This window comes from Chryseobacterium sp., from assembly GCF_008014695.1.
Lineage (GTDB): Bacteria > Bacteroidota > Bacteroidia > Flavobacteriales > Weeksellaceae > Kaistella.
Genome location: NZ_VOXE01000002.1, coordinates 115,344 through 173,014, shown reverse-complemented (window position 1 = coordinate 173,014; position 57,671 = coordinate 115,344). Strand labels below are relative to the sequence as shown.

General features: G+C 37.0%; 54 protein-coding genes, 5 tRNA genes, 1 other RNA gene and 1 pseudogene (2 of these 61 cut by a window edge). 22 read left to right on the top strand and 39 right to left on the bottom strand.

The features are described from left to right. The 4 genes from FUA25_RS05225 to FUA25_RS05210 all read right to left on the bottom strand — a co-directional run. Nucleotides 1-38, bottom strand: partial view of a YceI family protein gene (locus FUA25_RS05225; protein ID WP_147755851.1) — the 5' end (the start) only. Its footprint begins 505 nt before the window's first position; only the first 38 of its 543 coding nucleotides appear in the window; its start codon is at nucleotides 36-38; the stop codon falls past the left edge of the window. Nucleotides 39-52: 14 nt separating this feature from the next. Beyond that, the gene (locus tag FUA25_RS05220) at nucleotides 53-406 is read right to left on the bottom strand and encodes a c-type cytochrome (RefSeq protein WP_147755850.1); all 354 of its coding nucleotides are present in this window, start codon (nucleotides 404-406) and stop codon (nucleotides 53-55) included. 9 nt (nucleotides 407-415) lie between these two features. Then, entirely contained in the window at nucleotides 416-1,258 is an 843-nt protein-coding gene (locus FUA25_RS05215; protein WP_147755849.1) for a DUF5777 family beta-barrel protein, read from the bottom strand. 71 nt (nucleotides 1,259-1,329) lie between these two features. Continuing rightward, nucleotides 1,330-1,965, bottom strand: a complete 636-nt coding sequence (locus FUA25_RS05210) for a Crp/Fnr family transcriptional regulator (protein ID WP_147755848.1) — start codon at nucleotides 1,963-1,965, stop codon at nucleotides 1,330-1,332. A gap of 116 nt (nucleotides 1,966-2,081) precedes the next feature. Between FUA25_RS05210 and dinB the strand changes: the two genes are divergently transcribed. The 12 genes from dinB (at nucleotide 2,082) to FUA25_RS05150 (ending at nucleotide 15,444) form a co-directional block, all read left to right on the top strand. Further along, complete coding sequence (gene dinB, locus FUA25_RS05205) at nucleotides 2,082-3,164, top strand: DNA polymerase IV (RefSeq protein ID WP_147755847.1); 1,083 nt, start codon at nucleotides 2,082-2,084, stop codon at nucleotides 3,162-3,164. A gap of 111 nt (nucleotides 3,165-3,275) precedes the next feature. Further along, entirely contained in the window at nucleotides 3,276-4,127 is an 852-nt protein-coding gene (locus FUA25_RS05200) for a helix-turn-helix domain-containing protein (RefSeq protein ID WP_147755846.1), read from the top strand. 193 nt (nucleotides 4,128-4,320) lie between these two features. Beyond that, the gene (locus tag FUA25_RS05195; protein ID WP_147755845.1) at nucleotides 4,321-4,863 is read left to right on the top strand and encodes a hypothetical protein; all 543 of its coding nucleotides are present in this window, start codon (nucleotides 4,321-4,323) and stop codon (nucleotides 4,861-4,863) included. A 329-nt stretch (nucleotides 4,864-5,192) separates the two neighbouring features. After that, a complete protein-coding gene (locus tag FUA25_RS05190; RefSeq protein ID WP_147755844.1) occupies nucleotides 5,193-5,735 on the top strand; it encodes a hypothetical protein in 543 nt (180 codons plus the stop codon). Nucleotides 5,736-5,797: 62 nt separating this feature from the next. Continuing rightward, on the top strand, nucleotides 5,798-6,601 hold the full coding sequence (locus FUA25_RS05185) for a molecular chaperone (protein ID WP_147755843.1): 804 nt from the start codon (nucleotides 5,798-5,800) through the stop codon (nucleotides 6,599-6,601). Next, nucleotides 6,594-7,601, top strand: a complete 1,008-nt coding sequence (locus tag FUA25_RS05180) for a hypothetical protein (protein ID WP_147755842.1) — start codon at nucleotides 6,594-6,596, stop codon at nucleotides 7,599-7,601. Before FUA25_RS05185 ends, FUA25_RS05180 begins: the two co-directional genes overlap by 8 nt. 35 nt (nucleotides 7,602-7,636) lie before the next feature. Then, nucleotides 7,637-10,405 carry a hypothetical protein gene (locus FUA25_RS05175; RefSeq protein WP_228411650.1) on the top strand — a complete coding sequence of 923 codons (2,769 nt, stop codon included), beginning with the start codon at nucleotides 7,637-7,639 and terminating at the stop codon, nucleotides 10,403-10,405. A 118-nt stretch (nucleotides 10,406-10,523) separates the two neighbouring features. After that, nucleotides 10,524-12,023, top strand: a complete 1,500-nt coding sequence (locus FUA25_RS05170; protein ID WP_147755841.1) for an alpha-amylase — start codon at nucleotides 10,524-10,526, stop codon at nucleotides 12,021-12,023. 113 nt (nucleotides 12,024-12,136) lie between these two features. Next, on the top strand, nucleotides 12,137-13,393 hold the full coding sequence (locus tag FUA25_RS05165) for a putative DNA modification/repair radical SAM protein (protein ID WP_147755840.1): 1,257 nt from the start codon (nucleotides 12,137-12,139) through the stop codon (nucleotides 13,391-13,393). A gap of 1 nt (nucleotide 13,394) precedes the next feature. Further along, the gene (locus tag FUA25_RS05160; protein WP_147755839.1) at nucleotides 13,395-14,159 is read left to right on the top strand and encodes a TIGR03915 family putative DNA repair protein; all 765 of its coding nucleotides are present in this window, start codon (nucleotides 13,395-13,397) and stop codon (nucleotides 14,157-14,159) included. A gap of 69 nt (nucleotides 14,160-14,228) precedes the next feature. Further along, on the top strand, nucleotides 14,229-14,675 hold the full coding sequence (locus tag FUA25_RS05155; protein ID WP_147755838.1) for a hypothetical protein: 447 nt from the start codon (nucleotides 14,229-14,231) through the stop codon (nucleotides 14,673-14,675). A gap of 160 nt (nucleotides 14,676-14,835) precedes the next feature. Then, on the top strand, nucleotides 14,836-15,444 hold the full coding sequence (locus tag FUA25_RS05150; protein WP_147755837.1) for a hypothetical protein: 609 nt from the start codon (nucleotides 14,836-14,838) through the stop codon (nucleotides 15,442-15,444). 148 nt (nucleotides 15,445-15,592) lie between these two features. Here the strand turns inward: FUA25_RS05150 and FUA25_RS05145 are convergent, their stop codons facing one another. From FUA25_RS05145 to rpsU, 19 genes are all read right to left on the bottom strand, one after another. After that, complete coding sequence (locus FUA25_RS05145; protein ID WP_147755836.1) at nucleotides 15,593-15,904, bottom strand: DUF3467 domain-containing protein; 312 nt, start codon at nucleotides 15,902-15,904, stop codon at nucleotides 15,593-15,595. Between the two features lie 90 nt (nucleotides 15,905-15,994). Then, nucleotides 15,995-20,260 (bottom strand): DNA-directed RNA polymerase subunit beta', encoded by a 4,266-nt coding sequence (gene rpoC, locus FUA25_RS05140; protein WP_147755835.1) that lies wholly within the window; start codon nucleotides 20,258-20,260, stop codon nucleotides 15,995-15,997. Between the two features lie 62 nt (nucleotides 20,261-20,322). After that, the gene (locus FUA25_RS05135; protein ID WP_147755834.1) at nucleotides 20,323-21,258 is read right to left on the bottom strand and encodes a phytanoyl-CoA dioxygenase family protein; all 936 of its coding nucleotides are present in this window, start codon (nucleotides 21,256-21,258) and stop codon (nucleotides 20,323-20,325) included. A gap of 60 nt (nucleotides 21,259-21,318) precedes the next feature. Then, entirely contained in the window at nucleotides 21,319-25,146 is a 3,828-nt protein-coding gene (rpoB, locus tag FUA25_RS05130; protein WP_147755833.1) for a DNA-directed RNA polymerase subunit beta, read from the bottom strand. 442 nt (nucleotides 25,147-25,588) lie between these two features. Further along, nucleotides 25,589-25,957, bottom strand: coding sequence for a 50S ribosomal protein L7/L12 (gene rplL / locus FUA25_RS05125; protein WP_147755832.1), 369 nt, complete (start codon nucleotides 25,955-25,957; stop codon nucleotides 25,589-25,591). A 54-nt stretch (nucleotides 25,958-26,011) separates the two neighbouring features. Continuing rightward, on the bottom strand, nucleotides 26,012-26,614 hold the full coding sequence (gene rplJ / locus FUA25_RS05120; RefSeq protein ID WP_147755831.1) for a 50S ribosomal protein L10: 603 nt from the start codon (nucleotides 26,612-26,614) through the stop codon (nucleotides 26,012-26,014). 13 nt (nucleotides 26,615-26,627) lie between these two features. Next, complete coding sequence (gene rplA / locus FUA25_RS05115) at nucleotides 26,628-27,320, bottom strand: 50S ribosomal protein L1 (RefSeq protein ID WP_147755830.1); 693 nt, start codon at nucleotides 27,318-27,320, stop codon at nucleotides 26,628-26,630. 11 nt (nucleotides 27,321-27,331) lie between these two features. After that, nucleotides 27,332-27,775, bottom strand: a complete 444-nt coding sequence (rplK, locus tag FUA25_RS05110; RefSeq protein WP_147755829.1) for a 50S ribosomal protein L11 — start codon at nucleotides 27,773-27,775, stop codon at nucleotides 27,332-27,334. A gap of 223 nt (nucleotides 27,776-27,998) precedes the next feature. After that, entirely contained in the window at nucleotides 27,999-28,541 is a 543-nt protein-coding gene (gene nusG / locus FUA25_RS05105; protein ID WP_147755828.1) for a transcription termination/antitermination protein NusG, read from the bottom strand. Between the two features lie 14 nt (nucleotides 28,542-28,555). Further along, complete coding sequence (gene secE, locus FUA25_RS05100) at nucleotides 28,556-28,759, bottom strand: preprotein translocase subunit SecE (RefSeq protein WP_147755827.1); 204 nt, start codon at nucleotides 28,757-28,759, stop codon at nucleotides 28,556-28,558. Nucleotides 28,760-28,771: 12 nt separating this feature from the next. After that, nucleotides 28,772-28,842 (bottom strand) — tRNA-Trp (locus FUA25_RS05095). A gap of 53 nt (nucleotides 28,843-28,895) precedes the next feature. Further along, entirely contained in the window at nucleotides 28,896-30,083 is a 1,188-nt protein-coding gene (tuf, locus tag FUA25_RS05090; RefSeq protein WP_147755826.1) for an elongation factor Tu, read from the bottom strand. 254 nt (nucleotides 30,084-30,337) lie between these two features. Continuing rightward, nucleotides 30,338-30,409 (bottom strand) — tRNA-Thr (locus FUA25_RS05085). A 48-nt stretch (nucleotides 30,410-30,457) separates the two neighbouring features. Continuing rightward, nucleotides 30,458-30,530, bottom strand: a tRNA-Gly gene (locus FUA25_RS05080). 83 nt (nucleotides 30,531-30,613) lie between these two features. Then, nucleotides 30,614-30,696 (bottom strand) — tRNA-Tyr (locus FUA25_RS05075). A gap of 16 nt (nucleotides 30,697-30,712) precedes the next feature. Further along, nucleotides 30,713-30,786 (bottom strand) — tRNA-Thr (locus FUA25_RS05070). 102 nt (nucleotides 30,787-30,888) lie between these two features. Then, nucleotides 30,889-31,179 (bottom strand): HPF/RaiA family ribosome-associated protein, encoded by a 291-nt coding sequence (locus tag FUA25_RS05065; RefSeq protein WP_147755825.1) that lies wholly within the window; start codon nucleotides 31,177-31,179, stop codon nucleotides 30,889-30,891. Further along, nucleotides 31,176-32,063 carry a tyrosine-type recombinase/integrase gene (locus tag FUA25_RS05060; RefSeq protein ID WP_147755824.1) on the bottom strand — a complete coding sequence of 296 codons (888 nt, stop codon included), beginning with the start codon at nucleotides 32,061-32,063 and terminating at the stop codon, nucleotides 31,176-31,178. The genes FUA25_RS05065 and FUA25_RS05060 overlap by 4 nt, the downstream gene beginning before the upstream one ends. Before the next feature lie 74 nt (nucleotides 32,064-32,137). Then, the gene (gene rpsU / locus FUA25_RS05055; RefSeq protein WP_147755823.1) at nucleotides 32,138-32,335 is read right to left on the bottom strand and encodes a 30S ribosomal protein S21; all 198 of its coding nucleotides are present in this window, start codon (nucleotides 32,333-32,335) and stop codon (nucleotides 32,138-32,140) included. A gap of 126 nt (nucleotides 32,336-32,461) precedes the next feature. Between rpsU and ssrA the strand changes: the two genes are divergently transcribed. Beyond that, nucleotides 32,462-32,861, top strand: a transfer-messenger RNA (tmRNA) gene (gene ssrA / locus FUA25_RS05050). 564 nt (nucleotides 32,862-33,425) lie between these two features. Here the strand turns inward: ssrA and FUA25_RS05045 are convergent. Beyond that, nucleotides 33,426-33,674, bottom strand: a complete 249-nt coding sequence (locus tag FUA25_RS05045) for a tyrosine-type recombinase/integrase (protein ID WP_027387421.1) — start codon at nucleotides 33,672-33,674, stop codon at nucleotides 33,426-33,428. Nucleotides 33,675-34,032: 358 nt separating this feature from the next. Between FUA25_RS05045 and FUA25_RS05040 the strand changes: the two genes are divergently transcribed. The 3 genes from FUA25_RS05040 (at nucleotide 34,033) to FUA25_RS05030 (ending at nucleotide 36,956) form a co-directional block, all read left to right on the top strand. Beyond that, nucleotides 34,033-34,926 carry a LysR family transcriptional regulator gene (locus FUA25_RS05040; protein ID WP_027387422.1) on the top strand — a complete coding sequence of 298 codons (894 nt, stop codon included), beginning with the start codon at nucleotides 34,033-34,035 and terminating at the stop codon, nucleotides 34,924-34,926. 77 nt (nucleotides 34,927-35,003) lie between these two features. Further along, a complete protein-coding gene (locus tag FUA25_RS05035; RefSeq protein WP_027387423.1) occupies nucleotides 35,004-35,969 on the top strand; it encodes a YeiH family protein in 966 nt (321 codons plus the stop codon). A gap of 12 nt (nucleotides 35,970-35,981) precedes the next feature. Beyond that, nucleotides 35,982-36,956 (top strand): YncE family protein, encoded by a 975-nt coding sequence (locus FUA25_RS05030; RefSeq protein WP_202967110.1) that lies wholly within the window; start codon nucleotides 35,982-35,984, stop codon nucleotides 36,954-36,956. An 830-nt stretch (nucleotides 36,957-37,786) separates the two neighbouring features. On the opposite strand, the gene FUA25_RS13385 is transcribed toward FUA25_RS05030, so the two are convergent. The 4 genes from FUA25_RS13385 to FUA25_RS05015 form a co-directional block, all read right to left on the bottom strand. Beyond that, nucleotides 37,787-37,921: a hypothetical protein gene (locus FUA25_RS13385; protein WP_262483825.1), complete on the bottom strand. Its 135-nt coding sequence runs from the start codon at nucleotides 37,919-37,921 to the stop codon at nucleotides 37,787-37,789. A gap of 838 nt (nucleotides 37,922-38,759) precedes the next feature. After that, a complete protein-coding gene (locus tag FUA25_RS05025; protein WP_128414577.1) occupies nucleotides 38,760-40,409 on the bottom strand; it encodes a hypothetical protein in 1,650 nt (549 codons plus the stop codon). Nucleotides 40,410-40,413: 4 nt separating this feature from the next. Further along, nucleotides 40,414-41,055, bottom strand: coding sequence for a hypothetical protein (locus tag FUA25_RS05020; RefSeq protein WP_147755822.1), 642 nt, complete (start codon nucleotides 41,053-41,055; stop codon nucleotides 40,414-40,416). A 69-nt stretch (nucleotides 41,056-41,124) separates the two neighbouring features. Continuing rightward, complete coding sequence (locus tag FUA25_RS05015; RefSeq protein ID WP_147755821.1) at nucleotides 41,125-41,679, bottom strand: hypothetical protein; 555 nt, start codon at nucleotides 41,677-41,679, stop codon at nucleotides 41,125-41,127. Between the two features lie 176 nt (nucleotides 41,680-41,855). Here FUA25_RS05015 and FUA25_RS05010 point away from each other — a divergent pair. Continuing rightward, nucleotides 41,856-42,349, top strand: a pseudogene (locus FUA25_RS05010) (helix-turn-helix domain-containing protein). A 102-nt stretch (nucleotides 42,350-42,451) separates the two neighbouring features. Here the strand turns inward: FUA25_RS05010 and FUA25_RS05005 are convergent. From FUA25_RS05005 to FUA25_RS04965, 9 genes are all read right to left on the bottom strand, one after another. Then, on the bottom strand, nucleotides 42,452-43,984 hold the full coding sequence (locus tag FUA25_RS05005) for a SulP family inorganic anion transporter (protein ID WP_147755820.1): 1,533 nt from the start codon (nucleotides 43,982-43,984) through the stop codon (nucleotides 42,452-42,454). Nucleotides 43,985-44,545: 561 nt separating this feature from the next. After that, nucleotides 44,546-45,157 (bottom strand): hypothetical protein, encoded by a 612-nt coding sequence (locus FUA25_RS05000; RefSeq protein ID WP_147755819.1) that lies wholly within the window; start codon nucleotides 45,155-45,157, stop codon nucleotides 44,546-44,548. A 20-nt stretch (nucleotides 45,158-45,177) separates the two neighbouring features. Continuing rightward, a complete protein-coding gene (locus tag FUA25_RS04995; protein ID WP_147755818.1) occupies nucleotides 45,178-46,326 on the bottom strand; it encodes a relaxase/mobilization nuclease domain-containing protein in 1,149 nt (382 codons plus the stop codon). After that, nucleotides 46,319-46,768 (bottom strand): plasmid mobilization protein, encoded by a 450-nt coding sequence (locus tag FUA25_RS04990; RefSeq protein ID WP_027377087.1) that lies wholly within the window; start codon nucleotides 46,766-46,768, stop codon nucleotides 46,319-46,321. The genes FUA25_RS04995 and FUA25_RS04990 overlap by 8 nt, the downstream gene beginning before the upstream one ends. 150 nt (nucleotides 46,769-46,918) lie before the next feature. Further along, on the bottom strand, nucleotides 46,919-47,797 hold the full coding sequence (locus FUA25_RS04985) for a toprim domain-containing protein (protein ID WP_051190447.1): 879 nt from the start codon (nucleotides 47,795-47,797) through the stop codon (nucleotides 46,919-46,921). Nucleotides 47,798-48,063: 266 nt separating this feature from the next. Further along, entirely contained in the window at nucleotides 48,064-49,302 is a 1,239-nt protein-coding gene (locus tag FUA25_RS04980; protein ID WP_027377086.1) for a primase-helicase family protein, read from the bottom strand. Between the two features lie 72 nt (nucleotides 49,303-49,374). Beyond that, nucleotides 49,375-49,653, bottom strand: a complete 279-nt coding sequence (locus FUA25_RS04975) for a helix-turn-helix domain-containing protein (protein WP_027377085.1) — start codon at nucleotides 49,651-49,653, stop codon at nucleotides 49,375-49,377. A gap of 76 nt (nucleotides 49,654-49,729) precedes the next feature. Continuing rightward, entirely contained in the window at nucleotides 49,730-50,464 is a 735-nt protein-coding gene (locus FUA25_RS04970) for a hypothetical protein (RefSeq protein ID WP_027377084.1), read from the bottom strand. Nucleotides 50,465-50,479: 15 nt separating this feature from the next. Next, entirely contained in the window at nucleotides 50,480-51,721 is a 1,242-nt protein-coding gene (locus FUA25_RS04965; RefSeq protein ID WP_027387439.1) for a tyrosine-type recombinase/integrase, read from the bottom strand. Between the two features lie 351 nt (nucleotides 51,722-52,072). On the opposite strand from FUA25_RS04965, the gene FUA25_RS04960 reads away from it, so the two are divergent. From FUA25_RS04960 to pyk, 5 genes are read left to right on the top strand one after another with little or no spacing between them, the layout of a single operon-like run. Further along, a complete protein-coding gene (locus FUA25_RS04960) occupies nucleotides 52,073-52,312 on the top strand; it encodes an acyl carrier protein (protein WP_002976354.1) in 240 nt (79 codons plus the stop codon). A gap of 28 nt (nucleotides 52,313-52,340) precedes the next feature. Beyond that, a complete protein-coding gene (fabF, locus tag FUA25_RS04955) occupies nucleotides 52,341-53,585 on the top strand; it encodes a beta-ketoacyl-ACP synthase II (protein WP_147755817.1) in 1,245 nt (414 codons plus the stop codon). 12 nt (nucleotides 53,586-53,597) lie between these two features. Then, nucleotides 53,598-54,362 (top strand): ribonuclease III, encoded by a 765-nt coding sequence (gene rnc / locus FUA25_RS04950; RefSeq protein WP_147755816.1) that lies wholly within the window; start codon nucleotides 53,598-53,600, stop codon nucleotides 54,360-54,362. After that, entirely contained in the window at nucleotides 54,337-54,810 is a 474-nt protein-coding gene (locus tag FUA25_RS04945; protein ID WP_147755815.1) for an IPExxxVDY family protein, read from the top strand. The genes rnc and FUA25_RS04945 overlap by 26 nt, the downstream gene beginning before the upstream one ends. Continuing rightward, nucleotides 54,803-56,248 carry a pyruvate kinase gene (pyk, locus tag FUA25_RS04940; RefSeq protein WP_147755814.1) on the top strand — a complete coding sequence of 482 codons (1,446 nt, stop codon included), beginning with the start codon at nucleotides 54,803-54,805 and terminating at the stop codon, nucleotides 56,246-56,248. The genes FUA25_RS04945 and pyk overlap by 8 nt, the downstream gene beginning before the upstream one ends. 66 nt (nucleotides 56,249-56,314) lie before the next feature. Here pyk and FUA25_RS04935 read toward each other — a convergent pair whose 3' ends face one another. Both FUA25_RS04935 and hutG read right to left on the bottom strand, forming a co-directional pair. Further along, complete coding sequence (locus tag FUA25_RS04935) at nucleotides 56,315-57,607, bottom strand: aldehyde dehydrogenase family protein (RefSeq protein ID WP_185146660.1); 1,293 nt, start codon at nucleotides 57,605-57,607, stop codon at nucleotides 56,315-56,317. A gap of 33 nt (nucleotides 57,608-57,640) precedes the next feature. Beyond that, nucleotides 57,641-57,671 carry the final stretch of a formimidoylglutamase gene (gene hutG, locus FUA25_RS04930; RefSeq protein WP_147755813.1) on the bottom strand. It continues 899 nt past the right edge of the window, so 31 of the gene's 930 nt are visible here — the last part of the coding sequence; the start codon falls outside the window, past its right edge; its stop codon occupies nucleotides 57,641-57,643.

Below are 57,671 nucleotides of genomic sequence, written 5' to 3'. Positions count from 1 at the left end.
GCCACCAAAAGAAACGCTATGATTATAAGATTTTTCATTTGATATTTTTTAATTACTGTTGAAGGCCATCGGTTTTCCATTTTTTTATGATTTCAATCTGAGCGGGAGAGAGGCTTCCGCCCTGCGGCATTTTAAGCGGATCTCCGGCTGGTCTCTGGATCCGGTCCAGAATATCATCAATAGCGTTTTTAATAAGAGTGTAATCCGTAAGCGGGAAAAATGCAGATGCGCCATTAGGGGAATGACAAACCACACAGTTATTGTCAATAATGGGTTTAATGTCCTGAGTGAAAGTTACCATAGCAGGAAGAGGAGTGGACTCTGAAATCTCTTCATAAGTTCTGGTCTCACAACTAACGGAAGAAAGTGCTGCGGCAAAAAGCGCTATTTTAATTAAATTTTTCATCGTTCAGTATTAAAAAACCCTGTATAAATTAAATCCGAAAAAGAAATGCCCTTTCGCCCAGTCGCCGGTAGCATTGGTAAGATAACCTGTTTCTGTAATGGGTTGGGAATTTGTAAAAACCAGTTGAAAAACATGACCTCCTGTATCAATATCCATCCCCACTGAAAGCGGATTTTTATAATAATTCCTGTTTTCGAAATTCAGAAAATATTCAGCGTTAAGGGAGACTCTTTTTGAAATTTTATACCGCCCGCCCATTCCGGCAGAAAACATATTTTCATTTTCAACTAGAGGGTTGATGAGATTTTTATGGATAAAACTGGGGGTGAGCTGCAAACTGAATTCCTCGGAAAACCGTCTGGATATCAAGAGTTGTGAAACGTATGCCAACCGGTCATTAAACTTTATGCCGGGATAATTATCTTTATGAAGTTCCGAATTGATGTCCAGAACATTATAGCCTACGACATCAAAAGGCGAATTACCAACCTGTTTCAGAAGGCGGTATTTTGCCCCGAACTCATAGGTTTTCTGGTAGGTATGGCGGGAAACATGCAGTGAAACCCCATCGGTGAGTCCGTAAATTACTCCCAATTTTGTAGTGGCATGATCCAAACCGAAGAAACTTTTAAATCCGTCGCTCACATCCCCGAAACGGTGAGAAATATCAACGTAAAACTCCTTTTTGGCCGCCATTTTTGTTGACTGCCCCGTTACGACCTGCAGCGCTTTGAAGCTTGGCTGGTAATCCTGAGAGGCTGATGCAGTATCTATCTCCTTCAGTAAATCTTCCTGAGCAAAAACAGAGAATCCGGTGAAAATAAGAACAAATAAATAAATTTTTACATCCATATGTTTTTGGTTTAGCTTTGATGATACCAAACAAAATTATAGATAAAAAACCTAACAAAAAGTGACTAAAGTCACACGCGCGGAAGCACCTCGATCCCCAACGGAGATTGTCGTACATTGCCTTCGTGCTCAAATTTTTTGAGGATTCTGCTCACCACTTCGCGTGCGGTTCCGAGATTATTGGCAATTTCTTTATGGGAGATTTTCACCGGGTTTTTGCCGGTGATTTCCACTTTACTCTGGAGATAATCCATAACCCTTTTGTCCAAACGGTAAAAGATGACTTTGTTAACACTTTCCATCATTTCACCATAACGCAGATCATACTCCCGGTAAAAAAAGCGGTTGATTCCTGGATACTTAAGAATCCACCGTAACACCTGATCTGCAGGCAGCAACAGTACATCAGAAGGTTCTTCGGTACATGCAAAAATTTTGCTTTTGCCCTCACTGAATAAAGTGGAAAAAGTCATTATGCAACTCTGTTCAGGCTTTACAAAATAATGCAGAAGCTCGCGTTCCCCGGTCATGGAATACACTTTTACGAGGCCGCTTATCACGATTGGAATGAATTTGACATTCTGACCCTCCACCATGAGTTCAGTACGGGCTTCGAAACTCCTGACCAAACCATATTCATTGAGTTCCTTTAAAAAATCGGGGCCTAAGAAGCGGAAATGCTGCTCAACTGTTTCGTAACTGCTCATGGTTATTTTTTTATAAAATTATTGTTTTTCCGTCATTATTCTTCACTTTTTATTTAAAAGAAAATATCAATAGAAGCTCGTACTTTTTTAAAATTTTAATTTAATAATTTTGTTTCATGTTGCCGGACCGGAAAATTATTCATGTGGATATGGATGCATTTTATGCTTCTGTGGAACAGCATGACCACCCGGAACTGCAAGGAAAACCGGTTTGCGTTGGCGGGGGACATTACGGCGTGGTAGCTGCGGCCAGTTACGAAGCAAGGAAATACGGAATCCGCTCTGCCATGCCCGGAAGAATGGCTCTGGAAAAATGCCCGCATCTGATTGTAGTAAAGCCACGGTTTCAGCGGTACAAAGAAATCTCGCGCCAGATACGGGATATTTTTTATGAGTATACCGATCTGGTAGAGCCTTTATCACTGGATGAAGCTTATCTGGATGTGACCGAGAACAAAAAGAATATGGAGTCGGCCAACGAGATTGCAAGGGAAATCCGCCGAAGAATTTTTACGGAAACCGGCCTTACTGCTTCTGCGGGAATTTCGGTGAATAAATTTCTGGCAAAAGTTGCATCAGACTACAACAAACCGAACGGCCAGAAGACCATTCACCCTTCACAAATCCTGAAATTTATGGAGGAACTGCCGATTGAGAAGTTCTTTGGCATTGGGAAAGTTACTGCCAACAGAATGCACGAAATGCATATCTATAAAGGTTCTGATTTAAAGAAAAAAACATTGGAGGAACTGATTCAGCTTTTCGGAAAATCCGGTAATTATTATTACCATGTTGTGCGAGGAATTCATAAAAGTGAAGTAAAACCACACCGCATCCAGAAAAGTGTGGGCGTGGAAGAAACATTCTGGGATAACCTTCTGGATGAAGAATCGGTTTCTGCGCAACTGGAGATCATCAGTGCAGAACTGGAGAAAAGACTCAGTAAAAAAGAAATAAAAGGTAAATCTCTGACTCTTAAAATTAAATACAGCGATTTTACGGTGTTTACCCGAAGTAAAACTCAGGATGAATATTTTTCTGATGCAACTGACTTTTATAAAAATGCAAAAAAGTTATGGCAACTTCGACCTTTTGACAAGCCGGTACGCTTACTTGGCCTGTCTCTTGCAGGACTCAATACACAGGAGAAAAAACACGTGTCGGTACAGCTAAAAATCCCATTTGAGAATTTTTATTGAGCTGTAAATTTTATTACCGTATCACTAATATAAGGGCTATTTTACTGATTATACGGTGATAAACTTTTATTTTTAATTGTTTTTTACTATATTTGTAGAATTAGTACGACCATGCAAAAAAAAACATTCAGAGATTGGGCCATTTACCGTTTAGTTAATTCCAACGAATTTCATTATCAGATTGACTATTCCGGTTATTCCATTATATACTCTGCTTTGGATGATGTTAAAATTAATATTTTAGAAGAGGAAGTTCACATTGAACCTGAATCATTCTATTTTATTCCGCCAAACAGCCGGTTTCAGATAAAGGAAAGTTTTAACAGTGCAGTAATATTCTGGTTTAAGATTGAGCTATTTGTTAACCGTCTCGAATTTCTTTATCAAATAGAGAAAGGAATCTTCTTCAAAAAGACGGGCGGACTAAAGATAAAAAATGATTTCCTTCCTTATCATCAACTTATCAACCATTACTATAAACCATTTCAGGAAAAAAACATCAATAAACTTCTTAAGAAAAACATCGTTATTAATTTTATTGAGTTCGTTTTAATCCGAAGCTTGGTTGATAGCGATCCCACCCTGGAAGAAAGCACAAAAAATACTTTTGAGAAGAAGATTGCGGATGAGTTTGTACTTTTAATCTCAAATGAGCCGAATTTCGTCTTCAATATGAATCATTATTCGGATCAGATGAATATTACCAAAAGAAGCCTGGACAATGCTGTGCAAGCCATTTACGGCTGCTCTGCAAAAAAATTCATTACGGGTAAAGCGCTTGAGCAGGCAAAAATTATGCTGAGGGGTTCGGCAGTTCCAATTAAAAACATCAGCCAGAACATAGGCTTCTCTGAAGAGTCTAATTTTCATAATTTCTTTAAAAAACACACTGGCTATACCCCCCGTGAATTTAGAACCAATGCGAATTCAACCACTCCAGAAGTAGATTTTATACATTTATAAAATTACACATTCATTTATGAAGATATAAATTATATATGAAAATTATATAATACGCCAAAAAAGTTATGTAATCTTTACATAACTTTTTTGTTGTATTTAATAGGGTTCTCTGTTTCAATGCATATTACTTTTGCCATCTCAAAGAAACACAATAAGCACCAATCAATTTATAAACTGAAAAAAAATAATTATTATGAAAAAAACAATTTTATTCTTCACATTCTTATTAGGATTATCTTCAATTAGCTTAAGCGCACAAACGAGTACAGATAACGTAACATTAAACGTGCGTCTTTATCCAATCCAGACCATCGTAATCAACCCGCTGCAAAAACCGGTAAATCTGGACTATACCACTGCAGCTAACTATACCGACGGTGTATCAGTATCAAATCCTGATCATTTGAAGATTTACAGTACCGGAGGTTTTACCGTTACCGTTGCTTCATCTACAACCACATTAACCAATACCCTCGGCAGTATTCCTGCGAGTGACATTACTGTTACGCCAACGGCCGGAACAACAAACACTTTAGCCGGAGCCACTTTAACCGCTAAAACCCTTGGTACAACAGCCTCTACAATCATCGACAGTTCTGTTGGAGGTTTCAATAAGAATTTCGACATTAAATATGGTGCTCTTGGAGCAGGTGCATATATGAACAAATATTCTGCGGCCCAAGGTGCTCATGCAGATTATACCACAACGGTCACTTACACCATTGCTGCTAAATAATCACTCTTTTTAAAAAAATCTTTAAGACAATTTGGGAATACCTAAATTGTCTTTTTTAATATAAGCTGGACTACATTTTTTATCATTTGTTATCCTCATAACAACTTCTCTCCTGTTAAAGCCCAGCTACTTAGCGAAAATTATTATATCCCAGAGGATTGTCAAATCATAATTATATAAATCCGCAAAAAAGTTATGTAACATTCGCATAGCTTTTTTGTTGTATTTAATAATTTAATTAATATTTCAGCGACTTACCTTTGCCTCATCAAAAGACCGGTAATTCAACTTCTTTCACAACCAAATATTAACTAAAAAATATCATAATTATGAAAAAAACAGCTTTATTACTTGCATTTGTCCTGGGACTGGTGTCCATGAGTTTAAATGCCCAAACCAGTACAGACAACGTAACATTAAACGTGCGTCTTTATCCAATTCAGACCATCGTAATTAACCCGCTGCAAAAACCGGTAAATCTAGACTATACCACTGCAGCTAACTATACCGACGGTGTATCAGTATCAAATCCTGATCATTTGAAGATTTACAGTACCGGAGGATTTACCGTGACCGTTGCTTCATCTACAACTACGTTAACAAATTCGATTAACAGTATTCCTGCAAGTGATATTACCATTACGCCAACTGCCGGAACAACAAACACTTTAAGTGGAGCCACTTTAACTGCTAAAACCCTTGGCACAACGGCTTCTACAATCATCGACAGTTCTACTGGAGGTTTTAATAAAAACTTCGACATTAAATATGGTGCTCTTGGAGCAGGCGCATATATGGACAAGTATTCTGCAGCACAAGGTGCCCATGCAGATTATACCACTACTGTAACCTATACTATTGCAGCGAAATAATTTTCCTTTTTTAACTTCTTTAAGACAATTTAGGAAATCTTAAATTGTCTTTTTTAATTATAATGAAAAGTCAAGCCAAATTCTTATCCTTCATCATCCTATTAACCGCTTCCGTCCTTTTTAAAGCTCAGGTAGGACTCACAGTAAATCCTCCGCGCAACTATTATACTTCAGCGGCCGGTGAGAGTACCGTGAACAAGATTACGGTCTCCAATTCAAGCAAGACCACTTCTCTAACTTTAACGGTGTCCCTTAATGACTGGGAGTACGATGCCGAAGGAACCAACATAATGGCTGAACCGGGTACCCTATCCAATTCCTGCTCACAATGGATCTCCATTAAGCCTTCAACTTACCTCACCTTGGCAGCAGGTGAATCGCAGGAACTGACCGTGACGGTTACCCCTCCTGCAAAAAGATTTGACTCGCTGGATGTTCACACCGCCCTGCTCTTTATTACCCAGACCAATCCTGTGGAATCGTATAATGAAAAAGGGGCGCTTGTAAACATCAGTTTACGTTCCGGAGTCAAGATTTACCATCGGTACAATGAGGCGATGAATGCGGATGTAGATTTTATTGATTATAATTTTGATAAAAAAACAAAGAACCTGGAACTGGTTATTGAAAATAAAGGCAATATCTGGACAGATGGAACGGTGATTACCGAAATGGTCAATCAAAAAGACGGAACCAAATATAAACTGCCAGATGTACCGATTTATACCATGCCGAAAGATAAGAGAAATGTTCACATCCCTCTTCCCCAAGGTTTGAAAACCGGCAAATATATCGCAAATTCTACCTTCTCATATGGTGACGACGACACCATAAAAATGGCGGAGTTAACATTCATCAATGAATAGATTTTTCACATATTTATTTCTACTCTTCTGTACAGGGCTTGCTGCACAGCCTGTTACTATAACGCCCTACTCCAGCGGATTTGCCTCACTTACCAGCTATAACGGCGCGGTGATCAACAACCACACTACCATATTGCTGGCCGTGCAGGGATCAGATACTCAGATGAGAAACAATTGGTCAGTCAGGTTTCGGGTAAACGGAACCATCAGCAACGGAACCGATGTATTTCCGGCTAACAAGCTGAAGTTCCAGTTCAATAATTTCACATATGCAGGTACCCCGCCAAGTGGCACCCCTACGAATACTAACCTTGGCCTGGTAACAACGCCTTTGGTTTTTGCAACGTCAAATAAATCTTTTCAGAGCAGCCCTACGTACAGCCTAACAAGCACTGCGTATTTCTCTATTACCTTCAACTACAATCTTATCATAGACGGTGGTGCGTATCTGGCTCCACTTATTTCCTGGAATAACTATACTGTAAACCTGATCATGGAGGTAAGGGACAGACAGGGAACTATAAAAGACAGCAAACCTTTTAGTTTTCCTATGCAAATCCATCCGAATGACTTTCCGCCCAGTTCCCCCAGCTACGGTATCTCACTAAGTGCCGCCGCCAAAAGTGTGCTGATGGAGTTTAAGACGAAGTCTGATTATGACAACGGCGTCACTAAAACCATTAACAGCGCATTTTCCACTTTTTCAAACACTCCTTATATTGTACAGATTGGTGCCTTAAATACGGACCTTACCAGCCCTACCAATAAAACACTGCCGGTTAATTCTATCAACCTTAGTGTAAAAAACGCGGGAACCAGTGTTGGAACGGGTAACATCAATTTATCGACAAACCTGCAGACCATTCTTACCAATTCTGTGCATACCGGCAGCAAATCATATGACATGACCTATTATACCCAGCCTGCAGATATCAGATTCATCAACAGGTCTTACGAACAGTATTCAGGTACACTTATTATTGGGATAATGCCACAATAGTTTTGGGATTTTTTACGAAAATAACATCTTTTTTAATGATCCTTGGATCAATGCTCTGCTTTTCCCAGAATGTTGGAGTTAGCATAGAAACCGAACAAAGTATTGAGGCTCTGAACGAGGAAATGTTCAGCTTGTTGCTAAAAATACAGAACAATACTGATGCGGAACAACATCTTCAACTGGTATGCGAATCAGATAAAGGAGTAAGGATATTAAACAACGATATTTCTTTAACACTCAGTGCAGGAGAAAAAATGTTCTTTCCCTTAAAAATATTTATTGATAAAAAGCAGCCCTCAGGAATTTCTACCATAACCTCTACCCTCATCGCTAAGAATAAATCAGCTATTGCGACGGCAGAAACTGCTTTGGAAATTAAGTTAAAGCGGAATTTAAGGATTATTGCAAACGAACCACAGGTCTTAATCCACCAGGTTGGTGATTCCCTGAGAATCTCCACTCAGGTGTACAACAGTGGCAATCAGACGGAAGAAGTTGACCTTACGGCTACTTTTCCTCAAAATTTTGGCAGCGAGATTGCGATAAAAAAGAAAACAACCTTAGAACCCTTCACAGAGAAAGAGGTCGTATTTTCCCAGATTATCGACAAAAACCTACTGAGAATGGAACTTTTTGTGGTAAATATCGCGGGCAGAAACAGCAATAAAGAGTTTTTTGGCAATGCCGTAGTCATTGTACAAAACGCACTCGGAAGCAGAAGATATATTGATCCACTGAACCTCAACCAATATCTGCAGCGGTCCACTGCCAACCATATCTCCATAACGGCCAATAATCCCTTCTCTAAATTCGGCGCATCCGAAAATCTCGACCTGCGGTCAGAATTTAACCTGGGTTCCATAAAAGCCACCCTGAATTTAAACGGAGGTTACTTCCAGAATCTGGACACAAAACTGCTAATGCAGAATACGTGGCTCAAAGTAGAACATCGGAACCTCGGTATTCAACTGGGGAACATCAGTACCAGCGAGCTGGACTTGAATTTAATCGGAAGAGGTGCAGAAGTTTTTTATGGTGCCCCTGAAGTGGGTAAATTAGGAATTAAAATGGGAGTTTTGGAAAAGAATTACAATCTTCTTGATCCGTTACCGCTTCACAATTCACCCAGGGGTTATGCTGCATACGCCCAATCGTCATACAGTTTCGATGAGAAAAGAATACTCGAAAGTGCGGCGGTTATAGACAATGACCCTTTTCAGAAAAGCCTGATCATAAAGAACAGCTACCAATACAATAAGGAGAACAACACGGTGTACAGTGTGGACCTGGGGTACGGATACGCTCAGTCTCCTACCATCCCAGAAAACGCTAAGCCTTCTGTTGCACTGGGACTTACATACTACAAAAAATGGAACCGCTATATTTTCAGTTCAAACAATTTTTACAGCAGCGGATATTACCCTGGGATAAAAAAAGGAAGTACAGTTTTTGAACAACGAATTTCAAGGGAATTTGATAAATTCAGTCTATTTGGCAATTACAACCTCAATGTTTATGAGCCAAAAAATATAGATCCGCTTTATGATTTCAATACCTTATCGAAAAGAATGAAAATAGAATTCGGAGGTAACTTCTCCCTCAGCAGGAGAGCGAAGATGAGTGTAACCACACAGGGGATGGATGAACAATCGGATATCTTTTTAGGTCCCAATTTCGTAAAAACCACCATCAGTTACAGGGCAGCACTCCTTAATTCAGCCCTTAATTACAATGCAATTAACAACAAGAACAGAATCAGCCTGCTTTATTCACAGGGTTTTTCCTATTATCCTGGTTTTTCAGACCTCAAATACATTTACAGGCTTCAGGCCAACTGGTACCACTCTGATTTAATGCTGAGTACCAATTATCAGGAAGGGAATTTTATGCTATATGAAGGAAATGTCAATAATGAGATCAGGGCAGATTCCAGGAAGATCTCTGCCATAGCAAGTTACCGATTCAATATGCTTCAGGATAAGTTAAGTATAGTGTTGAGCACACTTGGAAATTACGACAATCAGTTCGGAACAAGCATTTCTTTCAATTCCAGCTTAGATTACCATGCCCTGCGGGCAACGAGACTTTTCGCTAATATTAATTACAATAAATTCATAAAAGCAGATGTAACATCTGCGACCACCTATTACCAAATAGGCATCAATCAGGATTTACCCACCTTTGGTGAAGAGAATGTAAATTATAAAAACGGGCAGATGAAGATTTTTGTCTTTTATGATCTTAACAATAACAATGTTTATGATGTTGATAATGACCGTCCTGCTTCAAATGTTAAAATTAAAATAAACAACACTATCTTTGTTTCAGACGCTGATGGAAGTGTGCGTTACCGAAAACTTCCCTATGCTGATTACACTGTAAAATCGATGGAGGAAAAATGGTTTACCGAAGACCAGTTGGTTAAAGTTGACAGGAAAGAGGTTTTCCTCACTGTCCCTTTCCAGAAGACCAGTACGATAAAAGGGAAAATAGCATACCAGAAAACTTCCAAAACCCAATACGAAATTCCTGAAATTCTCGCTGGTATGCCTATAATTTTTAAAAATCAGTTTGGCAGGATTTTCACCTTCTATACCGATGCAAAAGGTGAATATACTGCATATGTGCCTTTGGGAGATTACGAGGTTTCCATTGATGCAAAGGTGCTGCAGAAAAATGTGTATGTTGATGAAAATCTACAGAATGTTAAGGCTGAAGAAGGCACTGTAAAAACCCTGCAGAATTTTCTCCTGAAAGTCCGCGAAAAGAAAGTGGAAGTTAAAAAATTCGGCATCTCTAACTAGCCTTTGCAGTTCAGCACCTCCTTATAAAACCGGCTCCTACATGTTTCCATATTTGCAATTCTACCTGGAACACTTTCGGGATGATTTTTGCTAACTTCGTTTGACTAAAATTCTTACTATGAATGCGACCATGATGCAGTTTTTCCACTGGTATTCCGAAGGAAATTCAAAACTATATGATGAAGCGGTTGAAAAATCAGATGACCTGAAAGATCTGGGAATTACAGCCCTTTGGTTTCCTCCGGCTTATAAGGCTGCAGGAGGCGGTTATTCGGTAGGTTACGACCCTTACGACCTGTTTGATTTAGGAGAATTTGATCAGAAGGGAACCGTTGCTACCAAATATGGTACGAAAGAACAGTACATCAGTTGCTGCAAAACTTTACAGCAAAAGGGCTTTTCGGTAATTGCAGATATTGTTCTCAATCATAAAGCCGGCGGCGATGAAACAGAAAGGTTCCACGCCGTAAAAGTAAATCCGGAAAACCGACTCCAAAACCTTACCGAACCTTACGAAATTGAAAGTTACACCAAGTTTACGTTCCCCGGAAGAGGTTCCCAATATTCAGATTTCCAGTGGAATTTCCAGTGTTTTTCGGGAGTGGACTATGCTGAAGGTGAAGAAGGAATCTTCCAGATCATCAATGATTACGGCCACGGCTGGGAAGACATGATTGCCGATGAGAAAGGAAATTATGATTATCTCATGTACAATGATGTGGACCACCGGAATCCATTCGTGCGCGAAGAACTGAATTACTGGGGAAAATGGTACCACGACCAGATTCATTTTGACGGAGTCCGTCTTGACGCCATCAAACACCAGTCGCCCGATTTCTACCGCGAATGGCTCCATACTTTACGGGCAAATACCGGTAAGAATATTTTTGCCGTTGGGGAATACTGGTCACCCGGTGAAGTGCATCTTCTGCAGGAATATATCGATGCTACTGAGGGAAGTATGAGCCTTTTCGACTCCTCGCTCCAGCATAATTTTTTTAAAGCATCGAAGGAAGGCAGCAATTATGATTTACGCACCATCTTCGACGAAACTTTAACACTGAAGAATCCTGTTCTTTCCGTTACGGTAGTCGACAATCACGATACTCAGCCGCTACAGGATCTTGAAGCGCCTGTCGAGGGATGGTTCAAACCGTTGGCCTATGCACTGATTTTGCTGAGAGAGAGCGGCTATCCGTGCGTTTTTTATCCTGATTTATACGGCGCACATTATACCGATAAAGACAAAGAAGGGAACGAACAGGAAATATTCCTGCAGAAAGTTCCGAAAATCGAAGAACTTCTACACGCACGCAAACATTTTGCCTACGGAATGCAGCGCGATTATTTCGAGGACGCGAACTGCCTGGGCTGGACCCGGGAAGGTGATGGTGAACACAGTGGCTGTGCTGTGGTTCTAAGCAATAAAGATGCATACCAGAAACCGATGGAAATGGGTACACGGTATGCCGGCCAACAATTCTATGATTTTGTCGGTTGGTTTCCCGATTCCGTGACCATTGATGAAAACGGGTGGGGAAATTTTCCTGTGCCTGCGGGAAATGTAAGTGTCTGGGTTCCTGTTGAGAATAATTCCGGAGTTAAAAAGAAAAATTAATGGTTAATTCAAATAAGATTCACAGAATATTATTTGGTATCTTTTATTACCAATTTTTTGAATTAAGTAAATTTTAATTACTACTTTTGTTCTTAAACTTAACATAATAAAAAATGAATTTTGAGCGAATTCAGGAAAAACTCGAAATACTTGCAGATGCTGCGAAGTACGATGTTTCCTGCTCTTCCAGCGGCGGTAACCGCAAGAATAAAGGTGGCCTGGGCAACAGCCACGCTTCCGGTATCTGCCATACTTACACGGAAGACGGAAGATGTGTCTCTCTGCTCAAAATCCTGCTTACAAACCACTGCATTTTTGACTGCGCCTACTGTGTTTCGCGTAAAACGAACGATGTAAAGCGTGCCGCCTTTACCGTAGAAGAAGTTGTTGATCTTACCATCAATTTCTACCGCCGAAACTATATTGAAGGATTATTTTTAAGTTCGGGCATCTTTAAAGATTCCGATACTACGATGGAAAGACTCGTCAGAGTGGCGAAAAAACTCAGGCTGGAACACAATTTCAACGGATATATTCACCTGAAATCAATTCCCGGTGCGAGCGACGAACTCATGAAAGAAGCGGGACTATATGCAGACCGGCTTTCCATCAATATTGAAATTCCGACTGAAAAAGGTTTGAAATTGCTCGCTCCGGACAAATCCCACGCGGAAATGATCAAACCGATGAGCCTCGTAAAGAACGAACTCATTCTTTATAAAGAAGAAAAGAAGATCTTTAGAAAAGTACCGAAATTTGCTCCTGCAGGCCAGTCGACGCAGATGATCGTGGGTGCGACCGATGAAACCGATTTGAAAATCATCAAGGTAGCAGATCATTTTTATCAGAATTTCAACCTGAAACGGGTGTATTACTCCGGTTATGTTCCCGTTCTGGAAGACAGCCGGCTTCCTTCCATCCATTCCCAGGTTCCGATGCAGCGCGAGAACAGGCTTTATCAGGCCGACTGGCTCATGCGTTTCTATGGTTTCCAGGCCAATGAAATTCTGGATCCGGGAAATCCTTTCCTCGATCTGGAGATCGATCCGAAACTCGCCTGGGCGCTGCGTCACCGAGAACAGTTTCCGGTGAACATCAATACCGCCACAAAAGAAATGATCCTTCGGATTCCCGGAATCGGAACGAAATCGACCGGCAAAATTCTAATGGCAAGAAGATTCCAGAAACTGGATCTTGAGAACCTCAGAAAAATGGGCGTCGCCATCAACCGCGCGAAATATTTTGTAGAATTTGAACATACGAATATCTTCAATAAATTCATCGATGAGCAGAACTTCAGGAAAATCATTCTCGGCGGCATGAGTTCTAAATTCCAGAATCCTTTTTCCCAGCAGCTTTCCCTATTTTAATATGACGACCTTAGTTTACGACGGATCTTTTGACGGGCTCTTTACGGCAGTGTTCGAAGTTTTCGAATACCGTTTTGCTCCTGCCGAGGTCATCAGTAAAGAACATTACCTGACGGTGGATTTCTTTTCGGAAGTACATGAAGTGGTGACTGATGAAATCAAAGTAGACCGTGTCATTAAAAAACTCGAAGCAAATCTTGGAAAAAGCGGGGTAAAGCAGTTGCTGCTCGTCTATCTTTCCGAAAGGGCCGATTCCGGAAACCTCATCCTTTCTGCCGTAAGGAAGTGCATAAAAAATCCTGCGGAAAATATCCTTCAGAACTTTGCCGATCCCGACATCATGGAGATCTCCAAAATCTGCAAAAGCATGGGAAGGGAAATTCACAGGCTTCATGCCTTTGTACGTTTCGAAAAACTGGAGGACGGAATGTTCTTCGCCAAGGTGGAACCCGACTTCAATGTGCTCCCCGTCAGCTGGAAATTCTTCCGGGACCGTTACGCCGACCAGAAATGGATGATCTACGACCTTAAAAGAAGGTTTGGGGTTCTGTATGATTTAAAAAACACGGAATTTTTTTATCCTGATGAAGGACAGCTGAACAGCCTCAGAAATTCTGAGACCCTTCATCACAAAGAAGAGCAAAAATACCAGACCCTGTGGCAGCGGTATTTCACCAAAACCAATATCACGGAGCGGAAAAACATGAAACTCCACATTCAGCATGTCCCAAAACGTTATTGGAAATACCTTACCGAAAAGTTCTGAAAAAGCGCAGAGAAAAATTTAGGGAAGCAATTAAAAACCTGCGTATATTTGAGAGTTAGGCGACATATTATGAAACAAAAATTATCAATATTAATTCTAATTTTCTTCAGCCAAATAATATATTCACAAAGTGATTGTATTAAATCTCTAAAATACTCAGGTGAAATAAAGATTAAGAATTTTAAAGTTGAAACAATTCTACTTCCGAGAACAAATTTTTTAAAAGGATATGTGAAATTTGATGAGATTGGTGGTTATATCAGAGTTGAACCAAAATCAGAATTATTTGAAAAAAGGTCTGTAACACATTTAAGTTCAGAATTTTGCAAAAACTCAGATGAAATAATTGATGGATTCTTCAAGAAGGTGAAAAATTATCCAATAAGAATTATCGAAAAAAAGAAAGATCATATTGGAGAATATAAAACGTTAGAATTTGAAATTCCTACAGAAAAAATGAATTTTAAAATTGGGGAAAATGGATTAATAGAAATTATTTTTCCAAAGATTGAATAAAAAATACGGCGCCAAATAAAGTATTTCTTTTAGGGGGTTGCAAGCTCCTGTCCTAAAGATTTTCGCTAATTGTTCATTTTGTTATATTCATCTGAACTTTATTATAATATTCTCCAACCAACAGCTATACCCGATGTTACATACAATATTATAGAATCGCATGTTTGATTTTTTCAAAAAAAGTAGAAACGTTGAAGGATTAATAAAATTCTATAAATTAGAAAATTGGTGGTTTGATACTTTCAATGATTTCCAAAGAAATAGAATAGCAAATAGTTATAAGACATTTGGAACGGTACATTTGTCACAACCTTTAATAAAAGGCAAGCAAATTGATAGCAGGCCGGACTTCATTTTCTTGCTTAATCTTTCCCAATTTTTTAACACTAAAGCTGATTTTGACCTTTCCTTCCCTATGATTAAGGAAGCAGAACAGAGGTTTAATGAAGATGTCGAAGTGCTTGAGTTACATTTTTACTTTGGAGAGATACTCTCTTTTTATTATAAACTCAGAGACAATGCTGAGTTTTATGAAAAAGCAAAAATTTATGCTCTTAAACAAATTGACCTTTCAAATAAATCGAAAAATGCATTTTTGCACGAGAAATATGGGACTTTACCAATGCATTTAGGTTACAAGCAACTTTGTATCATTCTTGAAAAAGAAAAAAAAATTTCTGAAGCAATTGAAATCGCTGAAAAAGCAAAAAAAGAAGGTTGGGATGGAGATTGGGATAAAAGAATTGAAAAATTAAAAAAAATACTGTGAGTAACATTGTATTTCCATTAGCGGTTTTGTAGTTTACGGTAAATGCTTCGTCGTTCCCTCCGGTCGCTCCTCGCAATGACTAATTCCCATAAAAAAAATCCCGGTTCAACTGAATGAACCGGGATTTCTATTTTAAAACGTCTTGGTATTAGGCCTGAACGTTGTTCTGACCTACTACAAACGGCTCCAATTCTTTGATTTCGCCGAATTGCTGCTCGTAGTTAGCAATATTCTGCTGCAATGCAGAAAGTACTCTTTTTGCATGAAGCGGAGCCAGGATTACTCTTGATCTCACGTTTGCCTGCTGAACTCCCGGCATCAACTGGATGAAATCCAATACGAATTCTGAAGGAGAGTGGTTTACTAAAGCAAGGTTTACATAAACTCCTGCTGCAACCATTTCGTTAAGTTGAATGTTGATGTTGTTTGGATCGTTGTTTTGATTTTGATTGTTGTCCATTTTGTTTTTAATATTTTTTTGTTATGATATGCGTTACGGGATACGGGTTACGGGTTCTCTGGGAACCCGAACCCCGCATCACGGAACAAATTAATTGATGTCTTCAAATTCCTTTTTGGAACCTACGATAACGTTCTGGTAGTCTTTAAGACCCGTACCTGCAGGAATTCTGTGTCCTACGATAACGTTTTCTTTCAGACCGGTCAGGTAATCCACTTTTCCGGAAACTGCTGCTTCGTTCAGAACTTTCGTTGTTTCCTGGAACGATGCTGCCGACATGAAGGATTTGGTCTGAAGCGCTGCTCTTGTAATCCCCTGTAGAACCGGTGTTGCGGTTGCAGGAAGTGCTTCGCGAACTTCTACCAAAGCCTGGTCTTCACGTTTCAGTTTGGAATTCTCGTCTCTGAGTTCTCTCGCCGTGATCATCTGACCTGGTTTGAATTCTTTGGAATCTCCCGCTTCTGTTACTACTTTCAGTCCGAAAACCCTGTTATTTTCTTCTAAGAAGTCGAACTTGTGCTCCAAAGCATTTTCCAGGAACTGCGTATCACCACCGTCAACGATTTCTACTTTGGTCATCATCTGACGAACGATAATCTCGAAATGTTTATCATCGATTTTTACCCCCTGAAGACGGTAAACTTCCTGAATCTCATTTACAAGGTATTCCTGAACAGCTGTTGGTCCTTTGATCTTCAGAATATCATCCGGAGTAATAGATCCGTCTGATAATCTTGAACCGGCAATGACGAAGTCATTTTCCTGAACAAGGATCTGATTCGAAAGTTTCACCAAATATTTGGAGATTTCGCCAGTTTTGGCTTCAACGATCAACTCACGGTTACCTCTCTTGATTTTTCCGTAAGAAACTACCCCATCGATTTCGGTCACTACAGCCGGGTTTGAAGGATTCCTTGCTTCGAAAAGCTCGGTAACTCTTGGCAAACCACCCGTAATATCTCCTGATTTTGCAGATTTTCTAGGGATCTTGATCAGGACTTTACCAGCCTTGATCTTCTCCCCGTCGTTCACCATTAAGTGGGCTCCAACAGGAAGGTTATAGGCTTTCTGTTCGATGCCTTTAGCATCAACAACTTTCAGCGTAGGAACGGCTTTCTTGTTTCTGGATTCGGTAATTACTTTTTCCTCGAAACCGGTCTGCTCATCAATCTCCAGCTGGAATGAAATACTCTGAATGATGTCTTCGTATTCAACCTTACCTGCAGATTCAGCAATGATTACCGCATTATACGGATCCCATCTTGCAATGGTATCGCCTTTTTTCACTTTATCTCCAGGTTTCACCAATAACTCGGAACCGTAAGGTACGTTGGCCACCATCAAAGGCGTTCTAACGGCATTGTCTGCCACCAAACGGAATTCTGTTGAACGTGAAACAAGGATCTCTGCTTTTTTACCTTCGTCGTTTTCAGAAGTAACTGTTCTTACCTCGTCCATTTCCACGATACCGTCGCGTCTTGCAACGATGGATGGATTTTCGGAGATATTTCCTGCTGTACCCCCCTGGTGGAAAGTTCTCAGAGTTAACTGGGTTCCCGGCTCACCAATGGATTGTGCAGCGATTACTCCAACTGCTTCACCCATGTGAATTGGTTTACCTGTAGCAAGGTTTCTTCCGTAACATTTTGCACAGATTCCTTTCTTGGTTTCACAGGTTAATGGTGAACGTACTTCAACGAATTCAATTCCTGCCGCCTCGATTTTCTTAGCCAAAGCTTCGTTAATCAGTTCGTCGGCATTTGCAATGATTTCATCGGTTTCCGGATCGTAAACATTGTGAAGGGAAACCCTACCCAAAATTCTTTCCGAAAGTCTTTCCACGATCTCATCGTTTTTCTTCAGTGGAGATACTTCAGTTCCTCTTAACGTACCACAGTCGTGCTGCGTAATGATCACATCCTGAGCGACATCAACAAGTCTCCTCGTAAGGTAACCCGCATCGGCTGTTTTAAGGGCGGTATCTGCAAGACCTTTACGTGCACCGTGGGTGGAGATAAAGTATTCCAAAATTGAAAGTCCTTCCTTAAAGTTTGCCACAATCGGGTTTTCAATGATCTCCGCACCGGTAGAGCCGGCTTTCTGCGGTTTCGCCATCAAACCTCTCATTCCTGATAACTGACGGATCTGTTCTTTGGAACCCCTCGCTCCGGAATCAAGCATCATATAAACGGAATTGAACCCACCTTGGTCGGTTTTCATTCTGCTCATGATCATTTCCGTCAATCCGGCGTTGGTATTCGTCCAAACGTCAATTACCTGGTTGTATCTCTCCGTATCGGTAATAAGACCCATGTTATAGTTGGCCTTAATTTCATCTACATTTTCAACTGCCTGAGCAATCATTTTTTTCTTCTCAACCGGGATCACGATGTCTCCCAAGCTGAACGAAAGTCCACCTTTGAATGCATTCGTATATCCAAGGTCCTTCATATCATCAAGGAACTTAACGGTCGTCGGGAAATCGGTATCAGCCAACACCCGTCCGATCACGTTCCTCAATGATTTCTTCGTCAGGAGTTCATTGATAAATCCTGACTGTTTGGGAACGATTTCGTTGAAAAGGATTCTTCCTACCGTAGTTTCAGTAAGTTTTGTAACGATTCCGTCGTCTTCCTTGATCGGAAGTCTGCAACGCACTTTTGCGTTCAGAGAAACCTGACCTTCGGAATAGGCAATTTCCACCTCTTCAGGGGAATAGAATGCCAAACCTTCTCCTTTTACTTTCACTTCATCCGTAGAATGGGCTTCTTTGGTCATAAAATACAGACCCAGAACCATATCCTGCGAAGGAACCGTAATTGGAGAACCGTTTGCCGGGTTCAGAATGTTCTGAGAACCCAACATTAAAAGCTGTGCTTCCAGAATTGCTTCCGGACCTAATGGCAAGTGAACCGCCATCTGGTCACCATCAAAATCGGCGTTAAATGCCGTTGTAACCAATGGGTGAAGCTGAATTGCTTTTCCTTCGATCATTTTCGGCTGGAATGCCTGGATTCCCAGTCTGTGCAAAGTAGGGGCCCTGTTCAGAAGTACCGGGTGACCTTTCATTACGCCTTCCAGAATGTCATAAACAACAGGTTCTTTTCTGTCGATGATTCTTTTAGCAGATTTTACGGTTTTTACAATTCCTCTTTCAATCAGTTTTCTGATGATAAACGGTTTGTAAAGCTCAGCTGCCATATCTTTAGGAATACCACATTCGTGAAGCTGAAGGTTTGGACCTACAACAATTACCGAACGGGCTGAGTAATCTACCCTTTTTCCCAATAGATTCTGACGGAAACGACCCTGTTTACCTTTCAGTGAATCTGAAAGTGATTTCAGCGGTCTGTTGGATTCAGATTTTACTGCAGATGATTTTCTTGTATTGTCGAATAATGAATCTACAGATTCCTGCAGCATTCTTTTTTCGTTTCTCAGGATTACTTCAGGAGCTTTGATCTCCAGAAGTCTCTTCAAACGATTATTTCTGATGATCACCCTTCTGTAAAGGTCATTTAAATCGGATGTTGCGAATCTACCTCCATCCAACGGAACCAATGGTCTCAATTCTGGTGGTATTACAGGAAGCACACGCATAATCATCCATTCAGGACGGTTGATCATTCTTGTGTTTGCACCACGGATGGCTTCAACAACATTCAGCCTTTTCAGGGCTTCAGTTCTTCTCTGTTTTGAAGATTCGTTGTGTGCTTTATGACGCAGATCGAAAGACAAAGCATCAAGATCGATTCTTCTCAACAATTCCTCCACAGCTTCTGCACCCATTTTGGCGAGAAACTTATTCGGGTCGGCATCATCAAGATACTGATTGTCCGGTGGCAACGTTTCCAGAATATCAAGATATTCCTCTTCCGTCAGAAATTCTTTGTCATCAAAGTCAGAACCGTCGGCTTTTTTGGCAATACCCGGCTGAATCACGACATATCTTTCGTAATAGATGATCATGTCGAGCTTTTTGGAAGGCAAGCCTAAAAGGTAACCGATTTTATTCGGTAAAGAACGGAAATACCAGATGTGCGCAACAGGAACAACCAGACCAATGTGGCCGATTCTTTCTCTACGAACTTTTTTCTCTGTTACTTCAACTCCACAACGGTCACAAACGATTCCTTTGTATCGGATTCTTTTGTATTTCCCACATGCACATTCGTAATCCTTTACAGGTCCGAATATTTTTTCGCAGAAAAGACCGTCTCTTTCCGGCTTGTGGGTTCTATAGTTGATGGTTTCCGGTTTTAAAACTTCACCTCTAGAATCCTGTAAAATGGATTCGGGAGAAGCAAGACCGATCGTAATTTTTGTGAAATTACTTGTTTTATTTTTATTTGACATTTGTTAGATTTTAGATTTAAGTGAGGGGAAAAATTTCATATATTCATCTAATACTTTAAAAATTAATTTTTAAATAAGGCAGGCCTTTGTGTAATCTCGTGATAACAGATGGAGTTTTCATCAAAATAATGGAAAACCATACTTTTTCTCGTTCTGTTCTTATTGGTATGCGGTTCTCCTCCGTGAAGGATATTTGCGTGCCAGATAAGCATATCACCTTTCTTACAGTCAAAGACTTTCTTTTCTAATTTCAAATCATTTATCCTGGAGTTTAAGAATTCTTCATATTCTTTATAGCCTTTCTTTCCTAACATAAATTTTGTCCCTTCATTATCATAATCCGAGTTCATGAAATAAGGCAATTTGTGAGATTCCGGATAATAATGTAGTGCTCCATTTTCAGCGGAAACATCTTCTAATGCTACCCAAACTCCTAAAAGCCCACCATGCGGAAATGTTGTCATATGAATACTGTCGGAATGAGTTTTCTGCTCACTTCCATTGATAAAATTAATACTTTGAAACAGCTTTGCTTTACCATCAAATAAAATACTTAATACATCTAAAAGATATTTATTCTGTCCTATCTTCTCGATTAATTTTGAATGATGAATTGCAAACATTAACTTATTAGCGTAGCGAAATTTTATTTTTCGCGTATCTACAAGGCGCTGAATTTCATTATTAACTTCATCAACAGTATCATTGTTCAAAAATCCTCTGATGATACAATAACCCTTGTTATGAAAATCTAGCAGACTTTCTTTATTTTCTTCTGAAAGATTTTTAAAAAAATCCGAATTCCTAACTTTATCATTATCCTCCCTTCTACAGTAAGATTCTTTAATACCTTCAAAATCCTTACTCGAAATGGGTGAATAATATTTCTTTTTAAGACCATATTTTTGGTATAAAGAAATGTTATGATTTAATTTTTCTTTGTTAAAAAAATTAAATACAGCATAACTAAGTTTAGAATTCCTGATAAATGATAACATAAATTAAAAATTAAAATTTAAAGCAGCAGTTTTTCTAATAGCAAACTGCTGAATAATATGTTATTCTTCCAATCTTACATCCAGGCCTAGACCCTGTAACTCGTGAAGCAACACGTTGAAAGATTCAGGAATACCTGGTTCAGGCATTGCTTCTCCTTTCGCTATCGCTTCGTAAGTTTTTGCTCTACCGATTACATCATCGGATTTAACGGTTAAGATTTCTCTAAGGATATTGGATGCACCAAATGCTTCCAGTGCCCAAACTTCCATCTCCCCGAATCTTTGTCCACCAAACTGCGCTTTACCTCCTAACGGCTGCTGCGTAATCAATGAATAAGGTCCGATTGAACGTGCGTGCATTTTATCATCAACCATGTGACCCAGTTTCAGCATATAAATGACTCCAACTGTAGCCGGCTGTGAGAATCTTTCGCCGGTACCGCCATCATAAAGATAAGTGGAACCGAATTCCGGAAGACCTGCCTGCTTGGTATACTCAGTAATCTGATCGATATTGGCACCATCAAAAATCGGTGTTGCGAATTTCAGACCCAATTTCTGACCAGCCCATCCAAGTACTGTTTCATAAATCTGCCCAATGTTCATACGGGAAGGTACACCAAGCGGATTCAATACGATATCCACCGGAGTTCCGTCTTCAAGGAAAGGCATATCTTCTTCGCGAACGATTCTTGATACAATCCCTTTGTTACCGTGACGACCCGCCATTTTATCACCAACATTCAGTTTACGTTTTTTAGCAACATATACTTTTGCCAGTTTAATGATCCCTGCAGGAAGTTCATCACCAATTGAAATTGCAAATTTCTCACGGTTTTTAATTCCCTGGATGTCGTTGAACTTGATTTTATAGTTGTGAATCAGCTGTTTGATGAGATCATTTTTCTCAGAATCCACCGTCCAGTCTGCACCGCTTACATTGGCATAATCTTCAACACTCTGTAATAATTTGGTCGTGAATTTCACGCCTTTTCCGATGATTTCTTCTTCAAGGTCATTCTGTACGCCCTGGGAAGTCTTACCGTTCACTAAAGTGTTGAGTTTTTCAAGAAGCGTGTTTCTCAATTCGTCGAATTTCACTTTGTAGGTGTTTTCGATTTCTTCAAGTTTCAGTTTCTCTTCGCTTCTTTTCTTTTTGTCTTTGATATTTCTTGAGAAAAGTTTTTTATTGATCACTACCCCTCTTAACGAAGAATCTGCTTTCAGTGAAGCATCTTTTACGTCACCGGCTTTATCACCAAAGATCGCTCTCAATAATTTCTCTTCCGGAGTCGGATCAGATTCCCCTTTTGGAGTGATCTTACCGATCATGATGTCTCCCGGTTTGATTTCCGCACCGATTCTCACCATTCCGTTTTCATCAAGGTCTTTTGTAGCCTCTTCCGAAACGTTTGGAATATCTGCTGTCAATTCTTCAATACCCAATTTGGTATCCCGAACTTCCAGTGAATATTCATCAACGTGAATGGAAGTAAACCAGTCTTCACGAACTACTTTTTCGTTAATTACGATCGCATCCTCGAAGTTATACCCTTTCCAAGGCATAAAGGCTACTACCAGGTTTCTACCGATGGCCAGTTCGCCGTTTTCTGTAGCATACCCGTCGCAAAGAACCTGACCCAAATGCACTTTATCTCCAACTCTTACGTTAGGTCTCAAAGTAATGGTTGTGCTTTGGTTGGTTTTACGGAATTTCGTCAGTTTATAGGTTTTAGTCGCTGATTCAAATGATACCAGATCATCGTCCTCGCTTCTTTCATATTTAATGGTAATTCTGTCTGCATCAACATATTCAACAACACCATTGCCTTCAGCATTGATGAGGATACGTGAATCTCTCGCCACCTGCTTTTCAAGACCGGTTCCTACGATAGGCGCTTCCGGCATCAACAAAGGAACTGCCTGACGCATCATGTTGGATCCCATCAATGCACGGTTTGCATCATCATGCTCCAGGAAAGGAATCAGGGAAGCTGAGATACCGGAAATCTGGTTTGGCGCCACATCAATCAGGTCAACCTGATTCGGCTCCACTACCGGATAATCCCCATCCAGTCTCGCAATAATTCTTTCTGTTTCAAATTTACCGTCATCAGCAAGTTCAACGTTGGCCTGGGCGATAATCTTATCTTCCTCATCTTCTGCATTCAGGTAAATCGGTGCTGATTTCAGATCCACTTTACCGTTTTCAACTTTTCTGTAAGGCGTTTCAATAAACCCTAAGTTGTTGATTTTAGCATAAATTCCCAATGAAGAGATCAAACCAATATTTGGTCCCTCAGGAGTTTCGATCGGACAAATTCTACCATAGTGAGTATGGTGAACGTCACGTACCTCGAAACCTGCTCTTTCTCTCGATAAACCACCAGGTCCTAGGGCAGAAAGACGACGCTTGTGCGTGATTTCTGACAGTGGGTTGGTTTGGTCCATGAACTGAGAAAGCTGGTTGGTACCAAAGAATGAGTTGATAACTGATGTTAAAGTCTTGGCATTAACCAAATCAATTGGTGTAAAGATTTCGTTATCTCTAACGTTCATTCTTTCACGGATTGTTCTGGCGATTCTCGAAAGACCTACACCGAACTGTCCTGAAAGCTGCTCACCAACAGTCTTGATCCTTCTGTTTGACAAGTGATCAATATCATCGACTTCCGCTTTGGAATTCACAAGTTCGATCAAATGACGAACAATGGAGATGATGTCTTCTTTGGTTAAAACTTCCGTTTTCTCAGGAATATTTAAACCTAATTTTTTATTTAATCGGTATCTACCAACTTCTCCTAATGAGTAACGCTGCTCTGAGAAGAATAATTTTTCAATAATTCCTCTTGCGGTTTCTTCATCGGGTGGATCTGCGTTACGCAACTGACGGTAAATATATTCAACCGCCTCTTTTTCGGAGTTGGTTGGATCTTTCTGTAATGTATTCTGGATGATAGAGAATTCGTTGGAATTTTCTTTGTGGATCAGGATTGATTTCACTCCTGCATCAAGAATTAGATCCAGATGTTCTTTTTCAAGAATTGTTTCTCTATCTAAAATGATCTCGTTTCTTTCGATAGAAACCACTTCACCCGTGTCTTCATCCACGAAATCCTCGAACCACGTGTTCAGAACTCTCGCAGCCAAAGTTCTTCCTTCTACTTTTTTCAAAGCAGCTTTTGAAACTTTTACTTCTTCCGCAAGGTCAAAGATCTGAAGGATATCCTTATCAGATTCGAAGCCGATAGCTCTAAGTAAAGTTGTTAAAGGTAATTTTTTCTTACGGTCGATGTACGCATACATGACGTTATTGATGTCGGTTGTAAATTCCATCCATGATCCTTTGAACGGGATAATTCTGGAATAATACAGTTTGGTACCGTTGGCGTGATACGTCTGTCCGAAAAACACACCCGGGGAACGGTGAAGCTGGGTTACGATAACCCTTTCAGCACCATTGATGATGAACGAACCGGAAGGCGTCATATAAGGAACAGGTCCCAAATAAACATCCTGAATCACGGTCTGGAAATCTTCATGTTCCGGATCTGTACAGTACAGTTTAAGTCTTGCCTTCAGCGGAACTGAATAGGTAAGGCCTCTTTCCACACACTCGTTGATGGAGTAACGTGGCGAATCAACCAGATAATCAAGAAACTCAAGTACGAACTGGTTTCTTGAATCGGTAATCGGAAAATTTTCTTCAAAGGTTTTGTAAAGAGCTTCGTGTACTCTCTGTTCCGGAAGGGTATCCAACTGGAAGAAATCTTTGAAAGATTGGATCTGAATGTCCAAAAAGTCAGGGGTAATAATTTTTCCCTTTGCAGTGGAAAAATTAATCCTTTCGGTTCCCTGAGTTTTAGCGACTGCTTTAGATTTACTCATAAAAAAAATTAGGAATGAGGGTTAAAAAATATTTTGATTTTTAAAAAATATCAGAAACCGAAGAAAGAGTAAGAGTAAAGAAGGATGACTTGAGGTTCGGCGCTAACAGAATTAGTCTTGATTCTTTGTTCTTGATTCTTGATTCTAATTTCTAACTGCAACGCCGGTATATCTTTTCACGGAGTAGTGCAAAACATTTTTTGAATTTTTGGAGCTAAAAAGATGGGATAAACAGAAACACGAAATCTTTTCCGACTTAACGAAAAAGTTGATTTACAATATTTTACTGGTTTATATACAAATGGTTAGCGCCAAAAGGACTGCAAAAGTACGAAAATTCATTGAAATAAACAAGGGAAAACCTATTTCAGTTCTTCTGCCTTATTTAAACAAAAAAAATCCGCATAAATGCGGATTTATAAATTGAGGATGAAAAAGAGAATTATTTCAATTCTACTTCAGCACCAGCTTCTTCTAATTGTTTTTTCAAAGCTTCAGCTTCGTCTTTAGAAATTCCTGATTTGATAGCAGTTGGAGCACCATCTACCATATCTTTCGCTTCTTTAAGACCTGCACCTGTTAAATCTTTTACCAATTTAACAACTGCTAATTTAGAAGCACCAGCAGCTTTAAGGATTACATCGAATTCTGTTTTTTCTTCAGCAGCTTCAGCACCACCACCTGCAGACATTACTACAGCAGCAGCAGCTGGCTCGATTCCGTACTCATCCTTAAGGATAGTTGCTAATTCATTTACGTCTTTAACTGTTAAGTTAACAAGCGTTTCCGCTAAGTTTTTTAAATCTGACATTTTAATAATGTTTTAATTGTTGAACGATTTATTGTTGTTTTTTTTGAGTATAATTTATTCTGCACTTGGTGCATCAGCTTCAGCGCTTGCTTCTGGAGCAGCTTCTGCAGCTGGAGTTTCTTCTGCTTTCACTTCTTCAGCGGCAGGTGCAGCTTCTTGGGCTGCAGCCTCTCCTGCTTCAGGTTTGTTCTGAAGTGCAGAAACAACTCTTTGAATTGGTGACTGAAGCAATCCGATGATTTCTCCGATCATTTCTTCGCGTGACTTGATGCTCACGAGAGCTGCCAAATTTTCATCACCTACATAGAAAGTTTCCTGCAAGTAAGCTGATTTAAGGGCAGGTACTACTTCTTTTTTTCTGAAAGTCTGGATCAGTTTTGCCGGAGCATTTGCTGTTTCAGCGATCATCAAAGCAGTGTTTCCTTTGAAAGTTGGGAACATTTCAGAATAATCTACGCCTTCCATCTGCTCCATTGCTTTCTGCAGAAGGGTGTTTTTTACCACTTTAAGGCTGATGTTCTGTTTGAATGCCTGTCTTCTGAAATCTGAAGTCGCAGCAGCATTCATTCCTTCAAGATTTGCTACATAAACCACTTTCGCGTCCTGTAACATTCCTTTTATTTCTTGTATTACTAATACTTTATCTTCTTTTGTCATTGTGTTACAGATTTTAGTTTACAGATTTAGTATCAATAGCAATACCCGGACTCATAGTAGAAGACATATAGATGCTTTTTACATACGTTCCTTTGGAAGCTGTAGGTTTCATTTTAACCAATGTCTGGATCAGTTCAGCAGCATTTTCGCGGATTTTGGCAGCATCAAAAGATACTTTACCAATTCCTGCGTGAATAATACCGTATTTGTCTACTTTGAAATCAATTTTACCTGCTTTCACTTCCGCTACTGCTTTACCAATATCCATGGTTACCGTACCGGATTTTGGATTCGGCATCAAACCTCTCGGTCCCAAAACTCTACCTAACGGGCCTAATTTACCCATTACTGCAGGCATGGTAACGATCACGTCAACATCCGTCCAACCTTCTTTTATTTTTTGTAAATATTCGTCAAGACCTACGTAATCTGCACCGGCTTCTTTAGCTTCTGCTTCCTTATCAGGAGTTACAAGTGCCAAAACCTTTACATCTTTACCAGTACCGTGCGGAAGAGATACTACACCTCTTACCATTTGGTTTGCTTTTCTTGGATCTACACCCAATCTAACAGCGATATCTACAGAAGCGTCAAATTTTGCAAAGTTTACTTCTTTAACCAAAGCCGAAGCTTCGTCAAGGTTATAAATTTTGTTTTTTTCCAGTTTGCTTAAAGCTTCCTTTTGCTTTTTCGTTAATTTTGCCATTTCTATTAGTTTTAAGCGTTAGTTGGTTTAGTTCCTGTTACTCTCAATCCCATAGATCTTGCAGTTCCTGCGATCATTGTTACAGCAGAATCTACTGTGAAGCAATTAAGGTCTGTCATTTTATCTTCTGCAATCTTTTTAACCTGATCCCAAGATACACTTCCTACTTTAGCTCTGTTCGGTTCTCCTGAACCTTTCTTCACTTTAGAGGCTTCCAGTAACTGGATAGCAGCGGGAGGTGTTTTAATAACGAATTCAAAAGATTTGTCTTCGTACACTGTAATTACTACAGGTAAAACTTGTCCAGGCTTATCCTGAGTTCTTCCGTTAAATTGTTTACAAAACTCCATGATATTCACACCTGCAGAACCCAATGCTGGACCTACCGGTGGAGAAGGGTTTGCTGCCCCTCCTTTTACCTGGAGTTTAACCATTTTAAAGACTTTTTTAGCCATTTTTGTTTTTTAAAAAATTAAGAAATTTATGAATGTGGAAGCATTTATAAATCTGTATGCCGTTGTCTCACCTAACAGCTATACATTTCGGACTGCAAAATTAAGATTTTTTTTTAATTGTGCAAGCGTAATATGCTGATTTGTAGAAAGAATTTTAATAAAAAGTTGTAGAAACGCAAAAGACCGCTCTGTTGAGCGGCCTTTTGGATATGTTGAAAAGTTGTTAAACTTTTTCTACCTGCATAAAGCTGAGTTCCATTGGAGTCTTTCTTCCGAAGATCATTACTGAAACTTCGATTTTCTTTTTGTCTTCCTGGATTTTTTCAATTGTACCGTTGAAACCGTTGAAAGGGCCATCGACCACTTTCACATTTTCGCCTACCACAAAAGGGATCATGGTTTCTGTAGCGAACTCCGAAAGTTCATCCATTCTGCCGAGCATTCTGTTCACCTCAACTTTACGCATCGGTACAGGCTCGCCGCCTTTGGTTAAACTTAAAAATGAGATAACGCCTGGAATATTCTTGATGATGTGAGGGATCTCTCCCACTAAGTTTGCTTCCACCATCAGATATCCCGGATAATAAGGTTTTTCTTTTGGTACTTTCTTCCCGTTTCTCATCTGGATCACCTTCTCCATAGGAATCACTACCTGAGTCACGAAATCTTCGAAACCATGATGTTTCATTTCGTTCTCAATATAGGTCTTCACCTTATTTTCCTGTCCGCTGATGGATTTCAGAACATACCATTTCAAATCACTCATGTTGGAAAATAATTTTAATTGAACAGTCCGATTAAAATGGACAATATATTAGCAATTGATTTGCTGAATAATGAATCTATACCCAGCGTAAACAAAGATAAAATTACGGTAGCCACGGTAACAACGATTGTTGAAGACTGAAGCTCTGGCCATTTTGGCCATTCCACTTTATCTTTAAATTCGGTATAAGAACCTTTTACAAAATCTACTAAGCTCATAATCTGTATTTGCACGGGCACAAGGATTCGAACCCTGATCAACGGTTTTGGAGACCGGTATCCTACCATTGGACGATGCCCGTAGTTAAAAAAGTTCCGCAAGTTTCCCTGCGGAACTATAATATTGGTTTAGAAATTAATCTAAGATTTCAGTTACCTGACCTGCACCAACTGTTCTACCACCTTCTCTGATCGCAAATCTAAGACCTACGTTAAGAGCGATTGGCTGCAACAATTCTACAGTAATTGTTAAGTTGTCTCCTGGCATTACCATTTCTACACCTTCTGGTAAGAAGATTTCACCTGTAACGTCAGTGGTTCTTACATAGAACTGCGGACGGTATTTGTTGTGGAATGGAGTGTGACGTCCACCTTCTTCTTTTGAAAGAACATAAACCTCAGCCTTGAATTTTTTGTGTGGAGTTACAGAACCTGCTTTCGCGATTACCATCCCTCTTTTGATGTCAGTTTTTTCAATACCTCTCAAAAGGATCCCTACATTATCTCCAGCTTCACCTCTGTCAAGGATTTTTCTGAACATCTCTACTCCAGTTACAGTTGATGTTAATTTTTCATCGCCCATACCTACGATATCTACAGCATCACCAGTATTGATTACACCTGCTTCAATTCTACCAGTTGCAACAGTACCTCTACCTGTAATAGAGAATACATCTTCAATTGGCATCAAGAATGGCTTATCCTGATCTCTTACCGGCAATTCGATCCAAGTATCAACAGCATCCATCAATTCGTCGATTTTAGCAACCCAAGCTGGATCACCGTTCAATGCTCCTAAAGCAGAACCTTGAATAACCGGAGAATTATCACCGTCATATTCATACGTAGAAAGAAGATCTCTTACTTCAAGTTCTACCAATTCCAATAGTTCAGCATCATCAACCATATCTACTTTGTTCATGAATACCAATACTCTTGGTACATTTACCTGACGACAAAGAAGGATGTGCTCTCTTGTCTGAGGCATAGGTCCGTCAGTAGCAGCTACTACAAGAATAGCTCCGTCCATTTGAGCAGCACCTGTAACCATGTTTTTCACATAATCGGCGTGACCAGGACAGTCTACGTGAGCGTAGTGTCTGTTTGCAGTTTCATATTCAATGTGTGCAGTATTGATAGTAATACCTCTTTCTTTTTCTTCCGGTGCAGAATCGATAGAAGAGAAATCTCTTGCAGTTCCGAATCCTTTGTCAGATAATACTTTACTGATTGCTGCAGTAAGTGTTGTTTTACCATGGTCAACGTGACCAATAGTACCAATGTTCAAGTGGGGTTTGTTACGATTAAACGTTTCCTTTGCCATGATTTAAATTATTTATTTTATTATTATTATTTAATTTTTCGGTGCGCAAATATAATCATTTTTTGAATATCAAAAATCTTTTTCATTTAAAAAAGTTTCAATATTCAAAATTGATAAAAGTGCACCCTATTAATACAGAGAGATTTGGACTGCAAATTTAAAAAAAATATTCTGTTCCTGAAAATTATGAAATCAAAATTTGATTCTGCAGTTTCTTCAAAAAAAAATCTCCCAAAAATTGAGAGATTTAACAGAGCCAACTATGAGATTTGAACTCACGACCTCTTCCTTACCAAGGAAACGCTCTACCCCTGAGCTAAGTCGGCGGAAATTTTAAAAAAAAATCACAATCCGCGTTGGTTGTGATTTTTGTGAGCGGAAGACGAGGGTCGAACTCGCGACATTCAGCTTGGAAGGCTGACGCTCTACCAACTGAGCTACTTCCGCATTTTTGTTTACAAAAACTGTTGGTAAACGGTTTGCAAATTTAAGATATTTTTCAAAACCTGCAAATTATTTTTTATAAAATGTGGGGAGAGTAGGATTCGAACCTACGAAGTCGTAAGACAGCAGAGTTACAGTCTGATCCATTTGGCCACTCTGGAATCTCCCCAATTTTATAAAATATGAGCCTCCAGAGGGACTCGAACCCACGACCTGCTGATTACAAATCAGCTGCTCTAGCCAACTGAGCTATGGAGGCAAATAGATTTCAAAAGAACACTTATCTCTTTTTGCGAGTGCAAATATAAGTGAGTTTTTTTGGAATCTACAAATTATTTTTAAAAATTTTTAAGATTTTATTTTAAGCCAGTTCTTTTTTCTTGATTAGCAGCTTTTTAGCAACTTCAGCGCACTGATCCAAACTTTCCTCAAAACTTGCAGAGGTCTTTTTTACAACGATATCCTCGCCCGGAACGGCTAAAATAATCTCGGCAGTCTTATTTTCTTTGTCTGATTTGTTCTCTACTTTCAGGAAAACTTTGCATTCAACAATCTTGTCATAATAATTTTCAAGCTTTCCTAACTTTTTGTCAATATGTTCTTCAAGCGGTGCGTGTGGCGTCAATCCTATTGACTGTACTGAAATTTTCATAAATCTACATTTTTTTTAGCTCGCGGATGAGCTTCGTTAAACACTTTTTTTAATTGATCTATATTGGCATCGGTATAAACCTGGGTGGATGCCAGAGACGAATGCCCCATTAATTTCTTAATTTTCGAAATCTCGGCCCCATTCTCCAGAACATGTGTAGCAAAACTGTGCCGAAGTATGTGCGGACTGATTTTTTCTTTCGAACTTACCAGACTAAGGTAATTATTAACGGCAAGATAAACAAATTTCTCTGTAAGTTTTTTGCCTTTTTTATTGATAAAGAAGTACATTACGTTCTCTTTCAAGGGCTTCCTCGTCTCGGAATATTTCCTGAAACTTTCAGCCAGAGATTCTGAAAAAGGAATGATGCGTTCCTTGTTCCTTTTCCCGGTAACTTTTATTTCATTTTTGGTGTAATCTACATCATCAATGCGCAGATGGATGAGTTCCGCTTTCCGCATTCCGGTCTGATACAGCGTTTCAATAATAAGCTCCTTTAATTCATCCGGTTTTTGCGCTTCCGGAATATTTTCAAAATCGTTCATTTCTTCCGTCGAGAAAGGAATCTGTTTGTGAGGAAAAAATTTCAGGGTTTCTACTCCTTCCGTTGGCGAGGTTGAAATCTCGCGAATCCGCAGCAAGAATAGGAAAAAGCTGCGAAGCGTAGATAGTTTTCTGTTGATGCTCCTTTTTGAAATTCCTTTTTCACTTAAATGATACATGAAATTTTTGATCATTTTCCTGTCCACCTGAGAAAAATTCTGGTGCCCTTCGGTTTCTAAAAGAAAAGAAGAAAAATCCTCGAGATCTTTCCTATAACTCGTCACAGTATGCGGCGAATATCTTTTTTCAACGGAAATGTAATCAATATATCTCTCCAGCATTTTAAACAAAAAAAATCATTTCCCAAATATAACTATTTGAAAAATGATTTATTATTCGGGTTAAAAGAATATTATTAAGCCTGCTCCTCTTTGCTCAGATTTCTCTGCTTATGAGCTGCTTTCAGTTTACCCTGTCTCAGGGTTACAGAAGGCTTGTTAAACTGCTGTCTGCTTCTTAGGGCACGTACAACACCTGTTTTATCAAATTTTCTTTTGTATTTTTTTAACGCTCTGTCGATAGACTCTCCGTCTTTTACTGGAATTATTAACATAATTTACATCTCATTTTGGATTGCAAAAATACAATATTTTTTTAAACAGGCAATATCTGCGGAAATATTTTGAGCATTTTTCGGATTGGTCTGAAATTTTCATTAAATTTGCAGTCTTATTTAAATGGGGTTGACTGGTTTCGACAGCAAGACCAATGGGTAAGTTAGCATGCAGAGAACCGTGACGCGATCTCTTTAATCCCTTGTCACAAAATTTTAACTGGCGACCAAGAGTTTGCTCTTGCAGCTTAATCCGAATCATAGTAGGATTTAGCGCTTTTCCTGAAGATAGTAAGGAAACAAGATATCCCGCAGAAGTTCTGTTTCGCGACGTCTGATTCCGGGGTATAGCAATGCGGAAATAAGGTTTTGGAAACTTCGGCCAAAACTCGAAAACCTCAGAAGTTAAGCTGTAAATTGGGTGTCTGTTCTCTGTTTTCAGTCGAAAATCAATAATAGAATAAGCATGTAGAAGACTTATGTATTGCTTGTTTGGACGAGGGTTCGAATCCCTCCAACTCCACTTAAAACCCTGTAAATTATTGATTTACAGGGTTTTTTATTTTTGGGTGCTAGATTAGGTGCTAATATTAAATATAGGATATTTCTCTTATATGAAAAAATTTGAGGCAAAGATTTATTCTTATCACTAAAAGGAAGTCGTTTTATCTAATAGAGTATCTGTTGAGGCCTTTTACTTTTCCCCCATAGAAACCATTTAGCAAAAATTCACCAACAAATCTACATTCTTATTGAAGTCTAAGTATAGAGCCCTCGAATAAATTCTCTACTGTCTTTACAAATAAAAGTTCCTTCTGGGGTACTTAAAACTCTCTGTAACTACTGTTAACAAAGAGTTTTTTATTTTAAGGGGGAACAAAAAGGGGAATACGATATTTGAGATTTCTAATTTGTGCTATATTCAAATATTTTCTTTTAATAGACTTACTTTGTTTTTAGTTCCGTCTTGGAACTTATGGCTCATAAATTTACTATTAAAGAGATATAGTATCTTTCTCTTTAATTTATCTTTATTTCCTTTAGACTGGCGGATCAGCAGGAGACGATCTTTAGTTTTGATATCAGAGATCTACAATTCCAACACCTCGCTAAGACGCAGACCGCACGAATATATTGTGGTAAGAATAGCTTTATGTTTTAAATTCTCCGTAGCATCCAATACCTGTTTCACCTCTTCAAGGGTAAGAAATTTCGGTAATTTATGTTCTTTGCGTTTGGGATAGAGATGTTTTAAACTGATCTGGCGGTTGAAGATTTCCTTATAAAATTTGGTAATAGTGGCGATCATTGCTTTTTGATATGATTGCCCTATCTTCATCTTGTCGACAAGCCAGACAATAAAATCTTCAAGTTGTTGTTAGGTTATATTTTCCGGTTTATGTTTGGAAGATAATTTAAGAAAATAGCTGAGATGTGAAGCGTAGGTCTTAATACTTTTCTCGGCATATCGTTGCATTCGAAGGATCACTATGAATTGATCGGTCAGATTTTCATTCATCATATAATTGCGTTTATCCAAAAATTATTCAATATTTAATCAACTAACAAACAGAATCTTAAATAAAATATATAAAAGAATAAGCGCAACATTATATATTTCGTATTGGCGCAATGCGTATATTTAAACCCTTGGAGAACTCAAGAAAAAATGAGTAAAATAACTTAATCCTATAATAATGTTTGATTTTCGTTTACAAGTATTTCACAAAGTAGCAAAACGACTTAATTTTACAAAAGCTGCCGAAGAATTATTTATTACGCAGCCAGCAGTTTCAAAACACATACAAGAAATTGAAAGTTTTCTGAAAACTAAACTTTTTGAAAGAAATGGCTCAAAGGTAAAATTAACAAAAGCAGGAATTATATTATTTTCTCATACCGAAAAAATATTTGAAACCTATCGTAATTTAGAATTTGAAATTAATTCTCTTTCTCAAAATTTCAACGGAAAATTAAGAATTGGTGCGAGTACAACAATTGCTCAATATCTTTTACCTGAAATTTTAGCATCGTTTCATAAAAAATTTGACCAACTTATCGTTTCTTTAGAAGCTAATAATACAGAACAAATTGAAATTGCGCTGCAAAAAAATGAAATTGATTTGGGTATCATAGAAGGAAAATCCAAAAAAGCCTATCTAAAATATACCGAATTTGTCAAAGACGAAATTGTTTTAGTTTCAAATAGCACAAATCCTCTCTCAAAAAGACAGAACATTACTATTGATGAGCTAAAAAACATTCCTCTCTTGTTTCGCGAGCAAGGATCAGGAACACTAGAAGTAATTGCACATCATTTAAAATCTTTGAATGTAAAAATTTCAGATTTAAAAATTGAAATGCAATTAGGCAGCACTGAAAGTATTAAAAACTATATACTTCACAGCAACACTATGGCTTTTATATCATTACATTCCATATACAAAGAACTTAGAGAAAATAAATTTACAATAATAGATGTTCAACATTTGTCTATCGAAAGGAATTTTTACTTTATCCAACAACAAGGTCAAGTTGAGGCTTTACCTGAATTATTTATGAAATTTGCCAATCATTATAACTTTAAGTAATGACGCATAACTTTTTACAATTTCCAACATATCCTTTATTTCAAGAAATTTGTACTAACAATAATATATAAAGTAAGATGGAAAATCAAAAAGGATTCAAAAATTTATTAGACAAAAGTATAACCACTAGAGAAGTGATTTTTTTATTAGCAGTTGTACTCTGCTTGTCTCCATTAATATCACCGCCGATTGCCTTACTTATGGGTTTAATAATTGCGCAATTTATTGGACATCCATATTTACATCTAAATCATAAAGCAACTCATATATTGTTACAGGTTTCTGTTGTTGGTTTGGGCTTTGGAATGAATGTTACAAGTGCATTAAAAGCGGGTAAAGAAGGTATTTTATTTACAATAGTTTCTATTATTGGAACATTAGTAATTGGTTTCTTTATGGGTAAGTTTTTAAAGATAGAAAAAAAGACTTCTTATTTAATATCAGCTGGAACAGCCATTTGTGGTGGAAGTGCTATTGCTGCTATTTCTCCTGTAATAAAGGCAGAGGAAAAACAGATATCGGTTGCATTAGGAACCATATTTATTCTAAATTCTGCAGCCTTATTTTTATTTCCTTTTATTGGGCATCAGTTAAATTTATCACAATCACAATTTGGAATGTGGTGTGCAATTGCTATTCACGATACCAGTTCAGTTGTAGGTGCAGCAAGTAAATATGGTCCGCAAGCTTTAGAGATTGCTACAACTGTTAAATTAGCACGAGCATTATGGATAATTCCTGTTGCTTTTTTATCAACTTTTATTTTTAAAAATAAAGAAAGTAAAATAAAAATTCCTTACTTTATTGGATTATTTGTTCTTGCAATGATTGCAAATACCTATATTCCTTTTGTTCAACAATACAATCATTATTTAACTAATATTGCAAAAGCAGGATTAACGCTTACCTTGTTTTTAATAGGATGTGGATTGAACAGAAAAACAATATCTTCTGTTGGATTTAAACCATTAATTCAAGGTGTAATTCTATGGGTGATTATAGCAACTGCTGCACTTTGGGCTGTAACAACTTTAACAAACTAATAAATTAAAAATATGAAAAATGAATTCAAAATTGGAATGTTAATACTATTCTTTAGTATTATTGCTACCAAAACTCAAGCGCAACAAATCTTTGACGGTAACATAAAAAATAATTCTTTAGCAATAAGTCCAACCGAAAATATTGCATTAGCATCAAACAGCGACGTAAATTTCGTAAGTGTTTATAATCTAAAATCTCATAAATTAATAAAAAAGATATTTGGATTCATTAGTCCAAGAAACATCATTTTTTCGCCTGATGGAATGAAGTTTTACATCACTGACAGCAGTACCGGATTTTTAACTGTACTGGAAACAAAGAAATTTAAAATCATTGAAAAATATGCGGTAGGCTTTGGAGCATTTGGTTCAGCAATTAGCAACAATGGTCAAGAAATTTATATTAATAATGAGGCAACAAATACCGTAACGGTAATTGACCTTTCAAGTAAATCGGTAAAAAAAATAATAACAGGTTTTGCCGAACCAAGACAAGGTATTAAATTAAACGCAACAAATACAAAGATTTACGTGACCAATTTTGCCAGCGACGCTATTTCGGTTGTGGACGCAGCAACTTTAAAAATCGATACAACTATTACTGGTTTTAGCAAAATAAGAGCTATCTCTATTACTAAAGATGGTGAAACATTATTTGCTGCTAATAGTGGTTCCAATTCCATTGCAGTAGTTAATTTAAATACAGGTATAATCGCTCAAACAATTTCTGTAGGCAAAGATCCTTATGGCGCATCATTATCTTCAGATGAAAACATTTTATTGAGTGGAAATAAGGAAGATAATTCTCTTTCAATAATTGATGTATCAACACTAACTAATATTGGAGTGATAACAGGATTTAATGAACCAAGACAAGCGATTGTTTACTCTAAAAACGGTAAAAATGTATTTGTACTAAACAAAGATTTATCTATTAGTGTAGTTAATCTTTCTGAAAAGAAAATAATATATAGTATTCAGAATTAATAAATTTCCTAAAAAAGGTAAAAGGGCTATCCACTAACAGCCGTTTCTCGCAATTGCGAATTTTGTGGTAAGTTCTCGTTTGCGTTTCGCAAGAATTTTTATCTTTAACAGAAAATAAAAAGTTCCGAACTTGGCAACTGACGAGAAGCGGCGGAACCTTAACCACTTTTTAACAACACAACTGAAAGTGAAATTTTCGCCATACATATACGAACCAGACAAAAGTATTGAGGTTTACCGAAAAATATTTTGAGGACAATCCCGAAGTTAAAAAACGTGTTGAAGAATTAGGATGATTGAATTTTATTCTAATTTGAAAGGCGAATTCATATTCGCTTTTATAAATACAGACAAAGAGTGGTTAGCTTTTACATTATTTTGTAGTTCAATTTTAGCCATTTTTTTAATAATTTTTTGGAACAAGAGAAGCAAGGATAAGATTTTAATATTTGGATACATTTTGTTTTGATATGTTTCTTTTTAGTCGGATGTTCTTTTATAATGTTATTGCTTTTATTACCAAGAACATTTGGATTATTAATGTCAATAGCAATTATTGGGTTTACTTTGATTTACTGAACACTCTATAACTGGTAGTGGTATTAGCTATTATTACAATTAGTGTACATTTCTTGAAGCAATTTTTTCGCAGATTTGTTTTTATTCTTTAATCATTTTCGCCATTTTAAAAGTCTGTATTTTTATGAATAGAGTTGAAAAAATAACCGTGAAATTAAAATAATCTCAAACAACGATCGTTTTTCTGTAAAAAAACATAATTCAGTGAAATAAAAAGATCAGAAGTCCAACCTGATCTAAAATTAAAACGGTTAATCCTCCGCCTCAATCCCCATTTTAAAAGATTCATATTCAATGAATCCCTTAAATTTTCTCTTTCCGAGAATTCCCACTGTGAAAAGGATAAACAATCCGATCACCACTACAATACTAAATGTACTAATCATAATTTAAAAATTTATTTTGTTTTAATTAATTTGTCTCTATTATAAATATTAACGTTATTCTCAAAAGATCACTTTTGGAGAAAACTTTTTTAAACAATTTTATTGCTCAGGGTTTTCATCCGGAAAAACTGCCGGCACTAAAATACAAGCCATTTAACCTTTTGCCTTTTTGATTAATTTCTCTTTTCTATCTTTGACCTTACTAAAAGTAAGTTTGCTAAATTCCTCCAGCTCCTCTAAAAAAATCAATGCTCAAACTTCCAAAGTCAAATATTTTCTGAAAGGACATAAATTATCACTTCTCTGTAATTAATATTAATAAAGGCTTTACATATTATTTCATAACTTTAAATAAAGTTGTGATGCACTATTTATAATTTGAAGATAAATTTTCGCAATACAGTCTGTTCTGCAAGATATCGACACCCGTTAAAAACTTCTTTTAAACCAAAATATCTTGATATATGCCACAAAAAAAGCCCCTCGCAGTGCGAGAGACTTTGTCTTCGATTACGAAGGTAAGGAATACTTTAATACAAAGCAAAAGCATTGATTTTAAAATTAAAATCCACTATAACACTATTTTATGGGTCTACTATTAAGTTCTTATTTTTCTACACCTTCAGTAGTACGTTTTGTTGATCACTTGATACCATAATATTCAAATAGAAAAGATTTAAGCCTACTTCTTGACGCAATTTTACACATCCTTTTCTGTCTCTTCCATTATTTTCACCTCTTTTTTTGTATAATCAAATCTACGGTCGGTTGGAGCTGAACTTATGCTCCCTAAAATTGAAAATCGGTGAACACTACCACCGATTTTTACATTCAATTACTACATATGTAGTTCAGATGTAAATTTTTCAAAATCCTTTTTTATTTTATCGATAAATCCTTCTTTTTTGACCAATTCATCAAGTTCATTCATCAGCTTTTCCACAAGAGTTTTCATTTGATCCACTACTTCCTTATCAAGACAAGTAAACTTATGGCGCAGAATCTTATGGTATTCCAAAGTTGGAATAATTTTCAGCAGGAATCCATCAAATAAATATTGATAGCGTATCAGATCAGGATTGCCGTATAGACATAGTTGCCACAATGATTGAAAGGACAAATAATTAGGCATATAGCAAAGCTTTACAAAAATGTAGGTTCTGCAAAACGAAAGGAAGAATAAAGCGAAAAGAAAAGGTATTCCCTGATGGTTTCCGCTTTCATTTCCAACAATAGCTAAAAACTGTAAGCCATTGCCTTTTGCTGATTTATAATAACAATTCAGGTCTTGTTCCAGAATATATGGAAACTGCCAATGTGGCTCAGGATGATATTGATTAGAAGCATAAATCCTGTTTTTACCCTGCATTATGTTTGCAAAGAAATTTTGGTATTTGTATAGGTGTTGCTGAATCCAATATCGGTCGTGACTGATCAATACAAAATCATATTGTTTCCCAGATTTATTTCTGAGATAATACTGTATATCTTTCAGTTTTTCGTTACTCACATTATGAGCAATTACGAGCAGATAATAAATCTTACTATTACCGTATGTAGATTTATGAAATAGGTAAATCTCTTCTGTATTTTCAGATTTTACAATTACTTCAACCGCCTTATCAAGGATTTTATCATTCTGATGTACCAAATCATCCGCTATTTCCGTATGTATTGCAATATTACTAGTTGATTTTTTGATGTGTATTTTTAACTCTTCTAAGCGTATTTCTATCATCCTGAAAATACTTTCTTCTGCAATGCCGATGGCTTCAAAGAATTCATTATCATACATAAGTTCATCCTCACGAGCTGACATTTTTGCTTTGTCAAATAAACTGATCAGATAGTACTCCTTTCCATTTTGTTTTATAAAATATTTTTGAATCTCAGGAGCGTAGGGTATTAAATGATAAATACGCTCGTGCAGGTTTTTTGTATCAGAGGAAGATCCTTTATATAGATTTTCAAGATATTCCAAGTCATACCTAATCACCTTTTCATAGCTGAGGAAAACACTTACAAACGATTCATCCTTAATAAATTCACGGGTTTGAGACAGCAATATATTGTGATCGTTGTAAAATCTTTCCTTATAATTTTCAAACTTTTTATTAAACTTCTTCCAATTTCTGTCAATCAAAAGGTGATTTCCAAACTGCTCATTTTGATATATCAAGGCTGATGGTTTGCAGTAAAATTCGACAAAGGGATGTCCTGAATCAAACTTTTGATGGAGTTGAGTATTGTAAAATAAATGGATGTGTACTTTATGTTCAGAGTAGGCTTTTTTGATCCAGTGTTTTTGTTTTAAGTTATCAATATCCGTCTTGTGTTCCAAATGTATAATTAGATGGGAATCCTGAGAATGTATGCTTTTGTTATAAAATATCTGAATGATAATATAATTTTGGTTAAGCTGTTTGATGGCATCTTCTAAAAATTCGTTTTCGAGTTTTGAGAATAAAAGTTGATTTGAAGTTTTCATTTTATTAAATTTTTGAGTTGTGATTTTCGACATTAAAGTAGAAGTAAATAGCCTCAAGAAACACTCGGATTAAGGAGAACCACACCATTAAATCAATATACTCCTGTAATTCTTTATCTTTCTCAATTTTTAGAATATCATCAATAGTAAAATCTGGATCGCCAATCTTTTTGAGAAATTTTTGGTAGTATTCTTCGCCAGTAACAGAGAGGATACCCAGAAAAAGCTCTTTTAAATAATCATCCAAAGGAATTGAACTAATGATATAGTTTTCGGCTTGATATGAATTACTATTTTTAGTTTCCTTCAAAGGAAGGCTATTGCCAAATTCATCTATAAAATCGGTAAAACTTGAGACCAAAAATTGCAGGCAGGTAAGTAATCCGGCAATCTTTAAACTATGTGGGTCAATATTTGGAATTTCAACATTTCCTGAAAACATTTCTTTGATACTATACTTTTGTATCAATCTAGGATATCGGTCAAAAAGTACATTTATGTCTTCACTTCCCAATTTATCCATAAGTAGATAAATACCTTTATTAAGTTCATCTATCTGCCTCTCATCTGACAACAATTTAAAAGTTATATCAACCTTTTCCATCGAGTCTATGATTCTTCCGATTGTTTTTTCTTTATCTCTCATATTAAAATTTTTTAGTGAAATAAAGTTGGTCAGTAATTGTCAGGTATCTAATGCTTTTCAAGGGATAAATTATTCTGAGGATGTGGTTTTTTTATCCTTTATTTTCTTTACGCCTCTTTCACGAATGATCTGCGCTGAATCAAGCATTTTATTAAGATGGATAAAAAGAGTAACGATATTTGTTTCAGGTTCATCAGAATATGCACCTAATGAGAAATAAACAATCTGCGTATTGAAATACTCAAATTCTTGTAGAGTAAACTCTTTAAACGCCTTTTGAAAGACAAGAAACGGATTGCGGTATTCTTCATCCGAAAGCGAACCTTGAAGTAATCTGGATGGAAACTTTGGGGGACGTTTCACTTTCCATCTTTTTGCTTCGAATTGTAATACATAACTTGCCCTAATAAATGAGCGCATACAGAGGTAATAATGAAAGATGAGCGAAGGATCATCCTTCATCAGTACTTCGCATTTCGTTGAATAGTTGATCACATCATTTAGTCTTTCTCTTACAGCGGACAGAAAATCCATCTGAAAAAATGCATCTATCAGTGTCAAACAGGAATGCTTTTGATGGCTGTCCCAGAACTCAGCTTCAAAATCTATCTTCTTATTTTTCATAATAATTATATTTTTATTAATACGAATTACTACTTTCAAAAGTGGATAATCAATACAGAAGTTGGATATTATATATACTGAAATGGATATTTTACAGGATAATTTTTTAACTTTACCATTCAGACGAATTAATAGAAATGGTTTTATCTTTAAGCCTTTAAAATTTGATAACTGCTATGGAACAGAAAATACATCAGGGAAGAAATGTAAAACGCTTTAGAGAGATGCTAGGTATTAAACAGGAAGCTTTAGCTCTTGACTTGGGTGATGAATGGAATCAGAAGAAAATTTCTTTGTTGGAGCAGAAAGATGTGATCGAAGAAGATCTTCTAAAAGCCATTTCAAATGCCCTTAGAATTCCAGTAGAAGCTTTTCAGAATTTTGATGAAGAGCAAGCGATTAATTTTATTTCAAACACTTTTCACGATAAGACTGTCAAGTCTTTGACCACAATTTCAGAAGCATCAAGTGTTTCCTGCGCCGCATTTTTATAAGCTTTTATCAAACCTGAAACACCACGCAGGGTTTGATTAACTACAGCCCCACTTTTAACAATAATTCTATTGATAAATTAGTGCAGCTTCACGAAGAAAAGATTGCCCTTTATGAAAGAATGCTGAAGGAAAAAGATGAAATGATGGATAGGCTTGAAAAGCTTATTAACAAATAAAATATAAGTAATTCGGGATAATTACTTTTTCATTGGAAAGGCTCAACATATTGTTGAGCCTTTTTTAATAAAAATAATAAACTATTTTTTTACTATTCAACATTATTTAGACATCACTTTATAAGATGGATCTTCATAATGATTAACTTCAATAAAACCGCTGGCATTATCTAACAGCTGAATACAATCAGGACTAAGATGCTTCAGAACTACTTTTTTGTTGTAAGTCCTATATTTTTCAATTACTTTTTTCAAGGCTTCGATGGCTGACATATCTACTACACGGGATTCCTTAAAATCAATGATTATTTCATCGGGATCGTTTGATGCATCAAATTTATCAATAAATGCTGTGGTGCTTCCGAAAAATAGCGGCCCATAGATCTCATAATTTTTCATTCCATTGACATCAATGGATTTTCTCGCTCGGATTCTTTTTGCACTGTCCCAAGCAAAAACAAGTGCTGATATAATTACACCGATTAAAACCGCTAATGCTAAATTATGTAAAAGTACCGTTATAATCGCTACTAGAATTCCGACAAAAATATCTGATTTAGGCATTTTGGTAATGATACGGAAAGAGATCCATTCAAATGTACCTATGGCTACCATCATCATAACTCCTACAAGTGCAGCCATCGGAATTTGTTCGATAACAGATCCACCTGCTAAAATAATAATCAAAATTGTTACAGCTCCAACAACAGCAGAAATTCTGGTTCTAGCACCGGCGTCAATATTTACTAAAGTTTGTGCTACCATAGCACAGCCTCCCATTCCTCCGAAAAATCCATTAGTTATGTTGGCAACACCCTGAGCACAAGCTTCCCTGTTAGAACGACCTTTTGAATTGGTAATCTCATCCACCATATTTAATGTCAATAAAGATTCAATCAATCCAACACCTGCCATAATTGCAGCATAAGGAAAAATGATTTTTAAGGTTTCTATACTAAATGGAATATTTGGAATATGAAATGAAGGTAGTGAGCCACTAACTGATGCTATATCAATTACTTTTTTAGTGTCAATGTTAAGAAAATAGACCAAGCCAAAGACAACGATAATGGCAACTAGTGATGACGGGACTGCTTTCGTGATCTTAGGAAAAATGAAAACGATGGCAATTGTTAAGAGTGTGAGTCCCGCCATTATAGATAATGCAGATCCCTCCATCCAAGAGCTGACGCCATTATTGACCACTTTAAATTGTGATACCTGCGCCATAAAAATAATGACTGCAAGACCATTCAAGAAACCGTACATCACAGATTGTGGTATAAGTCGTACAAATTTCCCAAGTTTTAGAACACCAACCAAAAGCTGAATAATCCCCGCTAAGACAACGGCTGCAAAAAGGTATTCAACACCGTGAGAGGAAGCTAACGCAATAAGTACAACCACTGTTGCACCAGCTCCACCTGAAACCATACCTGGTCGACCACCTAGAAATGCAGTAACAATTCCCATTAAGAATGCAGCATATAAGCCTGTTAAGGGAGATAATCCTGCCAAGATAGCAAATGATAGCGATTCAGGGATCATTGTCATTGCTACTGTAAGTCCGGCTAAGACTTCATTTTTTATATTGATATTTTTTAAAGACTGAAAATTAGAGAATCTATATTCCATTTTATAATGATTATAGTTATCCCATAGCAAATTATGGGATTGTATTAAAAGTATATTTTAAAGTATATGAAGGATTACCCAAAGATAGTTTTGGGTATAGAATGAATTATCAGCCTGCTAAATTAAGGCGGTGTAACTTGAGAAGATGTAGTTCTGAATAATTTCATAAGATGTTGCAAAAGTACATTTTTAATGTATTAATTACAAGTCTAAACTTGAAATGTTTTTCTTAATGACGTATGATAATCGTATTTTAGTAGGCTTGTAGAGACCATTGTAGTTGCTTTTTCTTTCTGTTTTTAGTACATTGGAGTCTCAGAATTTACATTCACCTGTACGAGAATGTGGCATCACAGATTAATATTACGGTTTTTCAAGGATTTGTCCAATCGAGTACTTCTGGTGGTATATAACTATTTTTATGTGTTGTATCTTCTTTAATAACTACAAATACAGCGTTATCTGCTCCTCTACAAAATATATTTAATAAGATGAAAGGTTTTGAAAATGATTTTGTCCATCTTAATTATTCTTTTGGAATATGGATCAATGATAATTTTCTCATCTATTTTCCTTACTAGCTACAAATCCATCTTTGAATCTTAAAAAATCTTCCGCTTTTTTAGGATTGTTCTTGATCCATAATTGCATTATTTGAGTGTTTTCTCTCAAAATTGTTATCTCATTTTCATCGTAGATTTTTTTTCCTTCATCAGCAATTTCATTTAAAATATCTTGACGCAATTCACTTTTGGCTTTAATGCTTTCTTTGTACCAATTAGTTGCGAAATTAATGGAGACGATCAGTACTAAAACCGCAAAGACAAAAACTCCAATTCCGCTCCAAATAAATTTCTTCTTCCATCGTATATTCTTTCCAAAACCGTCCAAATAATCTTTAGCTTCTTTTGAAAGAACTGTTTCTACCTGAGTAGGAATACTGTCCAGGAATTCAACTCTTTTGGTTTGCTCTACTTTCATAAAGGCTACAGTTTCATTATTGGTCGACTGTCCATCTTCAAAACTGATCTGTACTTCGTTCAACAGGGTCGTATGGTCTTCAATGGCAAACTGAAGTTTGATATTTTGTTCAATATTTTCCTTGTTTGATTTGATCACGTTTTCTAAAAGTTCCATTCCATTACTTTTAGATTCTTTACTTTCATTTTCCATATTTATTTTTTAATTTTTGATTATCGTCTTAATTTTCGCTTCTTTTTCCAGAGCTCATCTTCGTCCTGAGAAACATAGGTTGGATTAAGGAAGTCACCTAATAATTTGCCTGCAATTTCTATTAAGCTTTCATTTGTTTCTTTTTTCAAAGGATTACCTGCGTCATTATTTACACTACTTTGACTTAATGATTTTACCAGATCACCAAGGTCAGAATCTATTGAAGAAAGAGAGAATCCAACATTTTTCCGGAAAAAAAATCCGTTTTTGTTTTGACTATTATTAATTTCATTTATCCATATATCTTTAATTTGATTTTTTTGACCAGCTTTAAAGTCTCCGTTATATTGGATCTTTACAGAAAATCCCTTTTGTTGGAGATTTTCCCGAAACTCCTTTAAGTTGTCAGCATTTCTTTGTACTTCCCTAACAGCTTGTTTCATTTTAAATAGAGATTTTATTTCAGAGATTTTCAATTGATTTGAAATTTCAGATAATTTATACCCAGCTTTATAAATCCTTTCTGTCTGAAAATTTTTGTCTTTTTCCATCACAATTCGCATTCCCGAAATCCCGTCTTTTACATTTGAAGACAATTGAATTTCAAAACCTTTTTTCTTCATTTCTGAGATCAGATCATCAAAATTATCTTTTGACCTGATAGCTTCGGTCAAGCTTTTCAGCATCTCAGCTTTTTTTTGAGTTCCAATTTCAACATCGGTTAATAATCCTTTCTCTTTGCAAACTTCTCTGACAGCTTCACCAAATCTCTTTCCGATATCGTGTGCTTTCACAGTGCACCTTCCCGAAAAATCAATCCTATTGGCGACAAAATGAATATGCTTATGTTTTGTACTGTTATGAATATCCAGTCGATATTGATTTTTGTTTGTCAAACCTACTTTTGCAAGAGCTTCTATCGCAATTCGTTTGAATTCTTCATCCTTCAATTTTCTACCGATCTCGTCCGGTTGAGAAATATAACCAGTCAATGCCCATTTCTTCACTTTGGTATTTCTTTCAGCTACGGTTTTCATTTCGTTAAACTGACCTTCAGCAGTGTCACTCAAAAGATAATTCGAAGCAACCATTTCTGCTGATCCTTTATCGTTTGCATTGTATTCCAAAGCAATTTTTGTAATGGTTCTTGTGGTTGCCGAATTATTCATTTTTCTGAATTTTTATATATAAATATTGATGAATTAATTCGATCAAATTTTCAATTCTCATCAAGATTTCTTTCTTATTTTCAATAGCATTCCATTCCCGATTTCGTAAAAGGTTGGTGATTTTTTTGAAATGGGCTCCGTATTGAAGTAAGACTTCATCAGTTTGAAATTCATTGATTTTTAGTTCTTTTTCGAACAAAATATTCCGGATATAAGTGGACAATTTTAGAGGATGTTTTTCTTGCTTTTGAAGTAGAATTTCATATTCAGAATTGGTCATTCGTATTGAAATAACTTTGTCCAATTTTTTATTTTCTTTGGTTTTCAAACCACCTTTACGACCTAATTCCTGAAAATATTTTTTTCTCTTTTCCTGAGCAATCTTTGCTTGATTTTCTTTGGCTACCTGGTGTATAAATTCTTGTAAAAAGTCTTTTTCCATTGTATTAATTTTGGCGTATTTAAAAAAAACATTTCTGACGATAGGAAGAAATCAAAAATCCCAATTTTGCAATCAGCGGATACGCTTATTGTAAACTTTGGGTACTTTTTGCACTAACATACCACCACATTTTACCTTTGTTTATTTTACTCACCTTCGCCTTTGTTTCACTTGTCTTTCAGGTGATGGATTTTTGTGAATCATCCAGTCATTCAAATCTTTAAAATCTGAATATAAAACCCGACAATCTTCTGCGTTTTTGTTTTCATTTTTAATCATTTCAACCGCCAGATTTCCGGCTTCGTCATTGTCAAAATAAAGTTCAATATTTTCATAATTTCCTAATGAATTTTTAATATTGTGAATCATCGAAACGGAATTCAAAATGATATAATCAGAAGGTTCTTTTTCTAAAAAATTTTCTACATTTTTAAAGGAAATAAAATCAAAAAAACCTTCGAAAATTCGAAGCGATACCGAACCATTTTTAATGGTTGAAACACCTTTTTTACCCAAACAGATTTTAGAATATTTATTACGGATTTCATAACCGCCAGAATCGTTCTCGAATCCAATTCCGAAATAGTTTTTATCATTCATTCGGTAACGAATTTCGTGTAAGAACTGAGTTTGATTTCCAATTTTTCTTTCTCTTAAATATTCCAAAAGTGCAGGATGCTGGATTTCATTCACATCAAGTATCTCATAATTTTTACTCGGGTTTTCGAACTTCTGATCAGGAATGTTTTGCTTTTGAAAAGAAGAGAAATTCTGATCTTCTGCCCATACTAAAACTTCATTGACTGAAGCGTTCAGATATTTCTTCATAAAGTCGGTATTCGTTCCACCGATTCCTTCTGAAAATAAGTACCAATAGTTTATTCTTTTATTGATTTTAAAAGAGGCTTGGGATTCGTTGGCAAAGGGGTTGAGATACCAAGCTTCTTTTTCATTTTGTTTTGTAGGAAGGTGTCCGAGAGAAAGGAGGACTTCTTCCAACGATATGTTGTTAAATTGTTTGCAGTTCATTGTGTAAATTTTAATGTTTTTATTAATAGATAGTAGTTGTCCTGTCGATGAAAGGCGGATTAGTTTGTCTTCGACTAATTTTTGATGAATTGATGAGAAAGCCTTATAAAAAATTGAATTACAATACTTTATAACCTCATCAAGGTCTCATCATCTCATCAAAGTAGAAATATTCTTCTCATCATTCTCACATCAAAAACCAAGGTTTAAAAGTTTGATGAGGTTTTTGATGAGATGTAACTAATTGATTTTATTTTCATTATCAATTAATTCATCATTTCATCAAATTTTTGAAGAATAAAATTTCTGTCTACTGTAAAATACCGTCCTGTTTTATTCTGTTGGTAAAAACTTCTACTGTAATCGATGTCGTATTTGATGTAAGCCAGTGAATTGTTCTGAGGTTCAAGTTTCCAGTTTTCTTTCAGGAGTTTTCGGACATCGTTTACCGTCCAATACTGTTTACTGAACATTTTAACCAGCATATTGAAAATATCCTGTGGAATAAAATTGATCTTGCTGTCTTCCGTACTCTCAAAAAACTCATATAAAAGTTCGACGATTTTAGATTCTAATTTGTTGTTATTTTTCCAAACCAATTTCTGAAGGGCTTTGGTTCTGATCTGGGAATCAGTGAACCACATCCTTGTCTCCTTACGGCTGTGAAAAGGTCTTTGAATTAAATATCTAAGAAAATAAGGGATTTCTTTATTTAAATTGTGTAGAAATTCAGTATTCTCCGTTTTAATCGATTTTACCTTGATGATCCAGAATCGTATCTCATTTTCATCAATCTGAATGAAGTTATCTTCATTATTGGAACAGAGAATAAATTTTCCAAAAAATTCCACTTCTTCACGATCTTTTCCTTTTGCCTCTTTCTTGTCTTTATCGGTAGTGGAAAGATATTTTAGTCGTTCCGTAATCTCCTTTTTGTCAAAGAATACTTCATCAATAGCAACGATCAACATTGATGTCCAATCCGAATTGAACTGACTGCTGAAAGAATCGCCTTTGATGTAAGTCATATTTAGTCCAAAAACGGATTTAAGCCATTTGATGAATGTAGATTTCCCGGTAGATCTTTCCTTGCTTACAAGACAAAGAATCGGGAGGATCTGTGTTGGATATTGCAGTAAGATCTTGATATAATCTAATCCTAGTTCCAACTGTTCTCCAAAAATATGCTCCATAAATCTAAGTGAAAATGGAATCTTCTCTTGTAGATATGTTTGCTCCGGTGTTTCTTTAATCGGCTGATAAGGAATCTCATTGTAAACATTATAGAATCCTTGGATAATTTGTTGGTATTGCAAATGGGATGGTATACAACAGAAACCATCATACTTAGGAACTTTTGAGACATATATCTTTCCGTGATCGCTGATAATGGTCTCACGATTCCATCGAGTCAATATTGAGATTTTATCACCTGAGATCAATGGTTTCTCAATAGTTTTATAGTAGGTTGTCCCTACTCTTAGATATGGGATTTTTTCGCTCATATTTTAAAGGTTTGATTCCGCACAGGAAATACTGAAGGGTGAATTAGAATGCTTGATAAATAAAGTCTCTATCTATCTTCTATACTTAAGTGATTTGACCTCGTTTAAAGCATCCATCAGATCAAAATGGTTGACCCTGTAGAATCTTCCTATTTGTTCTGCTTTAATGTTACCTTTTAAAATATGTGAGCGTACGGTTTGATAATCGAGTTTTAGAATTTCTGAACACTCTCTGATAGAGTATAATTTCTTTTTCAACTCGATGTCAGGTTCTTTTTTGAGAGAATAGAGTAAGTCTTTCACTTCCCCTAATTCGTCGAGAATGGTTTGGAATGGATTTGTTGTCTGCATAATCTGATATTTATTTGCAGACAAAATTGTATGATTGGAATAACTAATGATGCAATTCTACTCAATTGCGTAAAGTTTAATACTTGATATTAAACAACTTAGATAATTCTTGATAGATAGTTTCCTCAAAATCATTAGGTTTCACAGTTATTGCCCGTGAAAATGTTCCTTTGTCAAAATTGGAATTATATTCGTTTTCCATAGCCTCAATAATAGTGGTGTCTTGAAAATCCGGATTAATAATATGATTGTCTTTTAAGAATCGGTGGATTCTGATGAAGGAAGATTTCTGATCTACGATTAGGTTGTGATTTTCATCTATGAATTTTTTACCCTTTAGAAAAGCAATGAAAATTTGCGAACTGTTTTCACCAATCATAATATCCGATAAGCGAATTTCTCTTTTTACTTTACCTTCTAAAGCAAAATATAGTAAAAGCGTAGTTTCAGCTCCATTCAAAAAATTGCCCTGTAATTTCATCAGGTTGCTTGAGCTTAAAATACTTAATGATTCTCTTCGATATTGCTCTAAACAATATTCGATTTTCTCTTCAAAGTTGTGATTTCGGGAAGCATCTATATTTTTGAAGTGGAAAGTGAAAAAGTTATCTAACTTTTCATATCGAATAAGAAACTCATTTCTTTTCTTATCAGTAAGACTGATTTGGCTGGATTTCTGTTTGGCTTTTTCAATTCTTTTTGACAACATCTTTGAAATTTTTTCACCTTTGATCCAGTAAAAAATCATCATAGGATAACCTACAAATTCTTCCCAAAAATTCCAACGTCCATAAAGTTTCTTTTGATCCATAATCTAAATTAATGATTATTTAAAAACTTCATTCATATAATTGATTTTATCTTCTTCGCTCGGTCGATAGTATGCATTGAAGACCTCCAGACTTGTATGACCTGTATAACTCATTATTACTTTATCCGGAACTCGTTTGTTCTTCATTATAGTGATGAAACTTCTTCTTGCAGTATGTGAGGAAATTCTTGTCCAAAATTCGGCTTTTTGGTCTACCAATTCATCACCATACTTCATTGTCTTCTTTATTTCATCAGTAAATTTTAATTCTTTAAATACCTCCTTAATATATTCGTTCATCTTCTGATTTGTAATGCTCGGCAAATTATAATCATATTTTTCAAGAATTGATTTAGATATACTATTTAAAGGAATTGCTAAATTTTTTGATTTGCTTTTTAAATCAATTACTCTAATAAAATTACCTTCAAGATCGCTCTTTGAGATTGTGCTATAATTACCGAACCTCATTCCTGTAGTGCAACCAAAAACAAATAGGTCACGAACTTTTTCCAATCTTTTATTTTTAGCAAGATCGTACTTGTAAATTAGTTCAACCTGTTCGTAGTTCAAAGCAATTTCGTCAGTAATAAATTTAGCAGGTTTCTTGAAAGCAATAAAATCGTTATTGTAAGTATATTTCCTATTTAAAGCCCAAAGCAAAAAAGTCTTTAGAAGACCAACATTTCTATGTACAGTATTCGCAGAATGCTTTTTTTCTTCAATACAATATTTAAGAAATTTGTTATAGAGCTTATCATCAAATTTTCCGAGAGTAACCTTTATTTTACTATTCTTCTCAAAATCTTCAAGTAAAGTTTTGTTACATTTATAACGTTTTAAAGTCGAATTTGAAATCGAATTTCCTGTATAATCATTTTCCTTCTCATCCAAAAATTCCTGATAAATTCTAAAAAAATCACTTTTTACAGTAATTTTCTTGAACTTTTCATCAAATCGTTGTTTAAGTATATCTACGGTAAGTTCTTCGCTTATATTTTTATAACGATTTACTATCTCAGTAAAAAAACTACTATACCTATCTAGTTGCATTTTCAGACTTCTATGAATTTCAGCTCGCTTAGTTCTCCCATTCAAATCGTTAGGTTGCCTATTTTCAAAGTCCCATTCAGAAGGCTTAATTTTTTCACCAGTAGAATAGATAAAATTCTTATTTTCACTGTTGAAAAAAGTACGGAAGTAAATGAGGGTTTCCTTAGTTTCACTAGGCTTCTTAAGTTTAAAAGTGTAATTCATAGGGTGCCAGTTTGGGTGCTACTTCTTCTATATTTAGATATAAAAACTAATTATATTCACATATACAAATATAGTTAAAATACTGAAAAATAGCACACTTACACATTTTAAGTTATGTTAAAATATGTAAGGTTCAAAAACCTCCAACTCCACTTTTTGAAAAAACCACCTTATATAGAGGGTGGTTTTTTATTTGAGGACATTAAACCATTATGTGAATGCCCTGAAATAATTAATCCTGATAATCAAATCGTAGCAACAAAAAACCGCAAATAAATTCAAAAAAAGGTTTTATCATTCAGAATTTTATATATTTGCACCATTAACAATTATATTAAAAAATAAATTATTATGTCAGACATTGCATCAAGAGTAAAAGCTATCATCGCTGATAAGCTTGACGTTGAAGAAACGGAAGTAACTCCAGAAGCGAGCTTCACAAACGATTTAGGAGCTGATTCTTTAGATACTGTGGAACTTATCATGGAATTCGAAAAAGAATTTAACATTCAGATTCCAGACGATCAGGCCGAGAAAATTACTACAGTAGGTCACGCAATCGCTTATATCGAAGAGGTAGTTAACAAGTAATTCTTTATCAGAGAAATTTCTAGAATTTATGGAATTAAAAAGAGTAGTTGTAACCGGTTTTGGCGCCTTTACCCCCATCGGTAAAAATGCCGCAGATTACTGGGAAAATCTTGTCAAAGGTGAGAGCGGAGCCGCTCCGATTACTCTTTTTGATACCACAAATTTTAAAACAAAATTTGCCTGCGAAATCAAAAATTTCAATCCATTAGATTATTTAGAGAAAAAAGAATCTAAAAAAATGGACAGGAATACCCAGTTCGGAATGATTGCAGCCCGCGAAGCGGTCGCCCATTCCCGGATTATTGAAGATAACGTAGACAAAAACAGGGTTGGAGTAATCTGGGGTTCCGGAATCGGAGGCCTCGAAACTTTTGAACATGAAGTTCTGGAGTGGGCAAAATCAGAAATTCCAAGATTTAACCCTTTTTTCATCCCTAAAATGATTGCCGACATTACTCCTGGACACATTTCCATTGAGTATGGCTTTCATGGACCTAATTACACCACCGTTTCAGCCTGTGCTTCCTCGGCAAACGCCTTAATCGATTCCAAAATGCTCATCCAATTAGGTAAAGCTGATGTTATTGTATGTGGCGGTTCTGAAGCTGCAGTTACAGCGAGTGGAGTTGGCGGCTTCAACGCCATGATGGCACTTTCTACCAGAAATGATGATCCTAAAACAGCTTCAAGACCTTTTGATAAAGACCGCGACGGTTTTGTTCTGGGTGAAGGAGCCGGCTCTATTGTTCTGGAGGAATATGAACACGCCAAAAAACGCGGAGCTACCATTTATGCCGAATTAAAAGGCGGCGGAATGAGTGCAGATGCGTATCACATGACCGCACCTCATCCCGAAGGTTTGGGCGCTTATCTTGTCATGAAAAACTGTCTTGAAGATGCTGAAGTAACAGCAGACGAAGTAGATCATATCAATATGCACGGTACTTCTACTCCGCTTGGTGACATCGCAGAATCCAATGCAATTTCACGACTTTTGGGCGATCATGCTTTCGACATTCAGATCAATTCAACAAAATCCATGACCGGCCACCTTTTGGGCGCTGCCGGTGTTATTGAAGCTATTGCAGCTTTGGGTACCATTATTCACGGAATCGTCCCTCCTACCATCAATCATTTCACCGATGATGAAAATATTGACAAGAGACTGAATTTCACCTTCAATACTGCGGTAAAGAAAAATGTGGATATTGCCATGAGCAATACTTTTGGATTCGGAGGCCACAACGCCTGCGTTCTGTTTAAAAAAATCTAATTCCTACAATGCATGGAGTTAAAGAATTACTTTTCTAAATTCCTAAGACACCGAAGAAAAACTTTAACGGAAAACGATTATTACCTCAGTTCTGAAATCAGTAAAATTACTGGCTGTGGAATCCATAATATTCATCTTTACCGCGAAGCTTTTTCTCTGAAAAACTCTTCGAGAAATCCAGATCTTAAAAATTACGAACGTCTGGAATTTCTGGGCGATTCGGTTTTGGGTACCATTATTTCCTGTCATCTATTTCAGGCTTATCCCGATGCAAGAGAAGGGTATCTTACCCAAATGAAATCAAAAATTGTTAACCGCAAAAACCTGAACAGGATTGGTGAACAACTGCAGCTGACAAAATTTCTGGAGCCAGGCTATTCCATCACTTTAAGCGAGAATATCAGCGGAAATCTTTTTGAAGCTCTTGTTGGCGCCATTTATCTCGATTTAGGCTATGATTTCTGTAAGAAAATCATTCTCGAAAAACTCCTCACCCCACAGGAAATCAATAAACTTGAAAATAAGATCGTTAGTTATAAAGGTCTTCTGCTGGAATGGAGCCAGAAGAAAAAGGTCCTGATCCGATACGAAACCTGCGAGGAACATCAGGCACAAAAGGTCACCGTTTTCAGATGCCATGTCTGGCTGGGTGCAGAAAAAATATCGAACGCCACAGACAGTTCCAAGAAAAAAGCCGAAGAAAAAGCCGCACAGCGGGCTTTTTACATTTTAAACAAAAAAGAAAATATTCTTGAAAATCCAAAAACAGTTCTTTAGTCTGGAAGAAGATAATGACGATTTGACCATTGGTTTGGTTCGGTTGGCAAAAGATATTCCCGATTATGAACTCTTTTTCACCGTAAACAGAATCAACCATTTCTGCTTTTCGCGCATTGAAGACTTGGTCATTGACGGGGAATATTTTACATACAAATTTGCGCAGTTCCAGGCATACCACCACGAAGTAAAAACGTGTTTCCGTTTCATCCGCAATATCTCATACGAAGGCATCCGGAAAAAGGAATCTTTTGAACTCTTTTCCGGTGAAGAGTCTGTTAAGTTTCTGTTACATAATCATATCGATGTGGATTATATCGCCACTTCATCGGATGTTATTGCCGATTTTTCCTTAATTTTGCTGCCTGATCTCCTGGTATTTCAAATTCAGGAATTTCCTTTAAGTTCAGATGATGAACTTTACCAAATAATTCAATACTATGAATAAATATCTTAAAAAAACCAAAATAATCGCAACCCTGGGGCCAGCGTCATCAGATAAAGAAACGATGGTTCAGCTCATTCAGGCTGGAGTTGATGTGTTCAGGATCAACTTTTCCCATGCAGATTATGATTTGGTTAGAAATAATGTCAGGATCATCCGCGAGATTAATAAAGAATTTGGCTTTTCAGTAAGCATTTTAGGAGATTTACAGGGTCCGAAATTAAGAGTTGGCGTCGTAAGAGAAGGCTCATACCTCAATCCGGGTGATATATTAACTTTTACGAACGAAAAAATTGAAGGCGATTCCGAAAGGGTGTACATGACCTATCAGCAGTTTCCTCAGGATGTAAATGTTGGGGAAAGAATTCTGATTGACGACGGAAAACTCGTTCTGGAAGTTCTGGAAACCAACCGAATCGATACCGTAAGAGCCAAAACCATTCAGGGTGGACCTTTGAGTTCCAAAAAAGGAGTCAATCTCCCTAACACCAATGTTTCGCTTCCGGCACTTACCGAAAAAGACATTGAAGATGCCAACTTTATGCTGGATCTGGAACTGGACTGGATCGCACTGTCATTTGTGCGTCATGCCCAGGACATCATCGATCTTAAAAAGATCATGAGCGACCATCCGACAAATAAACAGAAAACCCCGATTATTGCAAAAATCGAGAAGCCTGAAGGCGTGAAAAACATCGACGAAATCCTGATGGAATGTGACGGACTGATGGTGGCTCGTGGCGATTTGGGTGTTGAAGTCCCGATGGAACAGGTTCCTGCCATCCAGAAAACGTTGGTGGAAAAAGCCAGAAATTATTCCAAACCGGTGATCATTGCCACTCAAATGATGGAAACCATGATCAACAGTCTGACTCCTACGCGTGCAGAAGTAAATGATGTGGCAAATTCCGTTCTGGATGGCGCTGATGCCGTGATGCTTTCCGGGGAAACTTCAGTAGGAAGATATCCGGTTGAAGTGGTTCAGAACATGTCGAAAATCGTAAAAAATATTGAACGGACCCATTTCTATCAAAAAAAGAATTCTCCTGTTGAACACGACTTCGACTGTATTGATGACCGTTTTATCACGAACAGAGTGTGCCTTGCTGCGGTAAGGATCGCAAAAACCACCAATGTTGAGGCAATCATTACCTTAACCCATTCCGGTTATACGGCTTTTCAGATTTCTGCACACCGTCCGAACTCGCATATTATTGTATTCAGTTCAAACCGCCGCGTCATTACAATGCTGAATCTTCTTTGGGGAGTCCGTGCATTTTATTATGATATGGAGAAATCTACGGATGAAACCATTGTTCAGGTCAATATGCTCACGCACAATTACGGATTTGTGGAACAGGGCGATTTTGTCATCAACCTGAATGCCACACCAGCCTACGAAGGCGGCAGAACCAACACCTTCAGACTGACAACCATTTAAAAAAATTCCTGAATACACTTCAGGAATTTTTTATGATTATTTTTAGATTAAAATTGCTGAATCTTCTTAGTTTCCAACTACCGTTTTAACAGTAACAAACTCCTTCAGTGCCAGTAAAGAAAGCTCCACACCGTAACCGGAAGATTTTGCGCCGCCAAAAGGTAGTCTCGGATCAGAACTAGTTTCCTTGTTGATGCTCACGGTTCCCGAGTCCAGGTTTTCAATAAAAAACTGCTGTCTTTTTTTATCCTTGGTCCAAACCGAATTCGACAGCCCGAAAGGAATATCATTGGCCATTTCTAAAGCTTCTTTATCATTTTTTGCAATCATGACCATTCCGAGCGGGCCGAAAAGTTCTTCTTCCAAAATAGGATTTCCGGCTTTCACTTTTATAAGACCGGGAATAAAGCCAATGTCAGAAATTCGTTCCAGCGGAAGAATGATTTCGGCACCAAACTTTATGGCTTTTCTGTACTGTTTTTCCAGTTCATCGGCTAAATCAGGTCTTGCCATTCCGGCAATTTTCGTTTCCTTTTTTAAGGGATTTCCCGGAACATATTTCTGATATTCTTTAACAAAAACCGGAAGAAATTCCTTTTCCACATTTTTCTGGATGATGAACCGTTTTCCGGCATTGCAGGCCTGACCGCAGTTCTGAAGTCTGGCTTTCGCGCCGCTTTCCGCAGCATTTTCGAAATCGGCGTCGTCCAGAACGATGAAGGCATCGCTTCCTCCCAGTTCAAGCAGTGATTTCTTTATATTTTTTCCGGCGGTGGAAGCCACTTCAGCACCTGCTTTTTCACTTCCTGTCAGACTTACCGCTTTTACCATAGGATTTTCAAGAACTTCTTTCACTTCATCATGTCCGATTTCAAGGTTCTGAAAAATTCCTTTCGGGAAACCGGCTTCCAAAAATATTTTTTCAATAGAATTTCCGCTGCCGAAGCAGATCGAAGCATGTTTTAGAACCACGGTGTTCCCGGCCAAAATGGAGGGAACCGCAAACCTCAACACCTGCCAGAATGGGAAATTCCAGGGCATTACACCCAAAATCACGCCTTTCGGGACGTAATGGATTTCGGAAATTCTGAATTCCGTTTCAATTTTTTCCGGTTTCAACACGTTTGATGCTTTGGCATAATAATCGATCATCAGGGCACATTTCTCTACCTCCGCGATAGACTGCGAAATGGGTTTATTCATTTCTCCGGTGATGATTTTCGCGTATTTCTCTGAATTGTTCTTCAGGATTTTCGCCAATTTTTTAAGCAGTTTCTGACGCTCACCGAAAGGAATTTTTTTCCAGTCATGAAAAGCCTTATCTGCGGTTTTTAATTTATTCTGAATATTTTTTTGCATAGGGAATTTGAGGTTAAAATTGAATGGATTCTTTTAAATCATAAACCATTCGTTTACTAAACTT

Excerpts from the sequence above, each read along its gene's own strand:
- rplA (WP_147755830.1), bottom strand. The coding sequence starts at position 27,320 with ATGGCAAAATTAACGAAAAAGCAAAAGGAAGCTTTAAGCAAACTGGAA.
- FUA25_RS04960 (WP_002976354.1), top strand. The coding sequence starts at position 52,073 with ATGTCAGACATTGCATCAAGAGTAAAAGCTATCATCGCTGATAAGCTT.
- rpoB (WP_147755833.1), bottom strand. The coding sequence starts at position 25,146 with ATGAGTAAATCTAAAGCAGTCGCTAAAACTCAGGGAACCGAAAGGATT.
- FUA25_RS05145 (WP_147755836.1), bottom strand. The coding sequence starts at position 15,904 with ATGGACAACAATCAAAATCAAAACAACGATCCAAACAACATCAACATT.
- rpsU (WP_147755823.1), bottom strand. The coding sequence starts at position 32,335 with ATGTTAATAATTCCAGTAAAAGACGGAGAGTCTATCGACAGAGCGTTA.
- FUA25_RS05065 (WP_147755825.1), bottom strand. The coding sequence starts at position 31,179 with ATGAAAATTTCAGTACAGTCAATAGGATTGACGCCACACGCACCGCTT.
- FUA25_RS05035 (WP_027387423.1), top strand. The coding sequence starts at position 35,004 with ATGGAAAATCAAAAAGGATTCAAAAATTTATTAGACAAAAGTATAACC.
- FUA25_RS05165 (WP_147755840.1), top strand. The coding sequence starts at position 12,137 with ATGAATTTTGAGCGAATTCAGGAAAAACTCGAAATACTTGCAGATGCT.
- tuf (WP_147755826.1), bottom strand. The coding sequence starts at position 30,083 with ATGGCAAAGGAAACGTTTAATCGTAACAAACCCCACTTGAACATTGGT.
- dinB (WP_147755847.1), top strand. The coding sequence starts at position 2,082 with ATGTTGCCGGACCGGAAAATTATTCATGTGGATATGGATGCATTTTAT.
- FUA25_RS05180 (WP_147755842.1), top strand. The coding sequence starts at position 6,594 with ATGAATAGATTTTTCACATATTTATTTCTACTCTTCTGTACAGGGCTT.
- FUA25_RS05020 (WP_147755822.1), bottom strand. The coding sequence starts at position 41,055 with ATGAGAGATAAAGAAAAAACAATCGGAAGAATCATAGACTCGATGGAA.
- FUA25_RS05025 (WP_128414577.1), bottom strand. The coding sequence starts at position 40,409 with ATGAAAACTTCAAATCAACTTTTATTCTCAAAACTCGAAAACGAATTT.
- FUA25_RS05005 (WP_147755820.1), bottom strand. The coding sequence starts at position 43,984 with ATGGAATATAGATTCTCTAATTTTCAGTCTTTAAAAAATATCAATATA.
- FUA25_RS05185 (WP_147755843.1), top strand. The coding sequence starts at position 5,798 with ATGAAAAGTCAAGCCAAATTCTTATCCTTCATCATCCTATTAACCGCT.
- rplL (WP_147755832.1), bottom strand. The coding sequence starts at position 25,957 with ATGTCAGATTTAAAAAACTTAGCGGAAACGCTTGTTAACTTAACAGTT.
- secE (WP_147755827.1), bottom strand. The coding sequence starts at position 28,759 with ATGAGCTTAGTAGATTTTGTAAAAGGTTCTTATACCGAATTTAAAGAT.
- FUA25_RS05000 (WP_147755819.1), bottom strand. The coding sequence starts at position 45,157 with ATGGAAAATGAAAGTAAAGAATCTAAAAGTAATGGAATGGAACTTTTA.
- FUA25_RS05190 (WP_147755844.1), top strand. The coding sequence starts at position 5,193 with ATGAAAAAAACAGCTTTATTACTTGCATTTGTCCTGGGACTGGTGTCC.
- rplK (WP_147755829.1), bottom strand. The coding sequence starts at position 27,775 with ATGGCTAAAAAAGTCTTTAAAATGGTTAAACTCCAGGTAAAAGGAGGG.
- FUA25_RS05175 (WP_228411650.1), top strand. The coding sequence starts at position 7,637 with ATGATCCTTGGATCAATGCTCTGCTTTTCCCAGAATGTTGGAGTTAGC.
- FUA25_RS04975 (WP_027377085.1), bottom strand. The coding sequence starts at position 49,653 with ATGCAGACAACAAATCCATTCCAAACCATTCTCGACGAATTAGGGGAA.
- rplJ (WP_147755831.1), bottom strand. The coding sequence starts at position 26,614 with ATGACAAAAGAAGATAAAGTATTAGTAATACAAGAAATAAAAGGAATG.
- FUA25_RS05150 (WP_147755837.1), top strand. The coding sequence starts at position 14,836 with ATGTTTGATTTTTTCAAAAAAAGTAGAAACGTTGAAGGATTAATAAAA.
- FUA25_RS05060 (WP_147755824.1), bottom strand. The coding sequence starts at position 32,063 with ATGCTGGAGAGATATATTGATTACATTTCCGTTGAAAAAAGATATTCG.
- FUA25_RS04970 (WP_027377084.1), bottom strand. The coding sequence starts at position 50,464 with ATGGATCAAAAGAAACTTTATGGACGTTGGAATTTTTGGGAAGAATTT.
- FUA25_RS05040 (WP_027387422.1), top strand. The coding sequence starts at position 34,033 with ATGTTTGATTTTCGTTTACAAGTATTTCACAAAGTAGCAAAACGACTT.
- FUA25_RS05045 (WP_027387421.1), bottom strand. The coding sequence starts at position 33,674 with ATGAAGATAGGGCAATCATATCAAAAAGCAATGATCGCCACTATTACC.
- FUA25_RS05200 (WP_147755846.1), top strand. The coding sequence starts at position 3,276 with ATGCAAAAAAAAACATTCAGAGATTGGGCCATTTACCGTTTAGTTAAT.
- FUA25_RS05135 (WP_147755834.1), bottom strand. The coding sequence starts at position 21,258 with ATGTTATCATTTATCAGGAATTCTAAACTTAGTTATGCTGTATTTAAT.
- FUA25_RS05210 (WP_147755848.1), bottom strand. The coding sequence starts at position 1,965 with ATGAGCAGTTACGAAACAGTTGAGCAGCATTTCCGCTTCTTAGGCCCC.
- FUA25_RS05160 (WP_147755839.1), top strand. The coding sequence starts at position 13,395 with ATGACGACCTTAGTTTACGACGGATCTTTTGACGGGCTCTTTACGGCA.
- FUA25_RS13385 (WP_262483825.1), bottom strand. The coding sequence starts at position 37,921 with ATGATTAGTACATTTAGTATTGTAGTGGTGATCGGATTGTTTATCCTT.
- FUA25_RS04935 (WP_185146660.1), bottom strand. The coding sequence starts at position 57,607 with ATGCAAAAAAATATTCAGAATAAATTAAAAACCGCAGATAAGGCTTTT.
- FUA25_RS05015 (WP_147755821.1), bottom strand. The coding sequence starts at position 41,679 with ATGAAAAATAAGAAGATAGATTTTGAAGCTGAGTTCTGGGACAGCCAT.
- nusG (WP_147755828.1), bottom strand. The coding sequence starts at position 28,541 with ATGAGTGATTTGAAATGGTATGTTCTGAAATCCATCAGCGGACAGGAA.
- FUA25_RS04990 (WP_027377087.1), bottom strand. The coding sequence starts at position 46,768 with ATGGAAAAAGACTTTTTACAAGAATTTATACACCAGGTAGCCAAAGAA.
- FUA25_RS05220 (WP_147755850.1), bottom strand. The coding sequence starts at position 406 with ATGAAAAATTTAATTAAAATAGCGCTTTTTGCCGCAGCACTTTCTTCC.
- FUA25_RS05155 (WP_147755838.1), top strand. The coding sequence starts at position 14,229 with ATGAAACAAAAATTATCAATATTAATTCTAATTTTCTTCAGCCAAATA.
- fabF (WP_147755817.1), top strand. The coding sequence starts at position 52,341 with ATGGAATTAAAAAGAGTAGTTGTAACCGGTTTTGGCGCCTTTACCCCC.
- FUA25_RS05030 (WP_202967110.1), top strand. The coding sequence starts at position 35,982 with ATGAAAAATGAATTCAAAATTGGAATGTTAATACTATTCTTTAGTATT.
- rnc (WP_147755816.1), top strand. The coding sequence starts at position 53,598 with ATGGAGTTAAAGAATTACTTTTCTAAATTCCTAAGACACCGAAGAAAA.
- FUA25_RS04965 (WP_027387439.1), bottom strand. The coding sequence starts at position 51,721 with ATGAATTACACTTTTAAACTTAAGAAGCCTAGTGAAACTAAGGAAACC.
- pyk (WP_147755814.1), top strand. The coding sequence starts at position 54,803 with ATGAATAAATATCTTAAAAAAACCAAAATAATCGCAACCCTGGGGCCA.
- FUA25_RS04995 (WP_147755818.1), bottom strand. The coding sequence starts at position 46,326 with ATGAATAATTCGGCAACCACAAGAACCATTACAAAAATTGCTTTGGAA.
- FUA25_RS05170 (WP_147755841.1), top strand. The coding sequence starts at position 10,524 with ATGAATGCGACCATGATGCAGTTTTTCCACTGGTATTCCGAAGGAAAT.
- FUA25_RS05215 (WP_147755849.1), bottom strand. The coding sequence starts at position 1,258 with ATGGATGTAAAAATTTATTTATTTGTTCTTATTTTCACCGGATTCTCT.
- FUA25_RS04980 (WP_027377086.1), bottom strand. The coding sequence starts at position 49,302 with ATGAGCGAAAAAATCCCATATCTAAGAGTAGGGACAACCTACTATAAA.
- rpoC (WP_147755835.1), bottom strand. The coding sequence starts at position 20,260 with ATGTCAAATAAAAATAAAACAAGTAATTTCACAAAAATTACGATCGGT.
- FUA25_RS05195 (WP_147755845.1), top strand. The coding sequence starts at position 4,321 with ATGAAAAAAACAATTTTATTCTTCACATTCTTATTAGGATTATCTTCA.
- FUA25_RS04985 (WP_051190447.1), bottom strand. The coding sequence starts at position 47,797 with ATGAACTGCAAACAATTTAACAACATATCGTTGGAAGAAGTCCTCCTT.